At 60.7% G+C, this 55,560-nt stretch carries 55 protein-coding genes, 1 tRNA gene and 1 pseudogene (2 of these 57 running past the window's edge); 34 read left to right on the top strand and 23 right to left on the bottom strand.

The features are described from left to right. Positions 1-98 carry the end of a hypothetical protein gene (locus ACWHTU_RS18025; protein WP_447860794.1) on the top strand. 865 nt of this gene lie to the left of the window's left edge, so only the last 98 of its 963 coding nucleotides appear in the window; the start codon falls outside the window, past its left edge; the stop codon is at positions 96-98. Positions 99-152: 54 nt separating this feature from the next. Here the strand turns inward: ACWHTU_RS18025 and ACWHTU_RS18020 are convergent, their stop codons facing one another. Further along, complete coding sequence (locus ACWHTU_RS18020) at positions 153-533, bottom strand: response regulator (RefSeq protein ID WP_447860793.1); 381 nt, start codon at positions 531-533, stop codon at positions 153-155. A 344-nt stretch (positions 534-877) separates the two neighbouring features. Here ACWHTU_RS18020 and ACWHTU_RS18015 point away from each other — a divergent pair, with 344 nt between their 5' ends. Further along, on the top strand, positions 878-1,348 hold the full coding sequence (locus ACWHTU_RS18015) for a helix-turn-helix domain-containing protein (RefSeq protein ID WP_447860792.1): 471 nt from the start codon (positions 878-880) through the stop codon (positions 1,346-1,348). Between the two features lie 40 nt (positions 1,349-1,388). On the opposite strand, the gene ACWHTU_RS18010 is transcribed toward ACWHTU_RS18015, so the two are convergent. Together ACWHTU_RS18010 and ACWHTU_RS18005 are read right to left on the bottom strand one after the other, a co-directional pair. Then, complete coding sequence (locus tag ACWHTU_RS18010) at positions 1,389-1,970, bottom strand: elongation factor P (protein WP_447860791.1); 582 nt, start codon at positions 1,968-1,970, stop codon at positions 1,389-1,391. A gap of 106 nt (positions 1,971-2,076) precedes the next feature. Beyond that, positions 2,077-2,532 (bottom strand): hypothetical protein, encoded by a 456-nt coding sequence (locus ACWHTU_RS18005; protein WP_447860790.1) that lies wholly within the window; start codon positions 2,530-2,532, stop codon positions 2,077-2,079. A gap of 99 nt (positions 2,533-2,631) precedes the next feature. Between ACWHTU_RS18005 and ACWHTU_RS18000 the strand changes: the two genes are divergently transcribed. After that, the gene (locus ACWHTU_RS18000; RefSeq protein ID WP_447860789.1) at positions 2,632-4,002 is read left to right on the top strand and encodes a M20/M25/M40 family metallo-hydrolase; all 1,371 of its coding nucleotides are present in this window, start codon (positions 2,632-2,634) and stop codon (positions 4,000-4,002) included. 179 nt (positions 4,003-4,181) lie between these two features. After that, positions 4,182-5,243, top strand: a pseudogene (locus tag ACWHTU_RS17995) (IS3 family transposase). Positions 5,244-5,699: 456 nt separating this feature from the next. Here ACWHTU_RS17995 and ACWHTU_RS17990 read toward each other — a convergent pair. The 8 genes from ACWHTU_RS17990 to der all read right to left on the bottom strand — a co-directional run bounded on the left by ACWHTU_RS17990 (position 5,700) and on the right by der (position 12,954). After that, complete coding sequence (locus ACWHTU_RS17990) at positions 5,700-7,409, bottom strand: hypothetical protein (RefSeq protein WP_447860788.1); 1,710 nt, start codon at positions 7,407-7,409, stop codon at positions 5,700-5,702. Between the two features lie 109 nt (positions 7,410-7,518). Next, positions 7,519-7,890: a c-type cytochrome gene (locus ACWHTU_RS17985; protein WP_447860787.1), complete on the bottom strand. Its 372-nt coding sequence runs from the start codon at positions 7,888-7,890 to the stop codon at positions 7,519-7,521. Positions 7,891-7,981: 91 nt separating this feature from the next. After that, positions 7,982-8,434 carry a cupredoxin domain-containing protein gene (locus ACWHTU_RS17980; protein WP_447860786.1) on the bottom strand — a complete coding sequence of 151 codons (453 nt, stop codon included), beginning with the start codon at positions 8,432-8,434 and terminating at the stop codon, positions 7,982-7,984. A gap of 103 nt (positions 8,435-8,537) precedes the next feature. Then, complete coding sequence (locus ACWHTU_RS17975) at positions 8,538-8,852, bottom strand: anti-sigma factor family protein (protein ID WP_447860785.1); 315 nt, start codon at positions 8,850-8,852, stop codon at positions 8,538-8,540. After that, positions 8,849-9,487 (bottom strand): RNA polymerase sigma factor, encoded by a 639-nt coding sequence (locus tag ACWHTU_RS17970; protein WP_447860784.1) that lies wholly within the window; start codon positions 9,485-9,487, stop codon positions 8,849-8,851. Before ACWHTU_RS17970 ends, ACWHTU_RS17975 begins: the two co-directional genes overlap by 4 nt. A gap of 136 nt (positions 9,488-9,623) precedes the next feature. Beyond that, a complete protein-coding gene (locus tag ACWHTU_RS17965) occupies positions 9,624-10,604 on the bottom strand; it encodes a hypothetical protein (protein WP_447860783.1) in 981 nt (326 codons plus the stop codon). 274 nt (positions 10,605-10,878) lie between these two features. After that, positions 10,879-11,310, bottom strand: coding sequence for a hypothetical protein (locus ACWHTU_RS17960; RefSeq protein WP_447860782.1), 432 nt, complete (start codon positions 11,308-11,310; stop codon positions 10,879-10,881). 318 nt (positions 11,311-11,628) lie between these two features. Continuing rightward, positions 11,629-12,954, bottom strand: coding sequence for a ribosome biogenesis GTPase Der (der, locus tag ACWHTU_RS17955; protein ID WP_447860781.1), 1,326 nt, complete (start codon positions 12,952-12,954; stop codon positions 11,629-11,631). A 138-nt stretch (positions 12,955-13,092) separates the two neighbouring features. On the opposite strand from der, the gene ACWHTU_RS17950 reads away from it, so the two are divergent. Further along, entirely contained in the window at positions 13,093-13,770 is a 678-nt protein-coding gene (locus ACWHTU_RS17950; protein ID WP_447860780.1) for an HAD family hydrolase, read from the top strand. Between the two features lie 30 nt (positions 13,771-13,800). Here the strand turns inward: ACWHTU_RS17950 and ACWHTU_RS17945 are convergent, their stop codons facing one another. Next, positions 13,801-14,409 carry a class I SAM-dependent methyltransferase gene (locus tag ACWHTU_RS17945; protein ID WP_447860779.1) on the bottom strand — a complete coding sequence of 203 codons (609 nt, stop codon included), beginning with the start codon at positions 14,407-14,409 and terminating at the stop codon, positions 13,801-13,803. Between the two features lie 251 nt (positions 14,410-14,660). Here ACWHTU_RS17945 and leuS point away from each other — a divergent pair, with 251 nt between their 5' ends. The 3 genes from leuS to holA are packed head-to-tail and all read left to right on the top strand — an operon-like array spanning position 14,661 to position 18,933. Beyond that, positions 14,661-17,102: a leucine--tRNA ligase gene (leuS, locus tag ACWHTU_RS17940; protein WP_447860778.1), complete on the top strand. Its 2,442-nt coding sequence runs from the start codon at positions 14,661-14,663 to the stop codon at positions 17,100-17,102. Positions 17,103-17,154: 52 nt separating this feature from the next. Next, on the top strand, positions 17,155-17,802 hold the full coding sequence (lptE, locus tag ACWHTU_RS17935) for an LPS assembly lipoprotein LptE (RefSeq protein ID WP_447860777.1): 648 nt from the start codon (positions 17,155-17,157) through the stop codon (positions 17,800-17,802). 27 nt (positions 17,803-17,829) lie between these two features. Next, the gene (holA, locus tag ACWHTU_RS17930) at positions 17,830-18,933 is read left to right on the top strand and encodes a DNA polymerase III subunit delta (protein WP_447860776.1); all 1,104 of its coding nucleotides are present in this window, start codon (positions 17,830-17,832) and stop codon (positions 18,931-18,933) included. On the opposite strand, the gene rpsT is transcribed toward holA, so the two are convergent. Next, positions 18,911-19,192, bottom strand: a complete 282-nt coding sequence (gene rpsT / locus ACWHTU_RS17925) for a 30S ribosomal protein S20 (protein ID WP_447860775.1) — start codon at positions 19,190-19,192, stop codon at positions 18,911-18,913. The genes holA and rpsT overlap by 23 nt on opposite strands. A gap of 102 nt (positions 19,193-19,294) precedes the next feature. On the opposite strand from rpsT, the gene pyrF reads away from it, so the two are divergent. Further along, positions 19,295-20,047, top strand: a complete 753-nt coding sequence (pyrF, locus tag ACWHTU_RS17920; RefSeq protein WP_447860774.1) for an orotidine-5'-phosphate decarboxylase — start codon at positions 19,295-19,297, stop codon at positions 20,045-20,047. Between the two features lie 144 nt (positions 20,048-20,191). Further along, a tRNA-His gene (locus ACWHTU_RS17915) sits at positions 20,192-20,267 on the top strand. Positions 20,268-20,455: 188 nt separating this feature from the next. On the opposite strand, the gene ACWHTU_RS17910 is transcribed toward ACWHTU_RS17915, so the two are convergent. Further along, positions 20,456-20,641, bottom strand: coding sequence for a hypothetical protein (locus ACWHTU_RS17910; protein ID WP_447860773.1), 186 nt, complete (start codon positions 20,639-20,641; stop codon positions 20,456-20,458). 159 nt (positions 20,642-20,800) lie between these two features. Between ACWHTU_RS17910 and ACWHTU_RS17905 the strand changes: the two genes are divergently transcribed. The 4 genes from ACWHTU_RS17905 (at position 20,801) to ACWHTU_RS17890 (ending at position 27,808) form a co-directional block, all read left to right on the top strand. After that, positions 20,801-21,112, top strand: coding sequence for a PilZ domain-containing protein (locus ACWHTU_RS17905; RefSeq protein ID WP_447860772.1), 312 nt, complete (start codon positions 20,801-20,803; stop codon positions 21,110-21,112). Positions 21,113-21,666: 554 nt separating this feature from the next. After that, a complete protein-coding gene (locus ACWHTU_RS17900; RefSeq protein WP_447860771.1) occupies positions 21,667-22,533 on the top strand; it encodes a coiled-coil domain-containing protein in 867 nt (288 codons plus the stop codon). 320 nt (positions 22,534-22,853) lie between these two features. After that, positions 22,854-23,669: a peptidoglycan-associated lipoprotein Pal gene (gene pal / locus ACWHTU_RS17895; RefSeq protein ID WP_447860770.1), complete on the top strand. Its 816-nt coding sequence runs from the start codon at positions 22,854-22,856 to the stop codon at positions 23,667-23,669. A 707-nt stretch (positions 23,670-24,376) separates the two neighbouring features. Then, positions 24,377-27,808 carry a tetratricopeptide repeat protein gene (locus ACWHTU_RS17890; RefSeq protein WP_447860769.1) on the top strand — a complete coding sequence of 1,144 codons (3,432 nt, stop codon included), beginning with the start codon at positions 24,377-24,379 and terminating at the stop codon, positions 27,806-27,808. A 10-nt stretch (positions 27,809-27,818) separates the two neighbouring features. Here the strand turns inward: ACWHTU_RS17890 and ACWHTU_RS17885 are convergent, their stop codons facing one another. Continuing rightward, positions 27,819-28,178 (bottom strand): hypothetical protein, encoded by a 360-nt coding sequence (locus ACWHTU_RS17885; protein WP_447860768.1) that lies wholly within the window; start codon positions 28,176-28,178, stop codon positions 27,819-27,821. Positions 28,179-28,502: 324 nt separating this feature from the next. On the opposite strand from ACWHTU_RS17885, the gene ACWHTU_RS17880 reads away from it, so the two are divergent. The 4 genes from ACWHTU_RS17880 to ACWHTU_RS17865 all read left to right on the top strand — a co-directional run bounded on the left by ACWHTU_RS17880 (position 28,503) and on the right by ACWHTU_RS17865 (position 32,528). Next, positions 28,503-29,984 carry an amidohydrolase family protein gene (locus ACWHTU_RS17880; RefSeq protein WP_447860767.1) on the top strand — a complete coding sequence of 494 codons (1,482 nt, stop codon included), beginning with the start codon at positions 28,503-28,505 and terminating at the stop codon, positions 29,982-29,984. 94 nt (positions 29,985-30,078) lie between these two features. Next, complete coding sequence (locus ACWHTU_RS17875) at positions 30,079-30,762, top strand: TIGR00266 family protein (RefSeq protein WP_447860766.1); 684 nt, start codon at positions 30,079-30,081, stop codon at positions 30,760-30,762. A 120-nt stretch (positions 30,763-30,882) separates the two neighbouring features. Further along, a complete protein-coding gene (locus tag ACWHTU_RS17870; RefSeq protein WP_447860765.1) occupies positions 30,883-32,022 on the top strand; it encodes a M48 family metallopeptidase in 1,140 nt (379 codons plus the stop codon). Next, positions 32,019-32,528 carry a metallophosphoesterase family protein gene (locus ACWHTU_RS17865; RefSeq protein ID WP_447860764.1) on the top strand — a complete coding sequence of 170 codons (510 nt, stop codon included), beginning with the start codon at positions 32,019-32,021 and terminating at the stop codon, positions 32,526-32,528. Before ACWHTU_RS17870 ends, ACWHTU_RS17865 begins: the two co-directional genes overlap by 4 nt. Positions 32,529-32,613: 85 nt before the next feature. Here ACWHTU_RS17865 and ACWHTU_RS17860 read toward each other — a convergent pair whose 3' ends face one another. Beyond that, the gene (locus ACWHTU_RS17860) at positions 32,614-33,024 is read right to left on the bottom strand and encodes a type II toxin-antitoxin system VapC family toxin (RefSeq protein WP_447860763.1); all 411 of its coding nucleotides are present in this window, start codon (positions 33,022-33,024) and stop codon (positions 32,614-32,616) included. Continuing rightward, positions 33,024-33,278: a type II toxin-antitoxin system Phd/YefM family antitoxin gene (locus ACWHTU_RS17855; protein ID WP_447860762.1), complete on the bottom strand. Its 255-nt coding sequence runs from the start codon at positions 33,276-33,278 to the stop codon at positions 33,024-33,026. The genes ACWHTU_RS17860 and ACWHTU_RS17855 overlap by 1 nt, the downstream gene beginning before the upstream one ends. Before the next feature lie 106 nt (positions 33,279-33,384). Between ACWHTU_RS17855 and ACWHTU_RS17850 the strand changes: the two genes are divergently transcribed. The 4 genes from ACWHTU_RS17850 (at position 33,385) to ACWHTU_RS17835 (ending at position 36,918) form a co-directional block, all read left to right on the top strand. Beyond that, entirely contained in the window at positions 33,385-33,588 is a 204-nt protein-coding gene (locus ACWHTU_RS17850; RefSeq protein ID WP_447860761.1) for a hypothetical protein, read from the top strand. Between the two features lie 158 nt (positions 33,589-33,746). Beyond that, positions 33,747-34,265 (top strand): DUF3015 domain-containing protein, encoded by a 519-nt coding sequence (locus ACWHTU_RS17845; protein ID WP_447860760.1) that lies wholly within the window; start codon positions 33,747-33,749, stop codon positions 34,263-34,265. Between the two features lie 155 nt (positions 34,266-34,420). Then, complete coding sequence (locus ACWHTU_RS17840; RefSeq protein WP_447860759.1) at positions 34,421-34,933, top strand: DUF3015 domain-containing protein; 513 nt, start codon at positions 34,421-34,423, stop codon at positions 34,931-34,933. A 191-nt stretch (positions 34,934-35,124) separates the two neighbouring features. Beyond that, a complete protein-coding gene (locus tag ACWHTU_RS17835) occupies positions 35,125-36,918 on the top strand; it encodes an Lnb N-terminal periplasmic domain-containing protein (RefSeq protein WP_447860758.1) in 1,794 nt (597 codons plus the stop codon). An 82-nt stretch (positions 36,919-37,000) separates the two neighbouring features. On the opposite strand, the gene ACWHTU_RS17830 is transcribed toward ACWHTU_RS17835, so the two are convergent. Further along, the gene (locus tag ACWHTU_RS17830) at positions 37,001-37,993 is read right to left on the bottom strand and encodes a CsgG/HfaB family protein (RefSeq protein ID WP_447860757.1); all 993 of its coding nucleotides are present in this window, start codon (positions 37,991-37,993) and stop codon (positions 37,001-37,003) included. 130 nt (positions 37,994-38,123) lie between these two features. Here ACWHTU_RS17830 and ACWHTU_RS17825 point away from each other — a divergent pair, with 130 nt between their 5' ends. From ACWHTU_RS17825 to ACWHTU_RS17815, 3 genes are all read left to right on the top strand, one after another. Then, positions 38,124-38,885 (top strand): alpha/beta hydrolase, encoded by a 762-nt coding sequence (locus tag ACWHTU_RS17825; protein WP_447860756.1) that lies wholly within the window; start codon positions 38,124-38,126, stop codon positions 38,883-38,885. Positions 38,886-39,051: 166 nt separating this feature from the next. Then, positions 39,052-39,453: a tetratricopeptide repeat protein gene (locus ACWHTU_RS17820; protein WP_447860755.1), complete on the top strand. Its 402-nt coding sequence runs from the start codon at positions 39,052-39,054 to the stop codon at positions 39,451-39,453. Positions 39,454-39,716: 263 nt separating this feature from the next. Beyond that, a complete protein-coding gene (locus ACWHTU_RS17815) occupies positions 39,717-40,649 on the top strand; it encodes an MlaA family lipoprotein (protein ID WP_447860754.1) in 933 nt (310 codons plus the stop codon). Positions 40,650-40,739: 90 nt separating this feature from the next. On the opposite strand, the gene ACWHTU_RS17810 is transcribed toward ACWHTU_RS17815, so the two are convergent. Both ACWHTU_RS17810 and tdh read right to left on the bottom strand, forming a co-directional pair. After that, positions 40,740-41,930: a glycine C-acetyltransferase gene (locus ACWHTU_RS17810; RefSeq protein ID WP_447860753.1), complete on the bottom strand. Its 1,191-nt coding sequence runs from the start codon at positions 41,928-41,930 to the stop codon at positions 40,740-40,742. A gap of 68 nt (positions 41,931-41,998) precedes the next feature. Beyond that, positions 41,999-43,033, bottom strand: coding sequence for an L-threonine 3-dehydrogenase (tdh, locus tag ACWHTU_RS17805; RefSeq protein WP_447860752.1), 1,035 nt, complete (start codon positions 43,031-43,033; stop codon positions 41,999-42,001). A 110-nt stretch (positions 43,034-43,143) separates the two neighbouring features. Between tdh and ACWHTU_RS17800 the strand changes: the two genes are divergently transcribed. The 4 genes from ACWHTU_RS17800 (at position 43,144) to ACWHTU_RS17785 (ending at position 46,790) form a co-directional block, all read left to right on the top strand. Beyond that, positions 43,144-44,133 carry a TonB family protein gene (locus ACWHTU_RS17800; protein WP_447860751.1) on the top strand — a complete coding sequence of 330 codons (990 nt, stop codon included), beginning with the start codon at positions 43,144-43,146 and terminating at the stop codon, positions 44,131-44,133. 46 nt (positions 44,134-44,179) lie between these two features. Continuing rightward, on the top strand, positions 44,180-45,178 hold the full coding sequence (locus tag ACWHTU_RS17795; RefSeq protein ID WP_447860750.1) for a zinc-dependent alcohol dehydrogenase family protein: 999 nt from the start codon (positions 44,180-44,182) through the stop codon (positions 45,176-45,178). 67 nt (positions 45,179-45,245) lie between these two features. Next, positions 45,246-45,836: a hypothetical protein gene (locus ACWHTU_RS17790; protein ID WP_447860749.1), complete on the top strand. Its 591-nt coding sequence runs from the start codon at positions 45,246-45,248 to the stop codon at positions 45,834-45,836. A gap of 21 nt (positions 45,837-45,857) precedes the next feature. Further along, positions 45,858-46,790 (top strand): formylglycine-generating enzyme family protein, encoded by a 933-nt coding sequence (locus ACWHTU_RS17785; protein ID WP_447860748.1) that lies wholly within the window; start codon positions 45,858-45,860, stop codon positions 46,788-46,790. Between the two features lie 62 nt (positions 46,791-46,852). On the opposite strand, the gene ACWHTU_RS17780 is transcribed toward ACWHTU_RS17785, so the two are convergent. Both ACWHTU_RS17780 and ACWHTU_RS17775 read right to left on the bottom strand, forming a co-directional pair. Then, entirely contained in the window at positions 46,853-47,719 is an 867-nt protein-coding gene (locus tag ACWHTU_RS17780; RefSeq protein WP_447860747.1) for a uroporphyrinogen-III synthase, read from the bottom strand. Positions 47,720-47,751: 32 nt separating this feature from the next. Continuing rightward, complete coding sequence (locus ACWHTU_RS17775) at positions 47,752-48,618, bottom strand: formylglycine-generating enzyme family protein (protein WP_447860746.1); 867 nt, start codon at positions 48,616-48,618, stop codon at positions 47,752-47,754. A 361-nt stretch (positions 48,619-48,979) separates the two neighbouring features. On the opposite strand from ACWHTU_RS17775, the gene ACWHTU_RS17770 reads away from it, so the two are divergent. The 4 genes from ACWHTU_RS17770 (at position 48,980) to ACWHTU_RS17755 (ending at position 53,794) form a co-directional block, all read left to right on the top strand. After that, positions 48,980-49,369 carry a VOC family protein gene (locus tag ACWHTU_RS17770; RefSeq protein ID WP_447860745.1) on the top strand — a complete coding sequence of 130 codons (390 nt, stop codon included), beginning with the start codon at positions 48,980-48,982 and terminating at the stop codon, positions 49,367-49,369. Between the two features lie 62 nt (positions 49,370-49,431). Continuing rightward, positions 49,432-51,057, top strand: coding sequence for an MBL fold metallo-hydrolase (locus ACWHTU_RS17765; protein WP_447860744.1), 1,626 nt, complete (start codon positions 49,432-49,434; stop codon positions 51,055-51,057). A gap of 38 nt (positions 51,058-51,095) precedes the next feature. Next, positions 51,096-52,703, top strand: a complete 1,608-nt coding sequence (locus ACWHTU_RS17760) for a Gfo/Idh/MocA family oxidoreductase (protein ID WP_447860743.1) — start codon at positions 51,096-51,098, stop codon at positions 52,701-52,703. A gap of 59 nt (positions 52,704-52,762) precedes the next feature. Continuing rightward, complete coding sequence (locus tag ACWHTU_RS17755; RefSeq protein ID WP_447860742.1) at positions 52,763-53,794, top strand: NAD-dependent epimerase; 1,032 nt, start codon at positions 52,763-52,765, stop codon at positions 53,792-53,794. Positions 53,795-54,137: 343 nt separating this feature from the next. On the opposite strand, the gene ACWHTU_RS17750 is transcribed toward ACWHTU_RS17755, so the two are convergent. Next, entirely contained in the window at positions 54,138-54,857 is a 720-nt protein-coding gene (locus ACWHTU_RS17750) for an HAD family hydrolase (RefSeq protein WP_447860741.1), read from the bottom strand. A gap of 163 nt (positions 54,858-55,020) precedes the next feature. Here ACWHTU_RS17750 and ACWHTU_RS17745 point away from each other — a divergent pair, with 163 nt between their 5' ends. Next, positions 55,021-55,560, top strand: partial view of a cation:proton antiporter domain-containing protein gene (locus ACWHTU_RS17745; RefSeq protein WP_447860740.1) — the 5' end (the start) only. It continues 1,467 nt past the right edge of the window; only the first 540 of its 2,007 coding nucleotides appear in the window; it begins with the start codon at positions 55,021-55,023; its stop codon lies beyond the right edge, outside the window.

The following is a 55,560-nucleotide window of genomic DNA, read 5'->3' as shown; positions in this document are numbered from 1 at the left end:
TGAAGGCCGAATTGATCAAGATCCTCCAGGCCCTCGTCGAATCCGGCGTGAGCCCGGACCAACACCACGCGCGGCTGAAGGAATTGGGGGGATCGTGAAGGCAAGGGGACAGCTCGGGCACTGCGCCAGGACAGGTGCCCGCCAACGTGATGTCAGGTGTTCTTCTCCAAGACCTCGCGCACTTTGTCCGTTAGATCGGCGGGCGTGAAAGGTTTCTGGATGTAGGCAATGGCGGATTGGCTATCGGAGCAAGCGGGAAAGGCGTTGCCCGTATAGCCAGACATGTAGAGGATGCGGATATCCGGACGGAAAGACCTGATCTGCTCAGCCAGCGCTGGTCCGGTCATCTCCGGCATGAGCACGTCGGTGAGCAGGAGGTGGATCGGTCCCGCATGGTCGCGGGAGATTCGCAGGGCCTCGGCTCCACACTGCGCTTCCAGCACGGCGTAACCGTGCCTCTGAAGAATAGCGCCGACAAGATCCCGTACCATCCGTTCGTCATCGACCAGCAGAATCGTGGCATAGCCTGCCATGCTTCGACCTTTCCATCGACCTGCTCAACCTCTCTTGTCTTTCCCCGCCGCCGACCGCTGCCTAGATTCCCGCATTGAATCCCTTGTGAAATGTCGTTAGACTTCTGCCCTTAAATAAAGGCGGGGCGTATCGGTCCTCCAAGACAGCAGATACACCCCGCCCCGCCACGGGCACGCCGACGAGACAGGCCCGTGGTGTGTTCAGACATCCGTGCGCCGAGCGGTCGTCGGAGGCGAGCCCGCTTTCCCGGCTTTTCTCGATTGTAGGCGGCGGACCTGCGCTTTGTTTGAGGGAATGTAAGTAAAACCTTATCCCATGTCAACATGAAATAAGCTGATATCGAATGGGGTCGGAACCTCGCGAAATCATTGATCGGCTGCTTCAGGCCCTGAATCTGAAAACGCAGGCTCAGCTTGCGGTCAACTTGGAGATTCGTCCCCAGTCCATTGTCTCCGCTATTCATCGTGGAGAAATCCCTGAAGGATGGTTGTACCGCGTCGCCTATCTCACGGGACGGAACGTCGACTGGTTGCGCACAGGCAAAGGGCCGACCTGGCATGCGGAGGTTGCGGCGGAAACGTCGCCCACGAGGTACGGGACAGGCAGAGTCCCTGACGCGGCGGTTCGCCGGTTAGTCGCGGTGTGGGAAGAGCTCGACGCGGAAGAACAAACCGCCCTGGAGCGCTGTGCTGAAATCCTCAGGGTTGGTGACCGGGACGTTCGCGAGCATCTGATCGGGCAGTTGAAACTGATGGAAGAAGCGGTTCAGCTCCGACGACGCAAACGCGCCCGCCTCCGGCGCCGGTCTCCATAAAGGCGAGTCGCGCGTGAACATCGGGCAGCGGGCTCGGCCCTCACGACGCCCGCTTGGTTTCCTTCCGCACGCGATCCAGGTATCTGCCGGTTTCCACCTCTACCAAGACCGTATCGCCCGCTTGGATGAACTGGGGCACGAGGATCGTCATGCCGTTCTCCAGCGTTGCGTCCTTCATGGTGTTTTCGCCCTGACCCCGGATCCCGGACCCGCAGGCGTTGACCGTTATCGGGATGGTTTTCGGAAGATCCACCGCCACCGGATTTCCGCCGTGACATTCGACCTGAAGCGTATCACCCTCTTTGAGAAAGGGGAGGGCCTTCTGCAACGCTGGACGGGGCAACGAAACTTGTTCATAGGTCTGCGGGTGCATGAAGAACACGTGGTCCTCATCGGCGTAGAGAAACTGCATCTTCACGCGCTCGAGCATGACATCGTCGATCCGGTCGTCCAAGTTCCAGCGGATCTCTCGTTCCTTTCCCGTCGCAAGGTGTCGGATCGTGGCCCGCACGATGCCGGAGAATTTCGCGGTGCCCGAATGATGCTCGATGGACAGGACCTTGTGGAGTTCGCCGTTGAGGAGAATAGCTTGGCCTTCTTTCAGTTCTTGCGCGGTTCGCATCGGCGTTCCTCCTTTCTCTCGTCCCGTGCTTATCCTACCGGAAGGATCGGGGACGGGGTCAAGCGTCAGGCACTCGCGACGGCCCGAGCCCGAACAGCCGACTGCGTCACTCAGCGAACCGCTCGATCTTGGTCGCGATGGCCTGTACTTGGCCGCGTTCCGCCGTGGAAATGCGGAAGCCCTCCAGGGTCAGGTAATAACTGCCGTGGCCCGGCGCCTGAATGGTGGCCGTGACTGTTACGCGATCCCCCTCCTCCACCTCCGGATCTCGAAACACCGGCACACCGCAGACACCCAGGACGGCGACAGGCAGGGACCCCGTCTCGTCGTCAAGGCGGAAAAGATAGGCGCCGTAACAGGTGACCCCGCTCGGCAGGATGTAGGGATCGAGCGGTTCAATGTCCCGCGCGGTGCCATGGACCGTCACGAGCCGTAAGTGGTAGGCGTCGGGATTGGCGAGGATGTCCTGAACTGGCGTCGGCTCATCAGCCCGCGCGAGGGACGGGCTGAGCATCAGGAGGAATGTCAACAGCAGTAGCGCCGATGACGCGTTCGTGCTCATGATCGCTAATTCTACCATTCCTTCACACGCCTTTCTCCCGGTGTTTCGTCCGGCTATAATGCCACGCTTGCGCGAGGTGTGACGATATGGAGGGCAGTGATGGCGACGGGCAAGAAATTGATTGATGCGTACATCGATCAGATCAAGCCTCGATACGAGGATCTCCTGGGCCAGATGGTCGAGATTCCCTCAATCAGTATGGACCCGTCGCGGCGGGCTGAGATTCGTAAGATGGCGGAGTTTGTGGCTCAAGTCCTGACCGATATGGGAGCCGAGGCGCGCGTGGTGGAAACCGGAGGCTATCCGGTCGTGTCCGGCGGTTGGACGACCGGCGCGCGGCACCCGACGGTCACGATTTACAACCATCTCGACGTGCAGCCGGCCCAGGAGCCGGAATGGCGCCAGGCGCCGTTTGCCTTCCGCAAAGAAGACGGCCTCTACCATGGACGCGGCGCTACCGATGACAAGGGCCCAGCGCTGGCCGCATTGCTCGGGGCTCGCTATGCGATCGAGCAGGGCGTCCCGATCAACATCCGCTTCCTCTGGGAGCTAGAGGAAGAAATCGGTAGCCCGAATTTTGCGGCGGCGTTGCGCAATCACGAGGCCGTGCCGCGTCCGGATTCGGTGGTCGTGTCGGATACGATCTGGATCGCAAAGGGGCGACCCGCCGTGCCGTACGGGTTGCGCGGTCTGCTCGGCGCGCGACTGACGCTGCGCACGGGGGAAAAGGACGCGCATTCCGGCTTGACGGGCGGAGCGGCGCGGAACCCGCTCGCCGAACTGGCCGATCTGGTGCATGCCTGCGTCGATGCCAAGACCGGCCGTGTGAAGATTCCCGGGTTTTACCACGATGTGGTCAAGCTGACCCAAGCCGAGATCAAAAGCTTCCTCGCGTCGGGCTTTCAGGTGCAGCGCTTTATGCGGGCCTATGGCTTCAAGTCGCTGCGGACGACCGAGCGGGCCGAGGTGCTCCGGCGGATCTGGGCCTTGCCCACGTTCGAAGTGCACGGCTTCGTCGGCGGCTACCAGGGGCCGGGTGTGAAGACGATCGTGCCCGGCTACGGAGAACTGAAGGTCAGTATGCGGTTGGTACCGAACCAGACACCGGAAAAGATCTTCCGCCTGCTGCGGCAATTCGTCGCCAAGCAGAATCCTCGCGTCCTGGTCGAGCGCGAAGGGATGTTGCAGCCATTCCGCGGCCTGTTCGACGGGCCCTACGTCGAGGCGGTCAAGCGAGCGGTGAAGGCAGGGTTCGGCAAAGAGCCGGCCTTCATCCGCGAGGGCGGGTCCATCGGCGCGGTGGTGATGATGCAGCGGGCCTGGAACGTGCCCATTCTCTTCCTCGGCCTGAGCCTGCCCGAGCACGGCTACCATGCGCCCAACGAGTTCTTCGACTGGGGCCAAGCCGCCGGCGGCATGAGAGCGTTTGCGGCGTATTTTGAAGAGCTGGCGAAGATAGGCAAGAGGTAGGGGCAGCCTGGTCGATCCCCTGTGCTTGCAGGCCGCGCACTCAAGAGCGGATCAGAATTGTTATATCAAGGGCGGTGCCGGGTGACCTGTTGCTCTTGACATCTCCCCGGAAAACGACAGCAAGTCAGCACTAGCGTCAGGGATCGGCTTCGGCGGTCCTCGACGAAAGGAGCGGCCCCATGAAGCAGTCACGATTCACCGAAGAGCAGATCGTCTATGCCATCCGGCACGCCGAGAGCGGAACCCCGGTTAGCGACCTCTGCCGGCAGCTCGGCATCAGCGAGGTCATCTTCTACACCTGGAAAAAGAAGGACGCGCACCTGGGGGTGAGTGAACTCCGCCGGCTGCGGCAGGAAGAAGAGGAGAACTCGGTTGAAACGGCTGGTGGCCGACCGCTCGCTGGATAAGCCTCTGCTCGGAGGCGTGGCGAAAAAAAAGGTCTGAGGCCCGCCCGCCGCCGAGAACGTGCCCAGTGGGTTCACAGGACGTTGCAGGTGTGTTGTGCGTGGGCCTGTCGCTTGGCCCAGTTTAGTCGCGCGTCGTGGGAGCGGGAGGGTCGGGCGAAGGATCAATCAGCACTCCGGTTCCGCCTTCGGGATTTGGCGCATGCCCGATCTCGATTTGGCTATCAGTGGCTCTGGGTCTTATGGCGGCGGGGGGGCTGGCCGGTGAATCGCAAGCGCGTCCGACGAGTGTATCGCCTGGATGGGTTGCAGCTCTGCATGCGGGTGAGGCGGCGGAAGCCTATGACCCTGCATCGGGGACCGGCTTCCGTGCCGGTCGGTCCGCAGGAGCGGGGGAGCATGGATTTTATGCCTGATACCCTCGCCGACGGTCGCCCGTTTCGAATCTTCACGGTGGGGAATAACGGGAGTCGGTCCAGTCCGGGGGGAAAAGCAGGATTGCGTATGTCGGGGAGACGGTCAGTCAGGGGCTCGATCGCGTGCTGGGCGAAGGCCAGAGCCCGCGGTCCATCACCGTCGCTCAGGGGACTGAATTCCAAGCGCGGGCGCTCGAAGATTGGGCCTACCGACGCGGCGGGCAACTCGATTGTATCCGTCCTGCCAGACCCGCGGGAAATGCCTTGATTGAATCGTTGAACGGGCGGCTCCGGGACGAGGGCCTGACCGTGCCCCCCGTTCGCCGCGCTCGCCGAGGCCCAGACCATCGTTGAAGTGTGGCGGATGGATTCCAATCATCACCGCCCGCACAGCTCACTTGGGCACCTGACCTCCGCCTGAGTTCGTCACCCAACGTCAGGGCATTCAGACCGTCGAAAAAGTCGTCTGCTCTGGTGAAGAGTTGCCTCGAAAGGAGACCAACGTTGGTCAATCTGGCCTCTCGTATCACCCTGTCAAGGGTGCTGGAGAATTTTCCTAATCACAGTTTAGCTGCTTTCACGGCAGGGCTAGTTCGATCATTGGGCTGCATTATCGTGAGTGATCCTGAAGATCCCGCGTATGCACTTGTCTGCAGGAAGGACGACCCTACGAAAAGCCTGACGAAGTCTCAAGCCCACCAAATTGCAGAGAATGCTAAGCCTCTACTGGGCTTCAAGCCTCCGGTGCGATGAACGAGCCCCCACTTTATAACGATGAAAGGTCCTCTCAGCAGGCCGGCTGCTCGTGGCCGTTCGTCAGACGAGACGGTCTTTGAAACACCGCTAAAAGCTGACTACTGGTGTCTGAGAGCCTGAGTTACGACGCCGCCAGCAACGGCTTGAACTTCGGGTCCGCGTCGAGCACTGCTTTCAGGAGTTCCTGCCCGAGCCAGTACTTCCACACTTCCTGCGACGCGCCCGGGATCTGCTCGTACCAGCGCCGCGCCTCCGTGAGATGGTTGAGCATGGCATCGGGGTCCCGGTTCGGCATGAAGAGCATGCTGTAAGCCATCGTGTAAGCTGCGGTAAACTTGTCGAGCGGCTGATCCGCGAGTTTCAAAGCTTCGCCTGCTTCCTTGTAGGCCTGTTGGATTTCCGGATCGTCGTAGGACCGATTCCAGGCGACTTTTTCGATCCGCGACCAGGCCAGTTCAATGAGCACCCGTGCGCGGAGTGCGGGGCGCTCCAGCGGGATGTCTTTCAGCAACGCTTCGTGGGTCTGGATGGCGGCGAGCTGATCATTGTTCCAGCGGTAGGCAATGCCCAACCGCCGGCGGTTCTCGATCACTTCCGGCCGTACCCGGGCGAGCGCTTCCATGGCGGGAATCATGCGATAGAGATAGTCGGCCGCCGTGGGCTTGGCGAACCCGCCTATCTCCATCCCGAGCGATAGATCCGTTCTGGTTGTCTGCGCATAAGTGTTCCAATAGAGTTCGCTCACACGGTCAGCCAGCGCTCCATCCTTCGCGGGGACCTGGTGTGCGGCCGCCCCTTCCCGCAGGAGCATCTCGTACAGGTCGCGCGTGAGGACCGTGAGTGCTTCCGGCTGGTTGGGATCAAGGATCAACACCCGGTTCAGCATCGCGATACGGTCGCGCAGGTCCGGGAACAGCGCGGCCCGCCCGACGGCTGCGATCAGCAACCCTGGCGCGTCCTTCGGTCTCCACCACACCAGCGAATCGCGAACCGCTCCGCTGGTTTCCGTAACGAACGGAATGGCCTCCTGCACCCCTTCGGGTCTATCACCCTGGGTCACCACAGGCAGGTTAAGGACCGCAAGATCGCTCGGGAACCCGTGCTTGCGCAAGCCCGACATGACGACCCACTGCACGGTCAGCGACTTGAGCGCCCGCCTGGGCCGTTTGATCGTGTTCGCCCACTTGTACGCGCCCGGCGCGTAGGTGACCGGCGAGGTGAGAGGATCCTGATAGGTGACTGTGAGTTTCACCAACGTCGCCGGCGCTCCCAGCACCGGCCCGTCCGGACGCATCCGGAACGAGGCGGCGGGTATCGGCGTTGATCCCTGCGGCTCCACCCGCAGTCCGGTTCCCGGCGGCGACAGCCCCAGCTTGTCCATGACAAAGGCCGACGCCGGGTAGCGGCTTAAGTCTTCGCCGAAAAAGACAAAGTCGCCCTTGCTGGGCCATAAGATGTCCATGCCCTGATCGCTTGTGTCGATGGCGACCGCGTGCGCATCCGTGATCTGTTTCCAGCACGACTCGTACGCGGGGTCGGATTCCGGCGGGAACGCCTTGAGCTTGCCGCCGGCCGCCGTTACCATGCCGTACTGGCATGCGAAATCGAGCCGGCCGACGGTGACGCGATCGCCTTTGGCCATCGCTTCCGCATATCGGTGAGCGGTGGCCACCGCCGGCGAGGGACGACCCGAAGGTTTGGCTTTTTTGCCGGTCTTGAAGGTGGGCGCGGCGGACGCCGGACTATCGTCGGTCGGACCCCATGCGATGAGCGCGCTGACGGCAAGGCCTAGGAAGATAGGCACGATTCGCGAAGAGACATCTGCGCACATACGATTCGATCCTCCGTCGCGACAGACAACTCCGGGACAAGAAAAGAAGAACCGCCACCCTACCATGTCGTTCCCGCAAGGCGGAAGAAGGACGAGGGAGTCACAGGCGTTATCGATTACCGGACGGTGGAGGCGGGGTCAGGGTAGGCTGGCCGAAGCGGATCAGCGAGCGGATATACCGCAACACGTCGCGCTGTTCCTCCTCACTCAAAACGTCCTTCCACGCCGGCATCGCGGTCCGCGGTTTCCCGTTCGCGATGATGCGCAGCAGTTCCTGATCGGTCTTGACCGACGTCGCCGCTGAAATCAGGCTGGCCGGTCTGGGCGAGAGGAAGGGCGCCTGTACCCCGTCGCCCCGACCCTCGGGCCCGTGACACACCACGCAACGCTGCTCATAGATTGCCTTGCCGCGATTGAGATCGCCGGGTTGGGCGAGAGCGGCCAAAGCCGCCGCGACGATTCCGACTGACGCGATTGTCACGACCCAACGTGCACCGCCGCCGGGTCGGCCGCGACAGAAACGGGGGACTGGGTGGCGCGGCGACGAACGATGTCGTGCCCGCGTGCTCACTTCACTGGACGACGATTGTCGCCCGCATCTCATGGCCGGGCATATCGCAAAAAAACGCGTACTCGCCGGGCCGATCGGGAACAAACCGAATCTCGGCGCGGCCGTCGGGGGGGATGATCACGCGCTTGAAACCGTGCGCGTCGAATTCCGGTGCTCCGTTGCCGGCGATATTGACGTGGACGCCCGCAAAGAGCCCCACCGGAACGAACGCATGCAACTCCGAATCCTGGTTGAGAAAGACAAGCGCGGTCTTTCGCCCGGACTGCAGCACGACACGATCCGGAAGAAATTGTCTGGAACGGATCTCGACGGTGACCGGCTGCTCTTGCCCGCTGTCGGTGCCGGTCCCTCCGGATGGAACGGACCAGACGAGATCGGCAACGGCGAGGCAGAGGGCGAGCGCCATCCAAAGACCAGATTGCCCCACACGTTCCGTCCGGATTGGGGTACTCATAGGCCTTGCTTTTTTAATATCATACTGCGGCGACACACGGCGATGCCACCCTGGTCTGTCAGCGGGATAGACCTCTCTCCGGAGACGGCAAGAAGTCGGGGGCCTAAGCTCTGTATCGCAGGGAGGCCGCCACCTTGAGGATTTGGCGGCGAAGCCGGACTTTAGCGGTCGGAGACAAAGGCCGCACGGGATGATGTCGGCAGAGCGTGATGGTTTGTCTGAGGGACTTGATGAATTCTTCACAGTTCGGACAGGCGCCCAAGTGTCTGCGGATTTCTTCACAGATCTCACGGGGCAGTTCGTCATCGAGGTACGCGGACAACTGTTTCAGGATTTTCAGGCAATGGGCTTTCCCATGGCCGTGGCGTTGATGCTGCGGATTCTTTCGTATCGGCGCCGTCCGAGACCGCGTCCTCATGGAGCCATCCTCTCTTCGGTGTCGGTCTCGAGTCTGCCCTGCCGGGCGATGCCTCGTGCGCTCAGCTCTCGTCGCACGAACAGCCGGGCCCGGTGGAGGCGCGATTTCACCGCCCGTTCATTGAGCCCCATAATAGTGCCGACCTCCTTGGCGCTCAGGCCTTCCATGTCCCGCAGGACCAAAACCATCCGATACTTGGGCGGCAGTTTCTCGATAGCCTGATCGAGGGCTCGCCGCAACTCCTTGTTTTGCAGTGCTTCTTCCGGCGTGAGGCCGTCCATCGGGATCTGCAGCTTGAATTCGCCTTCGGACGCGGGGATAAATTCTTCCAAGGAAAGCTCCCGTTCCGGCTCTCCTTTCCGTTTCCGTCGCATCCGCAGGCAGGCCCGGGAGGCGATGGTGTAGAGCCACGTGGAAACCCGAGCATCTCCTCGGAATTTCTTGAAGCCGCGATAGGCGTTGAGAAAGGTGTCTTGGACGATGTCCTTGGCCGCATCCGGCTCTCCGCACAGCCGCTGGGCAAAACGGTAGATGAGATCCACATGGTCTCGATAGAGCTGATCGAAGGCTGGGAGCTCATCGGGTCGAGTCGACGGGCGGACACCCGGACGGCGACCCTGGGAGCGAATCTTCATAGGGTGGGCGGAGTGTACGGAGGTTCCGGAGGTCTGTCAAGCCGACCGTCAGGGGAAGGCTCAATGCTGAACGAGGCGGGAGACCCCTAGGCTTGACGAAGGGCGTCGGACCGGGCATGCAGGAGGAACGGACGGTTTATCCCGCCTTCCGGATGTCGAGCACCATGCCCCGATCGTTAATCTCAACCGTAATCGGTGTGCCTTCCTTGATCGTGGCCAAGGCGGCCCTCCCGCGCTCGGTCGGGAAGGTTTGTTCCCCTTCCGGCGCCCACAGGGTCACAGCCTGGCGATCCGGCGAGGCATAGGTCAACCGGCCTGTCAGGAAGCGGGTGCTCGGCGCGGCGGCGCCGTTCTGCTGCAAGTCGATGACCAGGTTGGTATCGTGCGCCCAGAGCGTCAGGGTGTGGCCGACCTTCGCGTTGCGGACGCCCGTTTTGGCGCTGACGGTGACGATGCCGATGGGAGTCTTCAGAAACACGAATCCCGATTTGAGCTTGGCGATGGTGCCAGCCAATTTCATGTGCAGGTCGGATGAATACTGCGGCGGATGGTTGATCTGCACATCATAGTGCAGGTCATGGAACCCCGTGATCGTTCCCGCTTCATCCACCTCAACGGTGATCGGCCGGGTCTCTGCCTTTTCGTTCAACTTTTCGGCGTAGGCCTCCACCGAAAACGTTTTCTCCCCTTCCGGGGTCCATAATGCCACCGCTCTCTTGTCCGGCCCGGCGTACCGGAGGTCGCCGGACACATAGCGGTGGATCAGCGAGGCGTCGCTTTTCTTGCGAATGTCGACCACGGCACTCGTTCCGTTGATCCAGAACGTCACGTCGTAACTGCCTTTGACATCCCGCAGACCGGTTTTCGAGCTGAGCGTCAGAAGACCGACCGGTGTCTTCAGGAAGACCATTCCTGATTTCATGCGCCATACGGAACCCTTTAGCTTGATTGACGGCCAGACCTCATTTTCCACCGAGGAGACCGATGGGGTCGGATCGGATGCGGGTTGGGATTGGCTGGCCAGAGTGACGGTGGACGGTTCGGCGGCGACTGCCGTAAAGCGAAACGCCAGCACCGTGGCAATGATGAACAGAAATGGATATCGTGGAGCGGCCACGACAATGGCCTCCTGCGGCGTTGGATTCACAATGGATGGATGACGGTTCTGACGGGTGAGACGCCGAACGTCGGAGACAAGAGCGATCGGGTCTCGCTTTCGCCAAGAACGATTGTCCTGCGAATAACATGGGATTGGGAGCCAGTCAAGCAGAAAGCCTCGCTCGAACGGGAGCGTCAGTGAACGTTGGCTGGGATTCAGGCGACAGCTCCCAGAATCGAACAAAGCATGGATTCCGATGCGCGTGCGCCGTCCGCCTGAGTCGCTCGTGCGGTTACGGGTATGAACGAGAGGGAGCCGGTGATGGTGAGGAGGAAATCAGCATCGCCTGGAGCGTAATGACCACCCGCGATCGCTGGCGTTCCAACCGATCGGGCAGTCCGAACCCGCGCAAGAGGATCGGCTGTTCGGGGGTGCCGGCGATGCGCTTAATTTCAAATTGAGTCCAGTCCTCCGCTTCCATGCGGTGATTTAATGATTCGACAATCTCATCGCAGAAGTCTCTTAGCGCCTCCGGCAGCACGCAGGCGCCGCCTCCGCCATCCTGGGGCTGATCTTGTACGCTGTGGAGCGTTCGCGAGAGGACCAACGCCTGTTCATTCATGTGCAGCAACCGCATAGAAGGGGAAAAGACGATAACGCCGGGGCCGATGGCCGAACCGACTGGGAAGACGGAAGGACGAGAGGCTAATGGTTCAATGTTCATGGGACATTTTCTCCGATCAAATTCACTCAAGCCGGTGCAAGGTTGAATGCCAGACCGATGGGGCGGATCGCTGTATCTTTCTCCACGTGGCTCCGCAGCTCCCCGGTCTTCAAACCCAGCAAGTTTCGGACCCGATAAGCGCGAAGCGAAGAAGCCAGGGAAATGCCGGCTTTTGAGCCACCGAAGCTCTTGCCAAGACTAGGATGAGACGGTGGAGAGGGCAAGAACCGTATCTTTCTTGATCCGATAGCGTATCTGTTTGTGCTTGCCCCCGAGGCGACATGGTTCAGTCGCTGTCCGCCCAGTGTCTTTCCCTGTTCATTTCCGCCTCACCAGGATGCGGATGGGTGAGCCCAAGAAGTGGTATTCCTCTCTGAGGCGGTTTTCCAGGAATCGAAGGTACTCGGGTGTCACATTTTCTGGCTGACCCACGAACAATGCGAACACCGGCGGTTTGGTCGCCACCTGAGTCATATAGACGGATTTCGTCGTTCGGGAAGGTTTGCCCTTTCGAACCGGCAAAGGATGTTCTTGGACAAGCGCCTGCAGGAATTTGTTGAGCGATCCGGTCGGGACCCGCGCGGCAAAGGACGCCGTTACTCGGTCGATCAGCGGAAAAATCTCGCGCAAGGAATCGGATTTCAAGGCTGAAGCGAAGAGCACTGGCGCCCAGGAGAGGAACGGAAACCGTCGGCGCAGGTCGGCTTCGTACTCCCCCCGCGCGCGCGCATCGCCTTCCCGGAGGTCCCATTTGTTGACCAACAGGATGCAGGCGCGTCCCTGGCGCAGCACCAGGCCGGCGATCTTGGTGTCCTGCTCGGTGACGCCTTCAACTCCATCGAGCAGGAGGATGGCGAGATCAGACCGCCCGATTGCGCGCAACGACCGGGCGACGCTGTATCCTTCGATCCCCCGATCGATTCGCCCCCGACGCCTGATGCCGGCCGTATCGGTGAGTAGATAGCGACGGTTTTGATAGGTCACCATCGAATCGATCGGGTCGCGTGTGGTACCGGGCACCTCGCTGACGAGGACTCGCTCCTGTCCTAGCAACGTATTCACCAACGTAGACTTGCCGACATTGGGTCGCCCGATGATGGCGACTCGGGGCACTTCCCGGTCATCATCCCGGTCCGTGGATTCCGGCAGCAACGGGACAATCGCGTCCAGCAACTCGGCCACGCCGAGCCCATGCTCGGCCGACAGCGGATAGAGCCGATCCTGTCCCAGCCGATAGAAGTCGGCGATCAGCGGGTCGGACTTCGGCGTGTCGAGCTTGTTGATCGCAAAGAAAACCGGTTTGCGGAGGCCCCGCAGGAGACCAACGACTTCCTCGTCCGGAGGGGTCAAGCCCGCGCGACCGTCCATCACCAGGATCAGGATGTCGGCTTCCGCGATTGCGATCTGTGACTGCCGGCGGATGAGGGCCAGCATGCCTTCGGAGGCCGACGGATCCAGTCCGCCGGTGTCCACGAGCCGGAAGCGCCGGCCCCGATACGTGGCGTCGGCGTAATTCCGGTCCCGGGTGACGCCGGGCACATCGTTCACGATCGCCGTTCTGGCGCCGAGGATACGGTTGAACAGGGTCGATTTGCCGACGTTGGGGCGGCCGATAATGGCGACGGTCGGTACGGGGAGAGTCATAGGTCGGTCGTCATTCGTCAACGGTGAATCAACCTGGCGAACAGACCGTAACACACGCGCGGAGGGAAGACAAGAAACGGGGCCATGGACCCTGGCCATGGGGTATAATTTTTTCTCGATACGATTGACGAGTGGCCGATGACGATCGACAGTTTTTCCTGGGACCTGGTCGACGATGTCCTGCTTGACATGGACGGGACGCTGTTGGACCGGCACTTCGACAATTTCTTCTTCGAAGAAGAATTGCCGCGTCGCTACTCGGCCCTGCACGGCCTGACGTTCGAAGAGGCGCGCGCGCATCTGACGGCAATGTATCGCGCTGTGGAAGGAGAGTTGGACTGGACGGATTTGAATTACTGGTCGGGACGCATCGGCGTCGACGTGGTCGCGTTGACGAAGGAACTCGACGCGATGATCGATTTTCTTCCCGACGCGCAGGACTTTCTGCGGCATCTTCGAGCGCTGGGGAAGCGGGTCACGATTCTGACGAACGCGCATCGATCAGGCGTGGAGATCAAGGTCGCGAAAACCGGCGTGAACCGGTACGTCCACCGCATCGTCACGGCGTTCGAAGTGGGGTATCTGAAAATGCGGTCCGAGTACTGGCCGAATTGCCAACGGCTGGTGGGGTTCGATCCTGCGCGGTCGCTGTACATCGACGATGATCAGGCCTGCTTGGCCGCGGCAGGCCGGTTCGGGATCGGCTATCTCGTTCATCGCGCCAAATCCAGCTCCCGTCTCCCTCCGGAACCGTCGGCGCGGTTTCCTGCCATTGAAAGTTTTCATGCCTTGATGGATGCGCCGAGCCGGCGATAGGCGTTCGGTCGGCGCCGGATTTTCGCGCGATCAACGGATCGCCACGCCCCGGTACATCTCGGCGGCGATCCGTGGAAGCTCGGATATCCGAAAGCGGTCCAATTGGGTGAGGCTCAAGCCGGCCTGTGCGATGAGGGTATCGATCTTGCGGTTGAGGTGACAGCCGCAGGCGATGAGGCGTTGCACCGGCGTGAGAAGATCCTGCCACTTGGCGATTTTGGCGTCGTCGCTGCGCCCGTGTTCCAGGAATAGGAAAAGCCCTCCCGGCTTCAGGACGCGGCGGACTTCGGTCAGCACGGTCTTGGGGTCGCGGACGCTGCACAGGGTGAAGGTGCTGACGGCGCAATCGAAGCGCGCTTCTTCAAACGGAAGGGCTTCGGCGCTCACGAACTGGATCTGGATCGGAAACGTCGCCCGCGACGCCCGTTCTTCGACTCTCCGAGGCAACATGTTGATCGGATCCACCGCGCGCAACCAAGAGAGCTTAGGCGGGTAGTGCGGGACATTCAGACCGGTCCCAAAGCCGATCTCCAGAACCTCTCCGTAAGCCTGGCTCAGCGTGCGTTGTCGCTCCTGCTGGAACCGCTCTCCACTGAGCACCCAGTCCATGAGGCGGGGGAAGATTCGGCGTGCATACACGCCCACGGGCCTCCTCCGGTCGAAACAGACACGTTCCGCAACACTGTATCACGAACGCCGGCTCTTGCCACGTCAAACTTGCGGGGACAGATGAGCCGTCACGGCGTTCCCTGGCGCGGGGAATGATTCTTGTGAGCCCCAGCGGTCTATGTTAGATTCCCTCGGTAGCCGCGGTCCGAAAGTCGTGAAGCCGGAAGGCTCTCGCCTTCACGGTGTGTGCTCGACCCGGCTCGGAGATTTGCCGATCTATCATGAGCAAAACCTACGATCACCACGCTATCGAAGCCAAGTGGCAGGCCTATTGGGAGGAGCATCGGGTTTTCAAGGCCACTGAGGATCCGACTCGTCCCAAGTTTTATTGTCTGGATATGTTCCCGTACCCTTCAGGGTCCGGCTTGCATGTCGGCCATCTTGAGGGATACACGGCGACCGACATCGTCTCCCGCTACAAGCGCATGCGAGGCTTCAATGTGCTACACCCGATGGGCTGGGACGCCTTCGGTTTGCCGGCCGAACAATATGCGGTGAAGACAGGTATCCATCCGGCGATCACGACGGCGCAGAACATCGCCGCTTTCAAGCGGCAGATGAAGCGGGTCGGGCTCTCCTATGACTGGGACCGCGAGCTCAGCACCGCCGATCCTTCCTATTACCGCTGGACCCAATGGATTTTCTTAAAGCTCTTTGAGCGCGGATTGGCTTATGTGGCGGAGGTACCGGTGAACTGGTGCCCGGCATTGGGAACCGTGCTGGCCAACGAGGAGATCGTGGACGGCCGGAGCGAAGTCGGCGGGTTCGAGGTCATCCGCAAGCCGATGCGCCAGTGGGTGCTCAAGATCACCGCCTATGCGGACCGTCTGTTGGATGATCTCAAGCTGGTGGACTGGCCGGCCAGTACGCTGGAGATGCAAAAAAACTGGATCGGCCGTTCGGTAGGAGCCGAAGTAGAGTTTCCGTTGGTCGGCATCCGCGGAAGCATCCGGGTCTTCACGACCAGGCCTGATACTCTCTTCGGCGCGACTTACATGGTGCTGGCACCGGAACATCCGCTGGTCGAGGTGGTGACGACACCGGACCGTCGGGCCGAGGTGAGTGCCTACCGCGAGGCGGCGGCGCGCAAGAGCGACTTGCAGCGCCAGGATCTGGACAAAGAGAAGACCGGTGTCTTTACCGGCGGCTACGCCGTGAATCCGGTGAACGGCGCACGCCTGCCCATCTGGATCGCCGACTATGTGCTGATGAGTTACGGAACCGGCGCGATCATGGCGGTCCCGGCGCACGATCAGCGCGATTGGGAGTTCGCGCGCCGATATAAGCTGCCAATCCGGGAGGTCATCGCCGGCGGCGACATCGAGCGGGAAGCCTTCGTCAGCGTCGAGAAAGGGACAGTCGTGAATTCCACGACGCCGGACGGGTCCTTCTCGATCGACGGCCTCGCGCCCACCGACGCGATTCCCAAAATCACGGCTTGGCTGGAAGCCCAAGGGAAGGGACGCAAGGCCGTCAATTACAAGTTGCGCGACTGGCTCTTTTCGCGGCAACGGTACTGGGGGGAGCCGTTTCCCATCATCTGGGTAGACGGCGAACCGCGGCCGTTGCCCGAAGAGCAGCTTCCGCTGACCCTGCCTGAGACCAACAACTTCAAACCACCGGGAACCGGCGAGAGCCCGCTCGCCAATCTGACGGACTGGGTCGCCACCATGGATCCAGCTACCGGCAAGCCGGCGCGCCGCGAGACCAATACGATGCCGCAATGGGCCGGGTCGTGCTGGTACTATCTGCGGTTCATCGATCCGAAGAACGACCGTCTGTTGGTCGATCCGGCTAAGGAACGGTATTGGATGCCGGTGGATCTATACATCGGCGGCAGCGAGCACGCCGTGTTGCATCTGCTCTACGCGCGCTTTTGGCACAAGGTCCTCTACGATATCGGGGTCGTCAGCACCCCCGAGCCCTTTATGAAACTGGTTCATCAGGGCACCGTACTGGGTGAGGACAATCAGAAGATGTCCAAGTCGCGCGGCAACGTGGTGAGCCCGGACGAGATGATCGACAAGTTCGGCGCGGATGCCGTGCGGTTGTATGAAATGTTCATGGGCCCGCTTGAAGCGATGAAGCCGTGGAGCACCCGGGGCGTCGAAGGCATCACCCGGTTCCTGGACCGGGTCTGGCGGCTGGTGGTAGGCGAGGATGGCGGGCTGAGCCGCGCCGTCGTCGAGTCCGAGCCCTCGCTCGATCAGAAACGATTGCTACACCGGACGATCAAAAAAGTCACCGAGGATATCGAGGAGTTACGCTTGAACACCGCGATTGCGCAGATGATGGTGTTCACCAACGAGATGACAAAACTCGACGAACGACCGCGTTCGTTGCTGGAGCCGTTCGTCCTGCTGTTGTCGCCCTTTGCTCCCCATCTGTGTGAGGAGTTGTGGGAACGATTGGGGCATCGCCCGAGTCTCGCCCGGGAACCCTGGCCTTCGTATGATCCCGCGCTGATCGTCAGCGAGCGGCTGACGATTCCCGTTCAAATCAACGGCAAGTTACGGAGCAAAATCGAAGTGGCCGCGGATGCCGCCCGCGAAGAGGTGATCGCATTGGCTCGTCAGGATGCGAAGGTGCGGGAGTGGTTGCAGGGCAAGGAGGAGCGCAACGTGATTTACGTCGAGAAAAAGCTTGTCAATTTTGTGGTGTAAGAGAATCGTGCGAGTCAGGCGAGACAGGCAGGAAGGGCGCGAAACGCGAGAGATGTGGAAAACAGAGGTTGCGCAAGGGCAAGGTACGGTTCCCGCTTTTCATCCGCTTCTCGCATTTCTTGCGGCGGCGTTGCTCGCCGCGTGCGGGTATCAATTTCGCGTCGAGGGGGCCGGCCCAACTATCGGCGGATCGGCCGGTGTCGAACCGTCCACGGACGCGCCACGCCTGGTGGTCCGGACGCTCGAAAACAAGAGCTTCGAACCGAACCTCGAAATCAAGTTGACGGACTATGTCCGGTACGAGTTTTCCGTGGGAAGCGGCGCGCGGGTCGTCTCGGATTCCGACTCGGCCGATCTGGTGCTGACGGGACAGATCATCGGCGTGAGTTTGCCGACGCTGAGCTTCAGCCAGACGACGACGCTCGAGAGCCGGGCGGAAGTCATCCTAGCTGTCAAAGTCGAAGAAGTCCGCACGAAAAAAACGGTGTGGACCCAGACGGCGAAGGCGTCGTCTGAGTTCTTTGTGACACCGGATCTGCAGTTCAATCGGGTGCTGCAAAACCGGGCATTGGAGCAGGCGGGACGACTGGTCGCGGAAGATCTGGCCTCGCGATTCCTTCTGCACCTGGAATCGAACGTCGCGGCCGTTGATGGGTCTGGGGGTGGCGTCTCCGGTGAAAGCCCGACGCAGTCACGCTGACTCCATTCCTCGCTTCGAACACGTTGCGTGAGATACCAGGACCTCGCTGCCTCGTTGAAGAAAAATGGTCCGGCTCCTGTGTATGCGATCACAGGAGAAGACGATTATTTGCGGGATCAGGCTCTCGTCCAGATCAAGGCCGCCGTGTTGGGAGAGCACGGGATCGCCGGATTCAATTACGACCTTTTTTACGGAGGCGAAGCGCCGGCGACGGCTGTTCTGACCTGCGCCATGGAAGTTCCCGCTTTCGCGTCACGACGGCTGGTCGTTTACAAGGCGGCCGACAAGATCTCAGCCCGGGATGCCGATGTCTTGTTGCCGTATCTGGAGGCTCCCTGCGAGTCCACCACGTTGGTCTTCGTCGCACCCAAACTGGACGGACGGTTGAAGCTGACGCAAGCGTTGCAGCGCCGGGCGGTGACGATTGACTGCTCGGCGTTGCGGGATGCGCAGTTAACCGCCTGGATTCGTGAAGAAGCCCGGTGTCTCGGCCTCCAGTTGCAAGAGGACGCGGTGGCGCTGCTTAAAGACGCGGCCGGGGAGTCGCTCTACGCTGTACGGCGGGAACTTGAAAAACTGGCCGCCTATATGCCTTCAGGCGCCCTGGCTGGTCCCCGGGAAGTCGAAATGCTGCGGGGGACCGAACCAGGAGCATCGGTTTTCGATCTCACGACCGCCATCGGCGCGCAGGATCGCGGTCGCGCCTTGACCATTCTGGCTAGGAATTTGGAAGCTGGAGAAGCGCCGTTACGCATCCTGGGCGCGTTGATCTGGCAGTATCGCCGTCTTTGGAGAGTGAAAGAGACGCTTCGCCAGAACGGGAAAGAGTTTGAGGCGGCGCGCGCGCTTCGAATGGAACCTCATCGGGTCCGTCCATTCCTGGCGCAGTTTTCCGATGCGCATCTCCGGACGGCGTTCCAACTGTTTCTGGAAGCAGATTCGCGATTGAAAGGTGGGAGCACCGGGTCGGGCCGGCGGGTTTTGGAAGCCCTGTTGCTCCAATTATGCGAGAGAGTCGGCGCATCACCTCTCGCCGGGTCCCCGCCAGACTGTGGAACTTTTCCTCGTCAGGCTTCAGGGGGAAAAGCGGTCCAGCCTGCGGAAACGGTCACGAAGACTGAGAAGCCGTGAGCGAATTGACCCGGGCGGCGAGCCGGGAAATACGGCGGGACGCGGTGTTCCGTTTGAGCACGCCTTTGGTGACCGCTTTGCTCAAGGCTGACGTGGCCTCCCGCAACGACGCTTTCGCCTCTTCGACCTTCTTCTGGTCCACGGCGATCAATACTTTCTTGACGAGGCTCTTGACTGCGCTGAGCGTCGCCCGGTTGCGCTGGCGGCGCCGTTCGGATTGGCGCGCCCGCCGGATCGTCGATTTATGAACCACAGCCATAACAACACTCCTATGCTGGGAGGAGCGAATTTCTAACACAACGCTCCTGAAGCGGTCAAGGAGATCGCAGACAGACCGAGAGTCAGAAGGCCATACACGGCGATGAAATCCACAACGACCCGTATTGACGCGCGTGACCGGTTGATCCTTGCGCTGGATGTTCCCAGTCCGGATGAAGCCGAACAGCTTTTGTCCTGTGTGGGGGATCTCGTGACCTTTGTGAAGGTGGGCTTGGAGCTCTATGCAGCCGCCGGCCCTGAGATGGTTCGGCGCTTGATCGCGCGCGGGAAACGGGTGTTTCTCGATCTCAAATTTCTCGACATCGAAGAAACCGTACGCCGGGCCACCGCCAGGGTGGCGGCGATGGGGGTCGAGATGTTGACGGTTCACGCGAACCGGAAGGCTCTCACGGCGGCGGTTCAGGGACGCGGGGGGGCTCCCTTACGGTTGCTGGCGGTTACGGTCCTGACGAATTTCGATGGGAACGATCTGCGCGAGATGGGGATCCAACGGACCGTCGAAGACCTCGTGATAGCAAGAGCCGCGCTCGCGGCCGAGGTCGGATGTGATGGGGTCGTTGCCTCCGGCGAGGAACCGGCGGTGATTCGTCGTAAGGTTGGATCTCGCTTATTGATCGTGACGCCTGGCGTTCGACCGACCGGCACAAGCAGGGACGACCACGCCCGCGCAACGACACCGGCGCAGGCCATCTCGGCTGGCGCAGACTACGTGGTCGTCGGTCGGCCGATCCGGGATGCTGCCGACCCGGCCGAAGCGGCGGCGACGATCCTTGCGGAGATGCAGACGGCTTTTGACGCACGGGGCGCAGACCAGACGGGTCCTTGTGAAGCCTGAAGCCTCGTTCGCAGATGAGGCGGAGTTCTGCTCTCTGTGTGACGAACGTCACAGCATGCATGGCGCGACAGGCCGATGGTTGCAGCCGTTCTTCCCACTTTGTTAAGATTCCCACGCATACGTCTCTTTATGCTGACCTGAGCGGTGGGTGTAGCTCAACGGTTAGAGCGCCTGGCTGTGGCCCAGGAGGTTGCGGGTTCGAAACCCGTCACTCACCCCAACCTGGCCTTCATTTCACTGAGCAGGTATCGCGTTTGCCTTCGAAGGGTTCGGTGTGCCATCAGGCTCAGGAAGGCGGTTGATCCTTTCATGCGTTCGGCCAGCGACGATCCGCTTTTGCGGGCGTTCGAAAAAAGGTTTGTTCCTCTTCCGCGGGACAACTTCTGACTCTGAGGAGTCGAAAAGATATCAACCTTCTTTCGGCACCTGCGACGATCGATCGTTCATCAAAACGAAGCCGAGAGACGCTGCGATGGCATCTGCCTTCCTCTGTGACGACGAGCCAAAACCCGCGCTCTCCTTCGCCTCACTCTTGAAGGTGCAGGAGATGAAATGGTCGAAGCCTCGAACGGCCGAATGGGCGTCGATCTGCACCCGCGCAACCTATCCCGTTTTCAGTTAGCGTCGCGATTCTTCTGTCTCAAGCGCACTGCCAACGTCAGCTCGACGATTCAGCTCCGTTCGCGTAGGGCCGTTGGACTCTATTTCGTCCCAGAACTCTGTGCTAGGTGTTGGTTTATGGAGTGACGAGGCATGGAGGATGTCCGCTTGCACACCAGAATTCCAGTTCAATTTCGAGCGAGTTTCACATCGGTGCGCGTTGGAACGGGGGAGGGAGCGATCGTGGACTTGTCCCCGGTAGGCTGCCGCATTGAAAGCCCTGAGCCTGTGCCTGTGACGACCTACCTCGAGCTACGCCTCGAGGTCTCGTTAAAAGAGCCGCCGATCCTCGTCGATCTGGCGGCCGTCCGTTGGGCACGAGGGAAACAATTCGGCGTTCAGTTTCTCAGCCTGCGGCGCGAACATCAGGAGCGGTTAAATCGCATGATCGAGCGGGTTGGTTGAGATCCCCCTCCGGGTAAGCGTCCGGCCCGAGCAAGGCGCGCGGCTCTCATCAAAAAACGGCCCTTCTACCTGCACAGCCCCGCGGCTCCTTCCCCTCTGCGTGCACTTTTTGTGAGCCCCGCTTCCACTCCAAGCGGTTCCCTGACCGTTCCGCAAACAAGGTGGGCCTGGAACAAACCAATCAGCACTGAACCAGAACATCTGGCCTATTATTCCTCCACAATTCAGGTGACCAGCACAAGAGGCCGTGCCGCTTGGGATGCGTAACGATGCGGTCGCGTGCATTGTACAGAGATGTCCCGGCAAGGAAACATTTTGCGTCCTGTGCAATTCGTGTCGATCGATCATCGAATTTTGGTGCCCATGCCCCCGACACCTCGCCGCGGAGGTTTCCGAAGTGCCGAGCAAAGCTGGATAAAGTGGGCAGGTCTGGCCGCGCGGCATACGGCTTGCGACCCTGAGTCCAGCAGCAACACGAGTGATCCATGCCGAGTTGTTTCAAGAATGCAGAAAGTCGGCGTGGACCGCTATGGAACCGGAAGGAGGAAACGGGTATGAACACCTCACATGATGGGCAACGCTGTTCTCACATCAAGGGATGCTCTGCTAAGAGCTTAGGTAAAGACCTGTTCGTCGGTTTTCTACTTGTTTGCATAATGGGCATGGGAACGCCGCTCACGGTCTTCGCAGGTGAACAGCGCGGCGATCGTGACGAGGAGCGGTATCGACTGATTAACCAGCGCTTGAAGGCCAAAATAGAGGCGTTGCGAAACAAGATCAAGGAACATAAGCGGGAACAGCACAACAATGCTGGAGGCGGTTTGGTCGATTTGCAGGCTCAGGTGACGGATCTTCAAAGTAAAGTGGCCGCATTGACGAGCGCTCAGGAGTCTTTACTGAACTTGCTCGGGGAAGCCCAGAATCAGATCGGAACCTTGCAGATGAAAGTGAATACGCTGGAGTCCGGTGGTGGTACGAGCAGTCTCCCGCCCAGTCTGACAGCGCTTTCCAAGTACCTGGCCGTCGATCCGAATCCGATCAACGGCTTGAACGGCCCTCATGTGATCTTGACGGGAGTCAACCTCCATGTTCGTAGTGGATCGGGTTCGACCGGTGACAACGGCACGCCTACTGGTTTGGGCAATCTCATTGTGGGGTATAACGAAGGTCCGCATCCCACAGGCGGTCGGACTGGTTCCCACAACCTTATCGGGGGTACGCTCAATGCCTTTACGTCTTCAGGAGGGCTCGTGTTCGGGTCGCGCAATTGGATTTCTCGCCCTTACGCCGCAATCCTCGGAGGAGAAGGCAACCAGGCGGAGGGTTTGGCATCGAGCATCCTGGGGGGGAGGGGAAATTGGCTGGGCTCCTCCTATTCTTACTTCCCGAGTACATCCTCAGGAGGGTGCGCGGGATGCTGAGTCTTTGTGCTTGCGTAGCGGGTAGGCTACTTCTCTTCCTCAGGAGTAACCCAGACTGTCAGGCCCGGTTCGCCAAGAACCGAGCCCGACATTTTTAGGCGGGAATTGGCGGATACGGCTGGGGCTCCTCATGCGCACCTGAAGCGGCTCAGGTTCAATCCCGATCTCTTTGCTCTGTCATCGGTTATGGGAGGTACAGTTTTCCGAAACTTTTTAATCTCTGCGGAACAGGCCGGAGTCGGAGGAAGAGGACCCGGGTGAACTATGAGAGCTATATTTTTTTAAGAGCACGAGATCGGTTTAACCTGGAGAATGAAGTTATGAAGATTCGCGACAGCATTATATTGCCCTGTTTCGCGGTTGCATTGCTGCTCACGGTTGGGACTGGTTGCACAGGTAAATGGGTAAGCGGCGGGTCAGAGTTCCAGTCGTCTGAACGACAGCTTTCCGGAAGCCAATCCGGACGTATAACCGATGCGTCCAAGGACGGAATGGAGCGGAAGATGGAGCAGGACGCGCAAGAGCGCGGATCGATTCAACGACAAGATGCTGACGGGGGCGTTCCGGACCTCGCCGTTTCCGGGTCAAACTCCAGTAGCGCAGGTCCCGGTACCTTTGGGCTCAGCGGACTCGATCCCGTGGCCCCAGGTATCGCGCTGACAGAGGAACAGGTGGCCGCGAACAGCCTCGTAGCGAGTGCCCCGCATGCCCGCGAGATGGATCAACAGGATCGGGATGAAGAAATACGCAAGGGTGAAGCAGCCGCCGCGGGTTTGAATGACGTCTTTTTTGATTACGACAGTTGGACACTGACTGAAGAAGGCCAGCGAACCTTAAGCGCCAACGCAGCATGGCTGAAGGCAAATCCTACGGTCCGACTCAGAGTTGAGGGACACTGCGACGAACGCGGCACCCATGACTATAACCTCATTCTGGGCGAAAAGCGCACCAAAACCGTGCGCAGCTATCTGGTTGAGCTGGGGGTCGACAGTTCGCGGATATCCAGCGTGTCGTACGGCAAAGACCGACCATTCTGCCGGGAACACCACGAGGCCTGCCACCAACAGAATCGCCGAGGGCACATGACATTGCGGCGCTCTAGGCCCTCAACCACTGCATCGCCCGGGGGACGATAAACCGGCTTCGGAGCCTTATCGCGGAATACCGCTATGCAGCAGGTACTGGTTCGCTCAATTGGCTTCGTCGCACCGTGGCCAAGCATGGTTATCGATCATGGCCAGGTAGGCCTTTGGTCTATAGGGTCTTGGAGTTAGACCTTCCTTCTCTGAGCTCTCTTTGAAACACTTCTCTCGACCTTAGTCAGTCACTCACCGCGATGAGCCATTAAGTAACGTCATCGCAGGGCAGTCCTTCAAGAACCTGTGGCGAAGCCCCATGGCGACGTGAGGGCAACCCCGGGCCCTTGGCCCGAGGATGGCCAGTGAATGAAAAGTACCGACAGGTTTGAGGCGCGAAAAATCGTGTTGATCTCGCTTCCCCCTGTACAGAGCAACCCACACGGCGAGCGGGACCGAACAACAGTCACTGTACAACTCATTGATGAGAATGAGAGTTGTTACAGTTCAACGCCAAACCATTTCCGGTACCGAGTTTGCATTTGAATGTGGATCTCTTCTTGAAAAGCTGCAAACTTCGTCGGACCGACCGATGAAGTATAGAGACGGAAGAAACAGCAGCTTCTTCTTCCCTTCCTGGTATCTGCTAAGGTTGTACTGTGCGAACAGATAAACGATCTTCGAAGAAGGCACCTCCCCGGGCCCCCAAGAAGGGTGTCGTTGGGTTCAGCAAGAAAACCGCTCTTTTTGAAGAAGCCGTCACACAGATGAACGCCGGTAAGTACGGCCGGTCGTCTGCTGTGTTGAAGGAACTGCTGGCTCTCGATCCCCAGAATCTTGAAGCGCGCCGGCTTTTCGCCACCCTTCACCTCAGGCTGGGCAGCCTCATGACGGCTCGAGCGGCATTCGAGTCACTGGCGATGGAGGCGTTGCAGCGTCAGGACTATTGGCTCGCCGAGTCGCTGCTCAGAGAATATCTGGCCGCCGGCCCGCGTTGTGTCCCGTTTCTGGAATTACTCGGCCACGTGTACGAAGAGAAGGGCGACCCGATGGCTGCGGTCGCTGAATACGGGAAAGCCATTGAGGTTCTGGTCGAGGATCCGGATCCTGACCATCCGCAACGGGCCGCCGAGCTCTATGCCAAGATCCGCCAGTTGGCCCCCGCAAGTCCCATCGCCTTTAGACTGGCCCCCATGTTCGATGCCAGAACAGGCGAATTGGCTGTGAAATCCCATGATCGTGCGTCCGGAGAGTCGGCCGACGGATCCGAGACGCAGCCGAGTAGCTCATGGGTTCGCGAGGGAGTCCATCAGAACGACGCTTCTGTTGGTCTTCCCTGGGAAGCAACCGAGGGAGAGGCGGAGTCATCCGTTCGTATCGAAAGGGAGTCAGAGGGGTTGCCCGGCAGGGAGAGTCAAGAATCAACGCCCTCACCGGAGTGCGGATCATCCGAGAGTGAGTCGGGTGAAGGCCAAAGCGCTTCAGTGACCTTCACGTCAGGGGAAACGCCTGCCCCCGACAGCGAACGAACTGATCTCACCGCTTCCGCCAAAGACGTGGCCGACCCGAGTGTACCGGCAGATATGTCCCTCGTACTCCCCGCCGTGCGCACGCCGGATACCCAGCCGACTGCCCCGGCCCGTGAAAAGTCAGAAGGCGACCAGCTATCGAGCCCGATCGGTGAAACGACATCGCTGTCCGTTGCGTCCGGATTCTCGAGTGTGCCGGTCGCGGAGGCGGCGATCCAATCTGCTGCTGGCGTGGACACGTTGGCGGCTCCAATGCCGTGGGAACAGGTAGAGGAGACGGCAGTGTCGATTCCCCAATCGGAGCCGGGAACGATTGGGGCGAACGGTGAAGCCTCGGGCGCCGATCCCAAGGGGCGGGAGTCGACAATTGGACAGATTGGAGGGGAACGGGCTGATGCCGGAGTTCCGGTAGTTGACGAAACCGATTCAACGGAAGAGACGGTCCCGGGAAGTCAGCCGGAAGCTCCAGGGTCGAAACTGCCTGAGACCGAGCAAACGGTCTCACCAATTTGGGAGTCGCCGCCCGTTTCCTTAAGACCGGAGCCGGAGGCAGGCTCTTCTTCGGAGCCTCTGCGGGTGCTGGAATCCGTCGTCGAGCCGGTTGCGGGCAAGCCTGAAGGACATCTCGCGGATCATCCAATGGGGCTCCCGATTGCTGCGACCGAGGTTGAGCAGAGTGTTGTTCGGCAAGACAGTCTTGTTCTTCAAGAGAAGTCCTCGACTGCGCACGAATTCCGCCTGAAGGAAAAGGCAGACGGAGGCGTGGAGTCGATTGAACTTCTTCCGGCTGCTGAGACTGCGTTACAAGAAAGGCAGGACCTCGACTCACGGCGGCATTCCGACCAAGTGGGGCCGAGTGCCAACCGAGAGGATCTCTCGCTGTTCGAACTTTCTGTCGGCGGAGGAATAGCAGTCGAGCCGCGATCACAGGACAGTGTTTTTGTTTCCGAAGAAGAAACGATCCGTTTCGTTTCCGCCGAACCAACAGAAACAACGCCTCATCTCAGGGATGTGACCGCAGAATCGACGCCGATGGCTCCACCATTGGTTTCCGCCGCGACCCCTCACGGTGGAATCGCCCCCGATACCGCTGTGGCGCGTAATCAAGCAGACTCCGGCAAGAGCGTGCTGTCGGCTGTCGATGTGTTGTTCGGGGGTGCGAAAGGACGAGCCACGGCGACGCCGGCATCAGTGTCCACGCCTCAGAAGGCGCGGGGATGGCTGCCATTGACTCTGGCACGTTTCCGCCTGGGCGTCATGGCGTTTGTCCGGAATAGCCTCGCCACGATGCACTCGCTCGTGATGTCGCTGCTGATGCTCACCGTAACCGGCATGGCAGGGCTGGCCGTAGGGGGCGGTTTGATCGGGTTGACCTGGATTGTGATGGAAGAGCGGCCCAGCAACGCCTTCCACAACCTCAGTGGTAGTGCCCCCGAGCGGACAGGACTTGATCCCGGAAAGAACGGATACCTTCTGCTCCTGGGATTCGATGCCGACCCCTCTCGTGATCCTATGCAGACCGGCTACGAGAGAAAGTTCACAGCCGCCGATCTCGAACTTTCCAAGTCCTGCACAGGAGGGGACGGGGCAACGATGTTTGCGGTCCAAGGAACGGCATCGGCCAGCGCCATCTCGAGTTGGTTTCGGACGTCCGACCCTGCCGCGCTGTTCAAGAATCAGGCCGGCGGGATCAGAACCTGGCTTTCGCAATATGGAGCATCGCTCGAACGGTATCGTCGGTGGCTGAAGCTGCCGTTCGAGGACTGGGGCTATGGCCGACTCGTGAGCCCGAACTGTTCCGCGATCCTGACTGCCCATCGACTCTATGTCGCCGAAGGGTTTTCGGAAAACGTCGAGTTGGGTATCGCCCGGTTGGAAGGGGACCTGGCTGCATGGCGAACAGCGCTGGCTCAGGCCAGAACTTTGCCCATCAAAATGATGGCGGTCGATGCGCTCAATGACGATGTTGCGGTTATCTCGGGTCTCTTGACACGGCTTGACCTGGAAGAAAAATTCGTGCCCCAGTTGATGAAAATGGTTCGGCCGCTGGATCAGGTCGAGCAGTCGCTGCGCTGGCCGATGCAAAGTCAGTTCACGATCGCCTCAAAGACCGCCGATCCCAGTCTCAAGCGAGAACCCCCCGAGGATCGACCGCTCTACGTGGCAGTCGTGGCAGCGATGCCGCTTCCTAAGCAAAAGCGGCTGAACGCGTACGCCGAGTATTACGAGGCGGCGATGAAACATGGCGAGGGCCCGCGCGCGTTCGCGCCCAAGCTTTACAGCTATGTCAGGACTCCCCCGCAGGGCTGGCTAGATTACCTGCTGAATCCGATCGATAACGTGGTAGGCCTGGAGCCCTTGCCTCCGTGGGACCTGTACAGGAATCGGGTACTGGAAACCGATGCGCGTCTTCGGCTGGCTAGCCTCCAGGCCTGGATTAGACAAAGCCCGCACGGCGCCGATCTCTTGGCACGTATTGCCAAAGCGGGCCAGAGCGTTTACGATCCGTTCACCGGGTTGCCGATGCTGCTCAGTACCAAGAAGAACCTCCTGTACAGTGTCGGCAAAGACGGGAAGGACGACGACGGCGATCCTCGACTTGATGTGACTGTGCTGCTCCCCCGTGTTGCTCCTTCCGCCTCAATCGGGAGCTATCGAGCGGCCTCGTAGTTGTCTGCCTCTACGGAGTTGCAGTCACTTTCGTGGCTTCTTTCACCGGCGGTTCGATCTTGATCTCAGGACCCTGCACCTTCGGCAGGATTCCTGCGCCCTCTTTCTTTAGCACCCGCTGATTGTTCGGGTCCACGAGATTCTGGACGACATGGCTGTCGTCGAACGCCGCGGCTTCGAGTGCCGCCTTTTCACCGCTTGCATTGGTCTGGCCGGGATCGTTCGCCAAAGGTTGTCCCGTGACCGGACTGACCGCCTTTCCCATCGGATACCCAGGGTGCTTGGGCAGCATCGCGGGATTGGCCAGCGCAACGGATGCGCAGAACCCCCCGCTGATGACCGCCGCGACGGCGACAAGTGAGAACCTCATGGGAGACCTCCTTTTGTGAAAACAAAAAAGCCTTCTCAAGGTCGGCCCCGAGAAGGCACACGCATCACTCTCTGACCTGATCGAATTCCAAGGTGCCTGACTTCGTTTACCCCGGTTTCATGACGAGATGACTCCCCAGGGTCGAGAGCAACATCATAAACAACATGCTCCTCGAAATCTTGAGCGTCAAGGCGGACCAATTACGTAGAGGGCTGATCTTCTCATGCCGGCCGGTTCCCCGTTTAGGGGATGTCTTGACAGGCCTCGGCGCATTCCACACAATCTGGCGTCGAATTCGCTTCCGACCGATCAAGGAGCACGGCCATGCGACATCGCGGAGGATTTCGGTGCAAGCCTGGCATGAAGCAAGGCAGCGTGTCACTTTCGCCCATTCCAACCAGGATCGTTTCTAACGAGGAGTTCAACCCTCCGCCTCAGACGCAGGCTCAAGCGAGAGTCGAATCCTTGATCACGTCGCTTGCGGACGAAGCCTCGCGCCGATTAGGGGTCACACGCCGGGACTTTCTCAGAACCACGGGCGGCATGGCTGCGGCCTTGCTCGCGATGAACGCCGTGTTCGGGAGGTTCTTTGACGTGCTCGATATTGAGGCGGTCGAGGCCGCCGCGTTCGCCGAGCGGCAGGGCGATCCGTACTTCATCTTCGACGTCCAAACACATTATGTCGGGGCGCACTATGATCCCGCGGATGCCGAAACGAAACGCAAAGGGGCGGTGACCAAACAGGCCCTGCTGGGATTGCGCCGACGGGTGCGCGAAGCGGGGCTGAACCCGAAGTTGGGCGGCGATAAAGGCACGATCGACGATCTTTCGTGGGAGAACTTCATCAAGGAGGTCTTCCTGGACAGTGAGACGGCCGTCGGGCTGATCAGCACGCCGCCGGGACCCTACCCGCAGGAAGCGGTGGTCCCGCCGAAAGAGATGGCCCATATCCGGGACGAGATCAACCGCGTCGCCGGTTCGCAACGGATGCTGGCGCATGGGCTGGCGACTCCTCAGCTTGGCCGGGCGGACCTGGACTTCATGGAGATGCAGGCGGGCACCTTGAGGGTAGACGCATGGAAGTGTTACACCGGTTCGCCGCCCAAGGGGGTCGAGCACGGGTGGTGGATGGACGATGAGAAGCTCGCCTACCCGATGCTAGAGAAGGCGAAGAAGCTCGGTGTGCCTCGTGTCTGCGTTCATAAAGGGCTTCCGCTCGGACCGGTCGAGGACTACAATCACCCACGCGACCTGATCAAGGCGGCCAAGGATTTTCCGGATATCGCCTTCCTGGTGTACCACTCGGGGTTCAAGGGCGCCGCCTCCGTCGAAGAGACCTTCACGAAAACCGGCGAGATTCCGTGGACGAGCGAATTCTGCCGAATGAAGCGCGCCGAGCCGGGCATTCGCAACATCTACATGGAACTCGGTTCGACGTTCGGCCAGTTAGTGATCACCCATCCGCTCATCTGCGCGCATTTGCTCGGCCAGATCATCGACGCGTTCGGTGCAGATCATGTTCTCTGGGGGACCGATTCGATTTGGTACGGCACGCCGCAATGGCAGATCGAGGCGTTCCGCCGGTTCCAGATTCCTGATCAGTTGATCGAGAAGCACCGCTACCGTCCGCTTACGCGCGAGCTGAAAGCGCAGATCTTCGGCTTGAACGCGGCGCGTGTGTTCGGGGTGGACGTCCACGCCAAGCGGAACGAAATCCCAAAGGATTACGTAAGCCGTATCAGAATGACCTATCTGGAAGAAGGACCGAAGCCGAGCCATCGACTCTATGGGTGGGTTGTGGGCTAGAAACTATGGGTGAGAGGCAATAGGCCGGAAGTGGAAGAAGACTTTCCTATTGCTGCACGCCTCGTAACTCTCGGCGTCTTGAAGGAGACTCGTAATGAAAAGCGAAATTTTGTATCCGGGTGCGTTTCCAATGGTGCGTGTCTATTTAGCGGCGGGGGAAAGCGTGAAGGCGGAGTCCGGCGCCATGGTAGCGGCGTCTCCGACCATCGATGTCGAGAGCAAGATGGAAGGAGGCTTGCTGGGCGCGCTTTCCCGCAAGCTCCTCACTGGAGAAAAATTCTTCTTCCAGACGCTCCGGGCGACGCGCGGGGCCGGAGAGGTGTTGTTGGCCCCTACCGTTCCCGGCGACATTGTCGTTCTCGATCTCGATGGGGTGAGTGAGTACCTAGTCCAGAAGGATGGATTTCTGGCCGGAGCGCAGGATGTCAGGATCGACAGCCAGATGCAGAGCCTCAGCCGAGGTTTGCTCGGTGGCGAAGGATTCTTCATTCTGAGAATCGGTGGAATCGGGCAATTGATCCTGAACAGCTTCGGCGCGATTCACAAGGTCGAGCTTAAACCGGACGAAGAATACATCGTGGACAACAGTCATCTCGTCGCATGGACAGCCACCACGACCTACAGCATCGAAAAGGCCGCGGCGGGTTGGATCGCCAGTTTCACCTCCGGCGAAGGATTCGTCTGCCGGTTCCGCGGCCCCGGCGTCATCTACATTCAAAGTCGCAATCCCAGTGGGTTCGGTGCCTGGATCAGGCAGTTCATACCGGTCTCCGAATAGAGGGGAAATGGGTAACAAGAAAGAGGGCGCCGGGATGGAAAGGCGAGCAATCCTTCGTGCTGGTATGTGCACACGCGCTGGACCCGCTCCCCCAGTACACCGCTATTCCCCCGCTCTCCCATGACTCACACACCCAACGCCCTCTGTTTCGGCCATGACCTGCCGGCCGCGGGAGTGCCTTGCCATGTCGCCGTGGGTCCAGACGGACTATCAATCGAATTCACCGATGGATCCAATCGCGTCGCGGCGGAAGCCATCCCCTTCTCAGCGCTCTCGATCGGAGCGGGCGGGTTCGATCACGATCACCTCGTCTTGCAGTGGACCGCGAACGGGATGGGGCGGACGGTCTATCTGAAAGATCCGACGGTCATCATCGCCTTTCGACAATCTGCTCCGCCGGAGCTGAGGGACTATCTGGAGCGGACCGCAGAGCACGTGCGACGCTCGCGGCGGAGCCGGCGCCTCGTTATCGCGGTGGCGGCCGGTTCGCTGTCGGCGTTATTGCTGACCCTGTGGTTCGGGTTCGACACCCTCGTGTCGCTGGCTGTAAGTCGCATTCCTGTGGAGTGGGAGCAGAAAATTGGGGAGGCGGCGCAGCGCGACCTCCTGGCCGGACAGACCGTGGTAGCCGGTGGACCGGCGGTCGAGGCGGTCCGGGAGATCACCAAGCGGCTGACAGCACCCATTCCCGACAATCCCTACACGTTTCACGTCACGGTGGTCCGGAGCGACATCGTGAACGCCTTCGCTCTGCCGGGCGGGTATGTGGTGGTATTCACTGGACTGCTGAAGAAAGCCGAGAGTCCGGAAGAGGTCGCAGGGGTGTTGAGTCATGAACTCAATCATGTGCTCCAGCGCCATGGGCTGGAGCGGATCGTTAAAACATTGGGGATCGTGGCGGTGGTCACGATCCTGGTCGGTGATCAGCAGGGCCTGATCGGGCTGGCGAAGCAACTGGGCGTCGAACTGCTGACTCTGAAATTCAGTCGCGAGCAAGAGACGGAGGCGGACGTGACCGGGCTGAAGCTGCTCCACCGGGCTAGGATTGCGCCGGACGGCATGATCCGGTTCTTCGAGCGGCTCTCCGAATCGGAAAGCGGGCGCGTCGAGCTGCTCTCGACGCACCCGATGAGCGCCGCACGGGCGGAGCGACTGAAGGCGGAAGCGGCGTCGCTGCCCCCTCAGACGCCGGAGCCATTCGGTTTCGAGTGGCGCAGAGTTCAGGAGTCTCTGAGGCAGGACGAGAAAGGCTCGTCATGAGTCCAGGGCGAGGGATGCTTCGCATCGGCGTGATTGCAGATACCCACGGGCTCTTCGATCCAGCGATCCTGCGGCACTTCCGGGACGTCGATCACATCCTCCACGCGGGTGATATCGGCGGCAAATCCGTCATCGAACAACTGGAACGACTCGCGCCCGTCACTGCCGTGTCCGGCAATGTGGATGGATATGAGCGCAGCGGATTTCCCCCGGAGACCGTGATCGAGCTGGGCGGGCGGCGCATTGCAATCAAGCACATTGTTTTTGAAGGCGGGAAGATCACCAACGACGGGCGCGCCTTTCTGGAGCGAGCGCGCCCTGACGTCTGCGTGTTCGGCCACACCCATCGACCTACAGCCGAATGGGTCGGCGCGACGCTGCTGTTCAACCCGGGCTCCGCCGGCCCGAAACGTTTCACGCTCCCGCGCGGGCTGGGTTTGCTCACGATCGACGGCGATCACGTAGAGCCCACACTCATCCCACTCAGGGATCGCAAGGAACGATGATTGTCCGTCAGACACTGAGAACAGCTTGGTGGGGATAGGAGTTCCGCAACCGCGGATGAGCGGGAGTGGACTGCCCAGGCTGACCTCAGGGCACTTGGACACCCGTCTTTTTGGCTACGCCGCCGAGCCGCTTGTCAAGCGTGGCGAGCCCGATGCCTTTCCGCTGCGCCAATTCGAGGTACGCAGCGTCGTAGGCTGATAGGCCTGTTGCTTTGGCAATGGCCTGCAATCGCCAGGCTGTGTCAGGGTTCAGATGCGAGTCGGTCTGGATCGGAAGCAGCTCATAGAGTTCAGTGAGTTGTAAGCGCTCGGCCTCGGTCAGCCGCTGTCGGCGCTGGGCGGCGACGAGTGCATTGGACAATTCGTACCACCACAAAGCCGGAACCCAGAGTTTATCGTCCGGTTCCAGCGATTCGAGGAAGTCGTCGGCCTTGGCCGAGGACTCGTCAGGAAGCGCCCATGCCAGCGCCACGGAACAGTCCAGCACCCACTCCATCAGAAGCGGCGTCCTTCTTTAATCAGCGCGCGGACCTTGAGGGGACCCTTGAGGCGGAGACGAACGGCCTTGAAGGACGCCGCAACCTCTTTCGGGGAAAATTTCGTGCTGCCTTTGTGGGGGGGGATCAGTTGAGCCACATCCTTCCCGCGCCGCCGGATCACAAAGGATCGTCCGGCCTCCGTTTCTCGCAGCAGCTCCGAAAGGCGAGTCTTGGCTTCAAAGGCGCTGACCTCAACCGGCTTCATCCGCATGTGGGGCTCCGTCAAGAAGAGCGGTTCAGAAAACTAGTTTAGTTAACTGGTTGAATCGAATCAAGGACCTTGGCCGGGCAAGATTTCACATGGCTTGAGAACGGGGATGGAGTCGAGGGTACGGGACAGCAGGGTTCCTGAACAAGCCGGCGCCCGCTTAATTCACAGCCCCATGGGCTGCGCGACACGGTTCGTCACTCCCGGCTCCGCCGGCCAGAAATGCTTCACCCTTTCGCGCGAGCTGGGCTTGCTGGCGATCGACGGCGGCATCACGATCGCTCACATTGCCTTATCGGATCGTGCCGAGTGACGTCGGGTCAGCCGCGCGATTCTCTTGGTTCGACTCTTCATCGGTCCGCATCTTGGATGCCAGCTCTTGACTTTGTGTGTCGACGCAATTGTGGTATAACCGCTCAGGAATCCGCGGGTGTACGTAACGCTGCGGACCACAACAACAGGAGGAAAATCATGATGAACAAATTCTTGCTGCTGCTCTTCGCGCTCGCGCTGATCACTGTTCAAGCCCTCGACGCTTTCGCAGCCGGGAATCCGGACACCGGTCCCGGTTGCGGTCTGGGAAAACTGGCCTGGCAAGACTACAAGGGGCAGAAGCAGATTGCCCCGCAGGTGATGATGGCCACGACGAACGGCACCTTCGGCAGCCAAACATTCGGGATCAGTTTTGGGACGTCAGGATGCACGAACGACGGCGTGATCATGAGAACAGAACGGACCAACGTCTTCGTCTTCGCGATGTTCGACAATCTCTCGCAGGAGATGGCCAAGGGTCAGGGCGAGCACCTCGCGTCGCTGGCCACCTTAATGGGTGTGCCGGCCGAGCATCAAGCCGAGTTTTTCACCATGGCCCAGGAGAAATACAAAACGCTGGTAGAGGCGGGGGAAGCGTCGCCGGTGGCGGTGATTAAGGCCATCGAGGATGCCATGGCTGCGCACCCGGTCTTGGCCAAAGTCGCCGCAGTGCGCTAAGCGAGGTGGTGCGAGATCGCCGCTCGTTGAGCGCAACCGAACCAAGCGAGCGCGCAGACGGATTTTTTTCTCACCGCTTGCTCGGTAGTGGGCTATAATCACGTGCGTTGTCGCCGCACGGGCGGCAAGATCTCTAACCATAAGGAGGAGGATTTATGTTGAGAAAACTGCTCATGCTGTCGGTCCCGCTGGTTTTTATCTGTGCGCAGGCCGGTCTTTCGCTCGCCGCCCATCCCGACACTGGTCCGGGTTGCGGGTTGGGAAAGCTAGCCTGGTCGGACTATAAAAACCAAAAGAACATCGCTCCACAGGTTCTCATGGCCACCACCAACGGGACGTTCGGCAGCCAGACGTTCGGGATTAGCACGGGCACTTCCGGATGCACGAACGACGGACAGATCTTTAGCGAACAGAAGGTGACGATGTTCGCCGCTATCAACTTTGACAATCTCTCGCAGGAGATGGCGCAGGGCCAGGGCGAGCATTTGGCGTCGCTGGCGACGCTGATGGGCGTGCCGGCGGAGCATCAAGGCGAGTTCTTTGCCCTGACCCAGGAGCGATACACCTCCTTGATTCAGTCCGGCGAGACCTCGCCGGTGGCGCTGGTCAAGGCGTTGAACGATGCCATCGCCGCGCATCTGGTTCTCGCCAAAGCGTCAACCCGCTGATCGATGCGAAGGGCTCCGGCCGCCCGGCCGGAGCCCCGTTCATTCCACGATCTTCTATTGTTTATTCCGCAACGCCGTTGCGTCTCTGTGTTGCAATCCTCTTCAGCTCTTCCATCCTTGCGACTCTCGCTCTTGCGGGCGGACCGGCGGATAACCCCTATCTCGTCGAGTTGATCAATCGAGCGCGGGCCATGAAACTGGCCGACGAACGGGAGTGGCATCTCCTCCTGCACTATCGGAAGAACCTCTTCGGCGGCTATACCAGCGAACAGGACGATCCGGGCTTTTTCCTGTCGCCGAACGGGAAGGCAGACCCGCAGGCGGAATTAGAGGCTACGCTGGCCCAATTCTTCTCCGATGAGCTAGTTGGACGCTCGCGTCAGCCAGCGCAGTGCGCCTTCGTCGCCCGCTACCATTGGCTGAAAGAAAAACTGCGATTTGATCACGCGCGTCTGGCACCGATCCGATGTGACCGGTTCGAACGCTGGTTGGCCGAATTCAACGCCGAATCGATCACGCTCATCTTTCCGTCGGCCTTCATGAACAATCCGGCTTCCATGTTCGGCCATACGCTGATGCGGATCGATCAACAAGGCCAGACCGAGCAGACGCGCATCCTGGCATATACTATCAACTATGCGGCGGACGTGCCGCCGGACGCGGGATTGGCCTATCCGATCCGAGGCATCTTCGGAGGATATCGTGGCTACTTCTCGACCATTCCGTACTATCTGAAAGTGCAAGAGTACCGGGATATCGAGAATCGGGACATCTGGGAATACAAGCTCAATTTCACGCAACCGCAGATCCGCCGGCTGCTGATGCACGCGTGGGAATTGGGCAACGCCTATTTCGATTATTTCTTTTTTAAGGAAAATTGTTCATATCATCTGCTCTCCCTCCTGGAATACGCCGATCCGACCCTGCATCTCACCGACCAATTCCTCTTCTGGACGGTGCCGGCCGACACGGTGCGGCTGGTCGCGACCCAGCCCGGGCTGGTCGGCAATATCGCCTACCGCCCGTCCCGCAGCACGCTCATCAAACGGAAGCGGGAAACCCTGTCGGACACCGAACGCAGGCTCGCCACTCGACTCATTGAAGATGTGGCTCTGATTCAATCGGAGGCGTTCACCAAGCTTTCACCGAAGCGGCAGGCCTTTCTGTTGGACCTTGCTTCGGATTATTTCCGCTATAAGATCGATACGAGGGACTCCGACGCCGCGGTCTACAAAGAGCGGAATCGTGCCATTCTCACGGCGAGAAGCGGGCTGCGGATTCAGCCCGATGACCTGAAGATCATTCCCTTCGCCAAGCAACCGGAACTGGGTCACAAGACCTCGCGGGTGAGCGTCGGCGGAGGATGGCGAAACGATGACACGTTCGAAGAAGTGACGGTCCGGGCGGGTTACCACGATTTGCTTGATCCCGAAATCGGCTACACGCCGGATGCGCAAATCGAGCTCGTGTCGCTCAGTCTGCGGCACTACAATCGGGCCGAGCAGACCAGGCTGGAACGGGCCACACTGGCGAATGTGCTCTCCCTCTCGCCGATGGACGCGCTGTTCAAGGCCCCGTCGTGGAAGATTAGCGCGGGCTATCAAACTATCCGGCATCGGGAGTGCCAGTTGTGCGGCAACGGCAATGTAAGCGGCGGGATCGGCGCGGCGGTGGAAACCCAATGGCTCAACCGGGAGGTCTACTTCGCCTTCGCGGAAGCGGACGCCAACGTGAGCCACGCTTATGAGGAGCGGCACCGCGTGGGTGGAGGGGGGACGGTGGGCATGTACGGTGATCTTACGGATCGCTGGCGGGTGATGGTGACGGGCAGCTATCTGCGGTATCCACTCGGCGACAAGTCCGACGACGTCCGGTGGTTTGTCGGCCAGCGTTATACGCTCGGACAGAATCTCGCGGTCCGCCTGGAGTACACGCACCGCGATCGGGACAACGACGTGCTGTTCACGGTGCAGGGTTACTTTTAGAAGGACTCTGTGGGCGTTTGGCTGTTGTGCCTGCTCGGCAGGCCGGCACAGAAGAAGCAAGACTACCGTCGTGCCGTCGGCGTCATTGTAACATCCGTTCCACAGTGGCGCGCGGAAGCGCAACGGCACCGACGCCGATGATCTCGCCGGTTTCAACACGAACGACCTTGGAATTGACTTCAACGCCGAGCGGTCCCAGATCGGCAAAGAATGTGGTCACGACAGCGTCGACGCCCAGCAGCCTGCCTATTTTCATCGCGGAGTCCTCGTCGAAGCCGCCTGTGCGGGTTAAGGCCAGTTCTTGGGTCGCTTTGGACAACTGCGATCGTTCCACTAACGTTGCCGTGCCATCCTCATGCAATTTGGCGGTCAGCTTCTCGGTTACATAATTGCAGAACGGTTTATTCTCTTTCCCGGTGGCGTCTTGAGCAGGTAAGACGACGATACGAACAACACCACGGCCTTTCAGATTCGTTGAGAGGCGGTGCGCCAGCTCTCCAAACTTGGCGTCGATAGTCTTCTGTGCTGCCTCGGGGTTTTGAGCAGACGCCGAATCGCTTCCGCTCGCTCGGGAGGCAGGCGGGGCCTTGACGAACTTTCTCTGGCCCTCTTCGGCAGCTTGCAGCGCGGGTGAGGGAGGAGGAGGTCGATAGCCGGAGGTTTCTAGGACCCTGTCGTCCTGGCTATACACGACTTTCGTCTCTTCATCGTGACCCTGGAACAGTTCAATGAGGCTGTAGATTGGTTCTCCAAGAATTCCGATAATTGTTAGATAGGCATAACCATAGACAGCGGCTCGTCCTGGGTTCGAGGTATTGCCCATTTCGTACCGATAGGTGTCTTCGCGCTTCCCATCGCCGAGATCTTTGGTGGTAACCGGCTTGCCGAACTCCCGCTCCACGTCCTCGCGCGTGGCGCCAACCTGGAGCGTGTCGAAGTTCGGTTCCGGGTGTCCGTGAAGAGCCATCGCGATCGAACAGCCGGACAATAGAAGCGTCCAGCAAACGCCGGCCATGATCGAGGACAATGGGCGGTCAAGAGGCCCTTTCTGGGCAAGCGGCGACAAAGCGGACATAGGTTTCTTTCCTACAAACCAAAATCAGGCGAGCACTTATACGAGATCATGGCCAGATTAGGCAATCACCAAAAGGAGGGGCAGGAATCGATGATGGTCGAGCGAAGTCAATGGATCTACGACGGCACGCATGAGTCTCCTTGACAGTCTCTTCGTCTATCACCCCGATCCCTGGCAGGACCGGGATTGGGCCAGGGCTAGCGGGCTCCCGCTGGAGGATGTCTGGTTCCCGGCAGCCGATGGGACCACGCTGTTCGGCTGGTATGTCGAGTCTTCGGAGACGCCGGCGGTCTTGCTTTGGTGCCATGGCAACGCGGGCAACATCATCAACAGGCTGGACAATCTGCGGGAGCTCTACCGCCTCGGGTTGTCCGTCTTTCTGTTCGACTATCGGGGGTATGGCCGCAGCGAAGGCCGCCCTTCGGAAGAAGGGCTCTATCAGGACGGCATCGGCGCCTACGAGTATGTGACCCACGCCCGCCGTGTCAGACCCGACCGACTGATCCTTTTCGGCCGCTCTCTCGGCGCGGCCGTCGCCGGCGAAGTGGCCGCCCGAAAACCGGCCGCCGGACTGATTCTGGAATCGTGCTTTCCCTCCATCGAGGCGCTCGCCAAGTTTCATTACCTCGGCTTGCCGGTGCACTGGCTGCTTGGCGCGAAGTTCCGCCTCATCGACCGGCTGCCGCATATCTCTCTTCCACTGCTCGTGGTGCACGGTGATCGCGATGAGCTGGTGCCGCTGCAACTCGGCCGACAAGTGTTCGAAGCAGCGAGGGAACCGAAGGCGTTCTATGTCGTCCGAGGCGCCGACCACAACAATGTCCCATTCGTCGGCGGCCCCGCTTACTTCGCCCGGCTCAAGGCCTTTATCCAGAGCGTCTTAAGGAGGTGAGAGGCAGAGGATGTTGTAGGAACTTCTTGTTTTTTTAAGGGTGTCGATGCGAGAGGCTGATTGGTGGACGACCGGGCCCAGGTCCTCGAGAGCCGCGTGCTATCTTGTGTGAAGAGATTCCCGTGACATCTGGCTGATCACGTCGAGCAACAAGGAGGGACAAGACATGAAACATGTGGTGCTCTCGATCGGGGTCGCCCTCGGTTTGGCGACTGGGATTGCCGCCTGTGATTCGGGCGGTCTTCCCGGAAACCCGAAAAAAGAAGCCACAACTCCCCTTGGAGACGCCCCCATCCTGGCGGCCGCCTCGTCACCAGGGCAGGCCGACAACAACGCCGGCGTCGAACACTACAAGGAACGACGTTGGGATCTCGCAGAGCAACAGTTCCGCAAAGCCGTTCAAGCCGACGAAAGGCTGGCCGAGGCGCATTACAACCTCGGCCTGGCGCTAGACAAATTGGGCGATCATGAAGGCGCCGCGGCGGCCTTCAAGCGAGTCACAGAGTTGTCGCCCAAGAACTCGTCGTTGAGAGACTCAATCATTCTCAAAGAGCATGTCGGGCTGTAGCTCTTTTCTTCCCGTGCAGGCGACCTTCGCTCTCGCGGACGCCCCTGCGCGCGCCTTCCCGCCGTGCCGACCGCGTGCCGCGATAAGCATACGTAATTATTTGGCGCTTTCGCCGACATTCTGGTAAAGTGCGCAGGATTTTTCCTTCGGCGGCCGCTGAAGGTAGGGCACCGCCATGAGGCCGACCATGCGTCCTGATGGCGAACAGGAGTGGAAAGGAGGAATTCGTGCGGCGATGGTGCGAAGGACTGCTCCGGATATGCATGACAGTGATAGCCATCGGGTTCGGGGGCTGCGCCGACCGGTTCAACCAGCGGCTCGACTTCTCCGTGACCGCGCCATCGGCCTCTTCCGGGATCCTCCTGGATCCAGCGCCGCGGTCGGAGCAAACGAAGGAGCAACCTCTCGCGCCTGTCGTGCCCGTGATGGCTCAACGCGAGCCGATCCTCGCGCAGACCGAATCCCCGCCGCAGACAACCCAGGACGAGTTCTATGATCCTTTCGCCAAACCCGGCGAGGTCCTGTCCGAACAGGAAGAGTACGATCCTTGGGAGCCGTTCAACAGCGTCATGTTCGAGTTCAATCGCAAGGTCGACAAATATGTGGTGAAGCCGGTCGCGCAGGTCTACAACTTCATCTTGCCCGATCGGGTGCAGGTCAGCGTGAGCAACTTCTTTCATAACGTTCGGTTCGTCCCGCGGTTTGTGAACAACCTCGCGCAGGGAAAGGTTAAAGGAGCTGGTTTAGAACTGGGTCGGTTTGTCGTGAACACGACGTTAGGCGTCGCGGGATTCTTTGACGTCGCGAAGGACGGGTTCCATTGGCAGACGCCCGATGAAGATTCGGGGCAGACTCTCGGCGTCTATGGGCTCCGGCCCGGTCCGTATGTGGTGCTGCCGCTGCTTCCGCCGCTGACGGTCCGGGATGCCGTCGGGTATGTCATCGACCTCGCGCTTGACCCCATTAATTGGCTGGTCTTTCCCATAGTCGAGGTGGGAGGTGTTCCGTCGCTGGTTGCGCACAAGAACCGGACCACGTCCACCTTCGCTCAGCTCGGCACCCGCGCCGGCCAGATCGTCAACGAACGATCACTGAACCTGGAAACATTCGAAGGAGTGGAGGAAGCGACGCTCGATCTCTACACCGCCGTGCGCAATGCCTACCTACAGAAGCGGGCGAAGGCGATCCGGGAATGAAAAAGAACATCGGCGTGTGAGTTTGGTTTATTTCGTTGATCGGATTGCGAACCCAAGAGACTCGACCAACGAGACAAACCAGCACACTCGCTACGTGATGACGCCCAGTTCCCGCCCGACCGCCGCGAAGGCCTGGACGGCCCGTTCGAGCTGCGCCCGCGTATGGGCGGCCGAGATCTGCACACGAATCCGCGCTTGCCCTTTCGGTACCACCGGATAACTGAATCCCACCACATAGATCCCTTCCCGGAGCAAGCGGTCCGCCATTTGTGTCGCCAGCTTGGCCTCGCCCAGCATGATCGGGATGATGGGGTGGTCGCCGGAGATGAGGGTGAAGCCGAGCGCGGTGAGCTGCGAGCGGAAGAACGCCGTGTTCTCGCGGAGGGCGGTGCGTAGCGCCTCTCCTTGCGCCACGAGCTTCAGCGCTTGGAGCGCGGCGGCCGTGATCACCGGCGGCAGGGCGTTCGAAAAGAGATAGGGACGTGAGCGCTGTCGGAGCAATTCGATGATCTCGCTCCGTCCCGAGGTGAACCCACCCGCCGCGCCGCCCAGCGCCTTGCCCAGTGTGCTGGTGATGAGGTCGATCCGGTCCGCGACGCCGAAGTGGTCCGGGGTCCCGCGCCCGCCTTTGCCAAGCACGCCGGTCGCGTGGCTGTCATCCACGACAACGGCCGCGTCATACTGCTCTGCGAGCGCCGCGATCTCGTCGAGCTTCGCCGGATCGCCGTCCATCGAAAATACGCCGTCGGTGGCGATCAGTCGGAGCCGACAAGAGGACGCCTCCTTCAACTTCGCCTCCAGATCGTTCATGTCGGAGTGAGCGTAGCGGAACCGTTTGGCCTTGCACAAGCGGATGCCGTCGATCAGGCTGGCGTGATTCAGCGCATCGCTGATGACGGCGTCCCGCTCGTCCAGCAAGGTTTCGAACAGCCCGGTGTTGGCGTCGAAGCAGGAACTGTAGAGGATCGTATCGCCGGTTCCCAGGAAGGTGCTGATCGCCTGCTCGAGGCGTTTGTGCAGATCCTGCGTCCCGCAAATGAAGCGGACAGACGCCATTCCGTACCCGTGTTGCTTGAGCCCGTCGATTGCCGCCTGCCGAACATCGGAGTGGTTCGCCAATCCCAGATAGTTGTTCGCGCAGAGATTGATGACCTCGCCCTGCGCCACCCGGACGAGGGCGCCCTGCGGCCCCAAGATTTGCCGTTCGGCCTTGTACAGGCCCGAAGCGCGAATCTCAGCCAACTGATCGGTGACGGCTTGTTTCAGCGAGCGATAAGCCATGGATTCTTGCCGGTGGATGGCGAGTAGCGGACAGATCAATCTGTTGGCTGCCAGTTTATAGCGATTTGCTACGGATACAAAATCACTTTCCCACACTGCCCCGATTTGATCAATTCGAAGCCGCGCGCAAACTCGGTCATGGGAAAGGTATGGGTGACGGCTGGTCGAACATTGAGCCCGGCTTTGAAGAGTCCGGCCAGGCGGTACCAGGTGCCGAACAGCCGCCGTCCAGTGACACCGTACACGCGGATGCCCTTAAAGATGATCTCATTGGGGAGGTCGAAACAAACTTGCCCGGTCGGGATGCCGAACAGGGTCACCCGTCCGCCGTTTTTCACCGAACGAAACGTCTGATGCAGCGCGGTGGGATCGCCGGACATTTCCAGCGCCGTGTCCACGCCCTCGCCGCCGGTCATTTCTAGAATCGTCGCCGCGACTTGCTCCGGCGAGTCCGTCTTGACGTTGATCGTATGGTGGGCTCCAAGCTGCTTGGCCAGCCCCAACCGGTAATCGCTCACGTCGGAGGCGATGATAACGGCAGCGCCGGCGACTTTGGCGACGGCCGTGGCGAACAGCCCGGTGGGGCCGCAGCCGGTGATCAGCAGCGTCCGCCCGGTCAGGTCCTCCGCCAGGGCGGCGTCCACCGCGTTCCCCAACGGTTCTTGGATGCAGGCCAGCTCCGGCGGGATTTCGGGCGATGTTTTCCAGAGCACGCGCTCGGGCAGAGCGACATATTCGGCATAGGAGCCATCCCGGTCGACACCGAGAATGCGGTAATCCCGACAGACATGGGCTTGACCGGTCCGGCATTGGAAGCACCGTCCGCAGGTGATGTGCGACTCCGCTGCGACATAATCTCCGACGGATACCAGCGTGACGTTCGGCCCGACCTCCACGACCTCGCCGCACATCTCGTGGCCGATGATACGGGGAGGATGAATCCGGTTCCGAGCCCATTCATCCCAGTTATAGATATGCGCATCGGTCCCGCAAATGGACGTGGCTTTCACCCGGACGATCGCTTCCCCCGGACCGGGCGTCGGATCCGGCCACTGGGTCAACGTCAAACCCGGTTGCGGGGTGGCTTTGACGAGGGCCCTCATTTTTTCTTTTCCCTGCTTGTTTTGATTATACACAAGCCAAACGGATCGGGGGCCGATTAGGCGGAAAAAAGATGGTTGATCGGCGCGCCGAGTCTCGCTAGGATTCCACTATGGCGTTGTGGGCACCGCGATTTCTGTGGACCGCCGCGTTCTTGGTCGCAGTGAGTGTGCTGGCCCCTCTTGCCGGCGTCTCAGCCGCTCCGTCGCAGTCCGGCCCGTCTGCCATACCCAAACGCTGGGTGCAGTTCGATCTGATTGGCGCCGACACTGACGGGGTGGTGTCGGTGGACAAGGGCTTCGAGTTGGCGGTGGTGCTCGGCGGCGTGCCTTCGGGGAGCGATCCTGTGGTTGCGGTGTTCGACACTCCCTGGTTCAAGCGACGGGTCGTTCCAATGACGCCGGATTCACTCCCCATGACCCTCCGCGGATCGGTGGTATTGGAGCCGCATCCGCTGGGCGCGACGTCGGTTCCGCCGAAGGCCGCCAGAATTCAAGTGACTTTCGCGCGCTTTCGGAACATGAAGCTGGACCGCATCATGACCCGGATCGTCTATGTGACGCTGGGCCGGTCCGAAGCGGCGGCGCAAAGGGACGCGATGGCAACAGCGGAAGAAGAGAAAGATACAGCCGATGCGTCTCAAGATGACGCTCAGTTGGAGGTGCAGCCGGATGTGAAACCGATGGCCAATGCCTTGATTTCCGAGGAAGACCTGCTGCCGCTGCCGATGCCTGACGAGGGCAGCGCGTATTGGCAGGAAGTGAGCCGGTTGATCAGCCGCAGTTGGAGTCACCGTATGCGCCACCAGCGGCAGATTCCCGCGCAAGAGACCGTGCGGGTCCGCTTTCGGATGTACGCGAGCGGCCACGCCCAGTTGATCGAGATCGAACGAGGGTCCGGGGTGCGCGAAATCGACGAGGCCGGCATTCAGGCCATCGTCCAAGCCGAACCGTTCCCGCCGTTCCCGGAGGAGTTGGGAGCGGAGGCCGTCGATGTGCATGTCCGGATGCGAACCGGGTTGCATTCCGTGGTCAAGAACATCCATTCTCTCAAACGCCGGCGCGACGGCTCCGCGACGGTGACCCCGCAGCTCAAGCCTTGACCAGTCTACGTCGAGCATTACCGCCCACGAAGCCATCCAGCGAATCATGAGAGCCATGGTGTTGGAGAAACCCGGCGAAGTGGCGACCGAGCCGCTCGCCCTGCGCGACGTGCCTGCTCCGGAGGTGGGCAGAGGCCAGGTGCGCATCCGGGTCCGCGTGTGCGGTGTCTGCCGAACCGACTTGCACATCGTGGAGGGAGAACTGCCTCCGGGTAAGCGGCCGGTGATTCCCGGTCATCAGGTTGTCGGGATCGTGGATCAGGTGGGCAAGGATGTCGCCGGCGTGAAGGAGGGCGACCGTGTTGGCATCGCCTGGCTTCAAGAGACCTGTGGCCGGTGCGAGTTCTGCGCAAACGGGCGGGAGAACCTCTGCGTCGCGGCGAAATTCACCGGGTATCACGTGGACGGCGGCTATGCCGAATGGGCGGTCGTGCCTGTCCGCTTTGCCTATCCTGTCCCGTCGATTTTTAGCGACGACGAAACGGCGCCGCTGCTTTGCGCCGGCATCATCGGCTATCGGGCACTGCGGCTCAGCGGCGTGAAGCCGGGACAACGGCTGGGGCTTTACGGGTTCGGCGCCTCGGCCCATATCGCTATCCAAGTGGCGCGCCATTGGGGCTGCTCGGTCTATGTGTGCTCCGTGAAGGAAGAACATCGCGCGCTCGCCCGCGAACTGGGCGCGGTCTGGGTTGGCGGGGCGGCCGACCCGCCGCCTGACAAATTGCACGGCGCCATCATCTTTGCGCCGGCCGGCGACCTGGTGCCGCCGGCGTTGCGGGCCTTGGAGCGGGGGGGGACTCTAGCCTTGGCAGGGATCCATATGTCGACGATTCCGCCGTTGGATTACGACACCGAGCTGTTCGGCGAGCGAGTCGTCCGCAGCGTGACGGCGAACACGAAGCAGGACGGACTGGACCTGCTGCGGGAGGCGGCGGCCATTCCAATTCGGCCCCGCACCCAGCGGTTCCGGTTGGAAGAAGCGAACCAGGCGCTCCAGGCGCTGAAGGCCGGGAGGATCAAGGGCGCCGGTGTGCTCGTGCTGTGAATCGAATCCATTGAGCATGACCCGCCGGGTCTGGAAAACGATGGCTGTCTCGTATAGGATGAGCGCCATGGTACGTACGATTCCAACCGTCTTCTTGGCTGCGTTGGGGTGGTTTCCGGTTTCCGGCGTCTGGGCGCTGGAATTCACCGCCGATCAAATCACCAAAATCGACGGTCATGTCCGCAAAGCCAATATTTACTATCGGGACGACATGTGGCGACTCGAGCACCACAACCTCAGCCCGGTCAACGTCACGATCGTCCGGAAAGACAAGCAGGTTATGTGGCTGCTGCTTTCGCGGATGAAACATTTCAAAACGGTTCCCTATGATCCCGAGCAGGCACCCAAAGTCAGTGAGCATCTCGAGGGCGAGGTGTCGCGTGAGGAGATTGGGACGGAGGTGAGAGAGGGGCATCCCACCATCCTGTATGAGGTTACCGTCAAGCAAGGCGACCGGATCGACGTCTATTATCAATGGTTTGCCACCGATATCCGCTTCCCGATGAAACTTGCGCGGAAGGACGGCAGTTGGATCGTCGAATACCAGCATGTCAAGCTCCGGTCCGTCTCGGACTTTCTCTTTCAGTTGCCGGTGAACTTTCGGCCGCTGGAAGAGTTTGACGGGCCGCAGAAAGAGAAGAACGACAAAGGGATGTAGGCGGAGGGGAGGAACACGACCGTGAGCGCACGAAAGGCGATGTCGGTAGGGGTGTTGGTTGCAGTGGCCGTGGGCGGTGCGAGCTGGGCGTTGGATGTCGCGGACGTGACGCCTGAATGGACCCCGGAAGGGAAGAAGATCGCCGTGGAGCGGGCGAAGTTGCCCGCCAGGGACGAGATGGTGCGCATCCCGGCTGGTTGGTTTCTGATGGGCAGCGACAAGAAGGTGGACAGGAACGCCTACCAGCCGGAATTCCCGCAGCGGAAAGTCTACCTGGACGCCTATGACATCGACAAATATGAAGTGACGACCGTGCAGTTTCTGAGGTTTGTCCTGGCGACGAACCGTCCGCCGCTGGTGGATTGGAAGTACGACGGCGGCAACTTTCAGGAAGCGATGGCATCCCATCCGGTGATGCACGTGTCGTGGTACGAGGCGGACGCGTACTGCCAATGGGCCGGCAAGCGCCTGCCGACCGAAGCCGAATGGGAAAAAGCGGCACGGGGCGACGACGGGCGCATCTACCCCTGGGGGAACCAGCCGGCCGGATTGTCGCGCGCGAACTTCGGCCGAACGGGATTGTCGGGGCCGGTCCGCGATCGACCGGAGCGGCTGCTGCTCTATCCACCGATCATCTCCGTGGACAAGTACGAGAATGCGGTCAGCCCGTACGGAGTGTTCCAAATGGCGGGTAACGTCGCGGAGTGGGTGGCAGACTGGTACGACCCCGCCTACTACAAGATCGCACCGGAGAAGAATCCCAAAGGACCGGAGCGCGGTACACAGAAAGCCTTTCGCGGAGGAGGATGGATCGACAGTACGCCGGCCGTTCGAGTCGCCCAGCGCAACGGAACCGATCCGAACACGAAAATGAACTGGCTCGGCTTCCGCTGCGCGCGTGACGCGAAGGAGAGCGGGGACCAGGCCGAAGCGAAGCCGCGGCAAACCGGCTAACCCGAATGGAGCGAAGCTTTTGAGCTCGGCGGACCGCTGTCACGATCTCTCATCCCTGATCTCTAAGAACTCCGACGTTTGGCATCGAGAAAAAGATGCGCCCGCTCGCTGGTCTCTTTGACCAGGGTGCCCATTTTGGGATGGGAGGGCTCCAGGTCCACGGGCAGGCCATAGCGGCGAAGGCGCTCACTGGCGGTCGGGCCGATCGAAGCCAAGACGATGCGTTGCAGCGCATGCCGAAACTGGTCCGTCGTCTTGTCCTCCTCCAGTAGTTGCATCAGATGGTCCACTTGCGCCGCGTTCGTGATCAGTACCACGTCCACCCGGCCGGCGAGGATCGCGTTCAGCGCCTGTTTGAGCGGGCTGGTATCCTCCGGCAACGCCCACCGATAGACAGGCACCCGCGTCACGCGAGCGCCGCGCTCGTCTAATGCCTTGAGCAATTCCGTGTTCGAGACGCCGTATTCCTGCACGGCGACGTGAAGGCCCTGGACCGGCTTGTGTGCGTCGATGGTCTGAAGGATGTCACGCCAAGTGTTGGGCTCCGGGACGGTCAGTTCAGGCGCCAGACCGAGGTCTTTGAGAACCGCCACTGGCTTCAGCCCCCGTGCGACGAGGCACGCGCGGGAGAGCGCCGCCGTGACGGCCTTCCGCGGATAGCGGGTCTGCAGCACGTCCACCAGCGCGCGCGTCCCCACACCGGTAAGCAGGATGACCATGTCTACCTGACCGACCAGCAGTTGCTCGCCGAACCGGAGCGCCTCCGCGTTGTTCTCCAGCGGGACCTCGCGCAACGCGGGAGCGACGAGCGGACGGCCACCATGCCGTGTGATCAACCGCGCCATCTCGGCAGCCATACGGCTCTCGAAGGCGGCGACCGTCAGTCCTTCAAAGTTTGATTTCGAGAGCCGGTGATTCAGCACGGTCATCGAATCCAGTGGTAACGCCGGGTCATCAAATCCTACTTGGCCACTGCGTCCTTAGCACATCGGAACCCGGTCGATTCGTTGCGGATCGTCGGATCGCTTTTGACCCGGGTGAAGATGCGCACGAGCGGCGTCTCGACCTGCCAGCCGGAACTGCGAAGCACCTTGTGCGTGCCGGTCTCCGGTCCTTTGGGATTCTTGGCCGGGCTCTTTTCGTAGTAGGTCGGATCGTACCAATCCGCCACCCATTCCCAGACGTTGCCCGCCATATCGTAGGCGCCATAGGGGCTCTTCCCGGCTTCGTAGCTGCCCACCGGCATGAGTGTCTTCTCGCCGATCCATTGCTGGTTGTAGTTGAGGTGCTTGGCCGTCGGTTCGACGTTGCCCCAGGGAAAGCGGCGGTCCTCCGTGCCCTTGGCGGCTTTTTCCCATTCGGCTTCGGTCGGCAGGCGCTTACCGGCCCATTGGCAGTAGGCTTCCGCATCGTACCAATCGACGTTGACGACGGGCCGGTCGGTCAAGGACTCGGAGATCGCGACACCCTGCCACAGGTTGCGGGTGGGATTCTTGGGATTTTGCGGCACGCGATGGCCGGTGGCTTTGACGAAGGCCAGGTACCGACCATTGGTGACTTCATATTTGTCGATGTAGAACGCATCCAAGTAGACCTCATGGCGAGGATACTCGTCGCGACCGCCGTCTCGGTCGCCAGCCGGCACGCCCATGGGAAAGAGCCCAGCCGGTACGAGGACCATCGGCGCGCCATCTTGGCCGATGATCTCGATCGGTAATTCCTTGGGGTCTGGCGATGAAGCGGCCAGGGTTGGGATGGCCAGGATCGCCAGGACGGCAGACAGAAATAGGACGAAAACGACGAGCGAGAGAACGGTTCGAACGTCCATAGTGCTGAACTCCTTAGTTTCGTCGCGAGAGAGTGACCGGTATCCTATCATAGGCAGTCGGGGAACGGACAGATACAGAGAATACTCAAGGCCAGGGCGAACGCGCCTGTTGGCCGGAATTTCCGTTGACGGGATGACGGCATCTCCCTACTATAACCGCCAGGAAAGCGGCGAATAGGCAAAGCGAATTACCAAAATGGAGAGCAGGGATTCGCCTGTGAGCCTGATGCTTGCGCGGCTGGCTGAAAATCGAAGCGACAAGTGGGAGCGGACGGCCTCACACTGTGCGCTGCTCGCTGCCGGCTGTTCGCTCTTGTAGCAGATGTCCATAACGATACCACCGCATCGAGGGCTGCGCCACTTGGCGTTGCGAGTGACCGACCTCAAACGATCGAAGCTGTTCTATGAGCGCCTGCTCGGCATGAAGGTCGTCTGGGAGCCGGATCCCGACAACGTTTATTTCAGCTCAGGGACCGACAATCTGGCCTTGCACCAGATTCCGCAGGCGGAGTTGGCGCAGTACCGTCCTCCGCGCGGCCAGTTGCTGGATCATTTCGGCGTCGTCCTGGACAGCCCGGAAGCGGTGGATCGAATGTTTCTGGAGGTGAACCGGGAGCTCGATGCGCTGGGCGGAACGCTGGTGAAGCCGCCCAAGCGCCACCGCGACGGGAGCTATTCATTCTATTTCGCCGATCCGGACGGGAATGTCATTCAAGCGCTGTATGAGCCGACGATCAGCAAGAAGACGTGACGCATGAGGCGTGACGCGCAAGGAGAAACTCATTCGCGCCTCACGCCCGACGCCTGACGACGATGTCGATCTGGGACAATTTGCCGCGCGATCACTATCTCGGTCTTGCGCCGTGGACGTGGGTCCAGTTGGAGAGCGCCGAGCCGCCCGGCCCGTTCCCCTTTATGGGGGGCGTGGCGCCGGAAGTCGTCGCCAGCCTGCACGAGGCGCACAGCCTCCTTTTGAGCTGCGTCGAGACAGCGATCAGCGATGTCTTTTCACACCGAGCCCCACTCGACGATCCTAGGAGATCGGTCCGCCTCGAGGACGCCTACGCCGAACTGGTGCAGTCGCGACCGCACCTGAGCCGGCACATCCACTGCGGCCGCAAGCCGGATGGCACCTTCTATTGGGAGTTTCCACTGGATCCGACTAAGTCCGCGACCGTCACCAATGCGGGACTGCGCCTCTTTCAAGCGGTCAAGCGTCAGGCGATTCCGTTGGGCTTCGAGCGTCCGATGGGCCCGGCCGTGGGCAAGCTCCTCGGATTCCTGGATGGGACACATCGGATGGAGGAAATCCGCACGGTGGTGACCTCCGCTGGGAGGGACGCCGAGCGTACGTTGACGCGATTGATGGAATTGCTGCTCCAGCACGAGTGCCTGGTCCAATCACGCCAGGCAACGGTGCAGACTCGCTGGCTGGAGGCGACGCGGGATCGGGATACGGTGCACCTCGGCCACGCCGCCCTGCTCTACCGACAACGGGAACAGTTCTTTCTCTTCGATCCTTGGCTCATGCCCTGGTTCGCCGAGGCGCCGGTGCCGTCGCTTTGGGTCTCACTTTTGCCCCGTCCGTCGGCCATCTTTCTGACGCACGACCACGACGACCACGTGGACCCGCGGACGTTGCTCCATCTGCCAAAGGACGTGCCGGTGTTCGTCCCCAGCCGGAGGAACCGGCGCAAGCTGTATTACGACTATCTCCCGCTCCTACGGGAATTGGGTTTTGCGCAGATCGTCGAACTGGCGCACGGCGAGACTTGGGCATTCGACGGCGGGGCGGTGGTGTCGGTGCCCTTTTTTGGCGAGGACCCCTGCGACCTCGAAATGCCGCGCAACTGCTACCTCATCACCGATCGCGGTCATAATACCCTGGTGCACGCGGACAGCGGGCCGACGAACTCGGGCAGATCGGCGATCAAGGAAGGCGTGATCCAGGACCTCGTCACGCGCTATGGGCCGATCGCCGCGGTCTTCGCGTCGCAGCAACAACTCCTCGAAGTCCGGACCTACGCCGCCCATGCCTGCCTCTCGCCTCCCGGCCGCTGGCTGGAGGTCGGCGAGAACGGGTATCTGACCAACGCCTATCTGGCCGAGCTGTGCGCAACCGCCCAAGCCAAGTTCTTCGTGTCCTATGCGACCGGCGGCGCCGATTGGTATCCGGATCACCTGTCATTCATGTTCAGCCAGCGCAATCCGGCCCGGACGGCTCTCCTTACCGCGCATTGGGAGCCGCCGGAAAAGTTAAAAGAACTTCTGGAACCGCAGGGCTGCGGGTATCATTACAGCCGCGCCCTGGATCTCTTTCGACCTCGGTCCGACGGCGGCCTCGACGTGCTCTCCATCGCCGACCAACTGTCCCCAATGAATCTGTATCGGCTGGACCACGGCGATCCGCCCTTCGCGCGTCAGGGCGGGAGGGCATAGCCTTCAGATCCTGTGCAGGTGCTGCCCGCGGTGAACCAATGGCCAGTGTAGAGGCTTCTCAACAGCTCTCCCTGCCTCGCGTGGCGGTGGTTGGCTCTGGCTATTGGGGCAAAAATCTCGTCCGCAATTTCCACGAGTTGGGGGTGCTCGCGGCGATCTGCGACAGCAACGAGGACACGCTGCGGCAATTCGCCGGTCAGTACCCGGGGTGCCGGACCTATCGGGCCTTCGGCGAAGTGTTGCGGGACGAGTCGATCGCCGGGGTCGCCATCGCGACGCCGGCGGAGACCCATGCCAACCTGGTGCGGGAGGCGCTGCTGGCCGGCAAGGACGTGTGCGTGGAGAAGCCTCTGTGTTTGTCCGTTCAAACCGGCGAAAGTTTGGTCGCGCTGGCCCAGGAACGCGGACGTATTCTGATGGTCGGCCATCTCTTGTGGTACCACCCGGCGGTCCTGCGGTTGAAGGAACTGGTCGAAGGCGGAGAGCTCGGACGCATCCAGTACATTTATTCGAATCGGCTCAACCTGGGAAAGATCCGGCGCGAAGAAAACATCCTGTGGTCGTTCGCGCCCCACGACATTTCGGTCATTTTGGGCTTGCTCGGCGAGATGCCCGATACGGTCCATGCGCAGGGCGGCAACTATCTCCACCAGCGGATCGCGGACGTCACGGTGAGTTTGCTGTCCTTCCCCAGCGGCGTGAAGGCGCACGTGTTCGTGTCGTGGCTGCATCCGTACAAAGAGCAGAAGCTCATCGTAGTTGGCGACCGGAAAATGGCGGTCTTCGACGACCTGGAAAAGAAAGACAAGCTGCTGCTGTACCCGCATTCCATCGAATGGAAACATCACGTGCCGGTGCCGAACAAAGCGGAAGCGCAGACCGTTGCGGTCGAGTCGGTCGAGCCGCTGCGGGCCGAGTGTCAGCACTTTCTCGACTGCATCCGCTTCCGTCGCCAACCGAGGACGGACGGGCAGGAGGGGCTCCGGGTCCTCCGCGTGCTCCAACAATGCCAGGAGGCGCTGGAGGTGCGGCCGTTTCTGTCCGCCGCCCCGTCGCCCAAGCCGATCCCGCCGGCGCGCCCCTATTTCGCCCATGAATCCGCCTTCATCGACGAGGGCGTGGAGATCGGGGAGGGCACGAGCATCTGGCACGTCTCGCACGTGCTCAAAGGGTCCCGCATCGGCAAGAACTGCAAGATCGGCCAGAACGTGGTAATCGGTCCCAACGTGGTGGTCGGCGACGGCGTCAAGATCCAAAACAACGTCTCGGTCTACGAAGGGGTCACGCTGGAGGACGGCGTCTTCTGCGGCCCCTCGATGGTGTTCACCAACGTCTTCAACCCGCGCAGCGAAATCCCTCGCATGAAGGAGCTTAAGCCGACGCTGGTCCGTCGGGGCGCGACGCTAGGCGCCAACTGCACGATCATCTGCGGCATTACCATCGGCCGTTACGCCTTCGTCGGAGCCGGAGCGGTTGTGACGAAAGATGTGCCGGACTATGCGTTGGTCGTCGGCACTCCCGCGAAGCTCACCGGCTGGATGTGCGAATGCGGCGTGAAGCTGAATGTGAGGGGCGCGAGGGCCGTCTGTCCGGCCTGCGGGAAACGCTACCGAAAAGAGCGCGACCGGATGACGCCCGCTTCGTGATTGTGGCCTGGGCGAAACGGGGTGATCCTAGATCGCGTGAGCGGGTGAAGGAGCGCACAGTGAGTCAATCGAACGCGGCTGATCCGGTGATCCTGGTGACCGGCGTAGCCGGCTTCATCGGCTACCACGTCGCGCGACGACTGCTCGAGCGCGGCGACCGGGTGGTAGGGTTGGACAACGTCAATGCGTACTACGACGTCCGGCTGAAAGAGGCGCGCTTGGCCCAGTTGTCGCCGTTCGAGCGTTTCCGGTTCGTCAAACTGGATCTGGCCGACCGCCGCGGCATGCGGGCGCTCTTCGCGGACCATCCCGTCCGCTGCGTCGTGCACTTGGCCGCCCAGGCGGGCGTCCGCTACTCACTGGTCAACCCGCACGCCTACACCGACAGCAATATCGAGGGGTTCATGAACATCCTGGAGGGATGTCGGCTCGCGCGGGTGGAGCACCTGGTGTACGCCTCCTCCAGTTCGGTGTACGGCGGGAACACGCACATGCCCTTTTCGGTGCACGACAATGTGGACCATCCGGTGTCGCTCTACGCCGCGAGCAAAAAGGCCAACGAGCTGATGGCCCATTGCTACGCGCATCTGTACAAAATTCCCTGCACGGGTTTGCGGTTTTTCACCGTGTATGGGCCATGGGGCAGGCCGGACATGGCGCTCTTCATCTTCACCAGGGCGATTCTGGAAGGCCGTCCGATCGAGGTCTTCAACTACGGCCGGATGCAGCGCGACTTCACCTACATCGACGACATCGCCGAGGGTGTGGTCCGGGCCCTCGATCGCCCGGCGCAACCCGATCCAGCCTGGTCCGGCGAGCGGCCAGACCCCGGTACCAGTTCTGCGCCCTATCGCCTCTACAACATCGGGAACCACCAGCCGGTCGATCTGCTCCGCTTCATCGAGGTGCTCGAGCAGGCGCTCGGCAAAAAAGCTGAGAAGAAGCTCCTCCCCATGCAGCCCGGCGATGTGCCTGCCACCTATGCCGATATCGACGACCTTACCCGCGACATGGGCTTCAAACCTACCACGCCGATTGAAGTCGGCATCCCGCGCTTCGTGCAGTGGTATCGGGAATTTTATAAGGTTTAAAAGAAAGCATCCCGACAGGCAACCAGGAGGGGCCGGGCTGTCCTACTTCCACTCGCACCCATTACACGCGAAGCCGAATGGCACAACGGGTTCCCGTCCGTTTGGGTCCGCCGTGGGCCTCATCACCCGTTGCACTCAGCCCGTTGCACTGAAAAGCAACGGACGCCCCGGCGACGGGTCCCTGGCTCGGCTGCGCCACTTGTCTCGCCCGGAGCTCCGCACGAACGGGACTTCGGACAATGCTCGCCGCCCGTTTTCAACGAGCCCTTCGGCTCGGCAATGGCAGACGCAAACGGCCTTGGCTTTGAGCGGAAGCAATGAGTCCGGCCATCTTCGCTCTTCATCAGCCAGGCGAAGCGCTTCCTCCGTGCTGGGCCAGTCGGTGCTCGATTCCATCCGACGTGATCCCTTCCAGGCTCGGCAGTACCAGATGGGCCTCCGTCAGTTGGTCAACCGGGTAGGTGGTGGCGAGGGCGACGACCTTCATGCCGGCGGTCAGCGCGGCGCGGATGCCGGCGCGTGAATCTTCGAGGACCAGACATTCGCCCGCCCTGATCAGCGGCGGGCGTGGCGTTAAAGCATTCAGGCGCTTCAGCGTCAGTTCATAGATCTCCGGGTCCGGCTTGCCGGTGGTTGTGTCTTCAGCCGAGACAATCACCGGGAAATCCCCCTCAATCGGCGTGCCGCGCAGCGCATAAAGGATCTGCTCGCGCCGTCCGCCGGAAGCGATGGCTAGCCGGCAGGTTTTGGCGGCCGACTTCACGAATTCCACAACGCCGGGAAACAGTTCCGGCTTATGGGTTGCGGTATAGTCCCGAAAGAGGACGGCCTTCCGTTCCATGATCGAGCGCAACCTGGCCGGATCACAGGAGCCGGTTGCCGCCGTGAGCAACGCAGTCGCACAGTTCCGTTCATCCATCCCGAGATAGGTGCCGTAATAGTCTTCTTTGGTCAGCGAGAGTCCGTGCTCGTTCAGCGCCTGCTGAAAGGTGAGAAGGTGGGGCGTCTCGTCGTCCGCGATGACGCCGTTGAAGTCGAAGATGATCGCTCTGATCCCGGTCATAGCGCGCCTCACTCTACCTCACGCGGAAACTTGCAACAAGATGCTCTTGCTTGCCCGTCCGCGCGCCGTCCTGTATGCTCCGGCCTGTTTCCGGTTTTTCAACACAAGACCGACCCGATGTCGGAGCCGGCGGCCGGCTGCGCATGACGAAAGCCCAGCGCGCATGACCGATCACACCGTTCTCAGAGAGTTGCTGCTGATCTTCGTCGTCTCGATCGGGGTGGTGTTTGTCTTTCATCAATTCCGGCTGCCATCGATCGCGGGGTTTTTGGCGGCCGGTGCGCTAATCGGCCCGCAGGGGCTGAATCTGGTGTCCGATCTGACGCAAGTCGAGGTGCTGGCCGAGATCGGAATCGTTCTGCTGCTGTTCACCATCGGTATCGAGTTTTCCTTGGCGAATCTGAAGGCCGCCCGGCATGTCCTCCTGCTGGCCGCGCCGATCCAGGTGGGCGGCGTGTTGGTCCTGGCGATGCTGGCTGGGTGGCTAGCGGAAATTCCCGCTCAGCAAAGTATTTTTTGGGGCTGTCTTTTCTCGCTCAGCAGCACGGCGATCGTGCTCAAGGCGCTCGCCGATCGAGGAGAGACCGACTCGATGCACGGGCGCATGACGGTGGGCATCCTGATCTTCCAGGACCTGGCGGTCGTGCCGATGATGCTGCTGACCCCCATCCTGGCGAGCCCCGCGGAGGATGCGGCGAAGACT

The sequence above is a fragment of the Nitrospira calida genome, from assembly GCF_976986435.1.
The sequence above is the reverse complement of the archived record's forward strand: the minus strand, read 5'-3'. Positions and strand labels throughout refer to the sequence as shown.

Bases quoted from the DNA above. Each gene is read 5' to 3' on its own strand.
- ACWHTU_RS18020 (WP_447860793.1), bottom strand. From the start codon at position 533: ATGGCAGGCTATGCCACGATTCTGCTGGTCGATGACGAACGGATGGTA.
- ACWHTU_RS18015 (WP_447860792.1), top strand. From the start codon at position 878: ATGGGGTCGGAACCTCGCGAAATCATTGATCGGCTGCTTCAGGCCCTG.
- ACWHTU_RS18010 (WP_447860791.1), bottom strand. From the start codon at position 1,970: ATGCGAACCGCGCAAGAACTGAAAGAAGGCCAAGCTATTCTCCTCAAC.
- ACWHTU_RS18005 (WP_447860790.1), bottom strand. From the start codon at position 2,532: ATGAGCACGAACGCGTCATCGGCGCTACTGCTGTTGACATTCCTCCTG.
- ACWHTU_RS18000 (WP_447860789.1), top strand. From the start codon at position 2,632: ATGGCGACGGGCAAGAAATTGATTGATGCGTACATCGATCAGATCAAG.
- ACWHTU_RS17990 (WP_447860788.1), bottom strand. From the start codon at position 7,409: ATGTGCGCAGATGTCTCTTCGCGAATCGTGCCTATCTTCCTAGGCCTT.
- ACWHTU_RS17980 (WP_447860786.1), bottom strand. From the start codon at position 8,434: ATGAGTACCCCAATCCGGACGGAACGTGTGGGGCAATCTGGTCTTTGG.
- ACWHTU_RS17975 (WP_447860785.1), bottom strand. From the start codon at position 8,852: ATGAGGACGCGGTCTCGGACGGCGCCGATACGAAAGAATCCGCAGCAT.
- ACWHTU_RS17970 (WP_447860784.1), bottom strand. From the start codon at position 9,487: ATGAAGATTCGCTCCCAGGGTCGCCGTCCGGGTGTCCGCCCGTCGACT.
- ACWHTU_RS17960 (WP_447860782.1), bottom strand. From the start codon at position 11,310: ATGAACATTGAACCATTAGCCTCTCGTCCTTCCGTCTTCCCAGTCGGT.
- der (WP_447860781.1), bottom strand. From the start codon at position 12,954: ATGACTCTCCCCGTACCGACCGTCGCCATTATCGGCCGCCCCAACGTC.
- ACWHTU_RS17950 (WP_447860780.1), top strand. From the start codon at position 13,093: ATGACGATCGACAGTTTTTCCTGGGACCTGGTCGACGATGTCCTGCTT.
- leuS (WP_447860778.1), top strand. From the start codon at position 14,661: ATGAGCAAAACCTACGATCACCACGCTATCGAAGCCAAGTGGCAGGCC.
- lptE (WP_447860777.1), top strand. From the start codon at position 17,155: ATGTGGAAAACAGAGGTTGCGCAAGGGCAAGGTACGGTTCCCGCTTTT.
- rpsT (WP_447860775.1), bottom strand. From the start codon at position 19,192: ATGGCTGTGGTTCATAAATCGACGATCCGGCGGGCGCGCCAATCCGAA.
- pyrF (WP_447860774.1), top strand. From the start codon at position 19,295: ATGAAATCCACAACGACCCGTATTGACGCGCGTGACCGGTTGATCCTT.
- ACWHTU_RS17905 (WP_447860772.1), top strand. From the start codon at position 20,801: ATGGAGGATGTCCGCTTGCACACCAGAATTCCAGTTCAATTTCGAGCG.
- ACWHTU_RS17900 (WP_447860771.1), top strand. From the start codon at position 21,667: ATGAACACCTCACATGATGGGCAACGCTGTTCTCACATCAAGGGATGC.
- pal (WP_447860770.1), top strand. From the start codon at position 22,854: ATGAAGATTCGCGACAGCATTATATTGCCCTGTTTCGCGGTTGCATTG.
- ACWHTU_RS17890 (WP_447860769.1), top strand. From the start codon at position 24,377: ATGAACGCCGGTAAGTACGGCCGGTCGTCTGCTGTGTTGAAGGAACTG.
- ACWHTU_RS17885 (WP_447860768.1), bottom strand. From the start codon at position 28,178: ATGAGGTTCTCACTTGTCGCCGTCGCGGCGGTCATCAGCGGGGGGTTC.
- ACWHTU_RS17880 (WP_447860767.1), top strand. From the start codon at position 28,503: ATGCGACATCGCGGAGGATTTCGGTGCAAGCCTGGCATGAAGCAAGGC.
- ACWHTU_RS17875 (WP_447860766.1), top strand. From the start codon at position 30,079: ATGAAAAGCGAAATTTTGTATCCGGGTGCGTTTCCAATGGTGCGTGTC.
- ACWHTU_RS17870 (WP_447860765.1), top strand. From the start codon at position 30,883: ATGACTCACACACCCAACGCCCTCTGTTTCGGCCATGACCTGCCGGCC.
- ACWHTU_RS17865 (WP_447860764.1), top strand. From the start codon at position 32,019: ATGAGTCCAGGGCGAGGGATGCTTCGCATCGGCGTGATTGCAGATACC.
- ACWHTU_RS17860 (WP_447860763.1), bottom strand. From the start codon at position 33,024: ATGGAGTGGGTGCTGGACTGTTCCGTGGCGCTGGCATGGGCGCTTCCT.
- ACWHTU_RS17855 (WP_447860762.1), bottom strand. From the start codon at position 33,278: ATGCGGATGAAGCCGGTTGAGGTCAGCGCCTTTGAAGCCAAGACTCGC.
- ACWHTU_RS17850 (WP_447860761.1), top strand. From the start codon at position 33,385: ATGGAGTCGAGGGTACGGGACAGCAGGGTTCCTGAACAAGCCGGCGCC.
- ACWHTU_RS17845 (WP_447860760.1), top strand. From the start codon at position 33,747: ATGATGAACAAATTCTTGCTGCTGCTCTTCGCGCTCGCGCTGATCACT.
- ACWHTU_RS17840 (WP_447860759.1), top strand. From the start codon at position 34,421: ATGTTGAGAAAACTGCTCATGCTGTCGGTCCCGCTGGTTTTTATCTGT.
- ACWHTU_RS17835 (WP_447860758.1), top strand. From the start codon at position 35,125: ATGAAACTGGCCGACGAACGGGAGTGGCATCTCCTCCTGCACTATCGG.
- ACWHTU_RS17830 (WP_447860757.1), bottom strand. From the start codon at position 37,993: ATGTCCGCTTTGTCGCCGCTTGCCCAGAAAGGGCCTCTTGACCGCCCA.
- ACWHTU_RS17825 (WP_447860756.1), top strand. From the start codon at position 38,124: ATGAGTCTCCTTGACAGTCTCTTCGTCTATCACCCCGATCCCTGGCAG.
- ACWHTU_RS17820 (WP_447860755.1), top strand. From the start codon at position 39,052: ATGAAACATGTGGTGCTCTCGATCGGGGTCGCCCTCGGTTTGGCGACT.
- ACWHTU_RS17815 (WP_447860754.1), top strand. From the start codon at position 39,717: ATGACAGTGATAGCCATCGGGTTCGGGGGCTGCGCCGACCGGTTCAAC.
- ACWHTU_RS17810 (WP_447860753.1), bottom strand. From the start codon at position 41,930: ATGGCTTATCGCTCGCTGAAACAAGCCGTCACCGATCAGTTGGCTGAG.
- tdh (WP_447860752.1), bottom strand. From the start codon at position 43,033: ATGAGGGCCCTCGTCAAAGCCACCCCGCAACCGGGTTTGACGTTGACC.
- ACWHTU_RS17800 (WP_447860751.1), top strand. From the start codon at position 43,144: ATGGCGTTGTGGGCACCGCGATTTCTGTGGACCGCCGCGTTCTTGGTC.
- ACWHTU_RS17795 (WP_447860750.1), top strand. From the start codon at position 44,180: ATGAGAGCCATGGTGTTGGAGAAACCCGGCGAAGTGGCGACCGAGCCG.
- ACWHTU_RS17790 (WP_447860749.1), top strand. From the start codon at position 45,246: ATGGTACGTACGATTCCAACCGTCTTCTTGGCTGCGTTGGGGTGGTTT.
- ACWHTU_RS17780 (WP_447860747.1), bottom strand. From the start codon at position 47,719: ATGACCGTGCTGAATCACCGGCTCTCGAAATCAAACTTTGAAGGACTG.
- ACWHTU_RS17775 (WP_447860746.1), bottom strand. From the start codon at position 48,618: ATGGACGTTCGAACCGTTCTCTCGCTCGTCGTTTTCGTCCTATTTCTG.
- ACWHTU_RS17765 (WP_447860744.1), top strand. From the start codon at position 49,432: ATGTCGATCTGGGACAATTTGCCGCGCGATCACTATCTCGGTCTTGCG.
- ACWHTU_RS17760 (WP_447860743.1), top strand. From the start codon at position 51,096: ATGGCCAGTGTAGAGGCTTCTCAACAGCTCTCCCTGCCTCGCGTGGCG.
- ACWHTU_RS17750 (WP_447860741.1), bottom strand. From the start codon at position 54,857: ATGACCGGGATCAGAGCGATCATCTTCGACTTCAACGGCGTCATCGCG.